This window comes from Paenibacillus sp. GCM10012306, from assembly GCF_042649265.1.
Taxonomy (GTDB): Bacteria; Bacillota; Bacilli; order Paenibacillales; family Paenibacillaceae; genus Paenibacillus_AQ.
This window is the reverse complement of sequence record NZ_JBHRYW010000004.1, coordinates 403,701-449,008: the sequence shown is the minus strand read 5'-3', so window position 1 is coordinate 449,008 and position 45,308 is coordinate 403,701. Positions and strand designations below refer to the sequence as shown.

The following is a 45,308-nucleotide window of genomic DNA, read 5'->3' as shown; positions in this document are numbered from 1 at the left end:
CATGAAGTCGCCTCGTTTCCACTGTTTGTAGGGGTACAAACACTGTAACGAACGGGCGGCTTTTTTTCTACCTTTTTTTGGCTAATCAACAGGCCTAGAAAAGATCCCGTTATTTTCACCCCTTAGCCTCGAAAACCATAAAAAGCGCCGGATTAACGGGACTTATTCCTGTTAATCCGGCGCTTTATGCCATTTCACGTTATTTAACAGGATAATTTCCTGTTAAATGCCGACTCAGAAGTTCTACTTTTGCAAAGGTAGAACGAAGGCCTCATTGGTTCTCAAGTCCGCGCCTTCCAAAGATTCAACTAATCGTCAGCACTGGAACGCCCTGCTCAGCTAAGTTGCCTAATCCGCTTTGGATTCAGCAGCGGCTTTAGACCGTTTAAGATCATTGGCCGCAGACCGGTTGCTGCGGCTGAGGCTTGTCCGCAGGCTGATGATGCCGAAGATACTCGTCGGCTTAGCCAGCGCGATGGTCGTCTCATCCGGCTCTGGCGCAAGGATAATGCCGAGCTGATGATGATCGCCATCATAGATAGCGGTCTGCAGGTACTTGCTCTCGCCTGCCCGGTTCTGCACCTCCAGCTTGCAGAACGCCGGGTTCTTGCGCAGCGCCTCATGTAGCTGCGCGGCTTCGGTCAACAGGACCCCGTTGACCTTAAGCAGGACCTCGCCGGGCAGGATGCCCAGCTCCTGCCCGGGGCTGCCCGGCAGCACGGCCAGCACCTTGCGGCCGTGCGGGGGATGCACGAAGATGGGACTGCTGCTGCGCTCTTCCAGAGCGCTGTACCAGTATAGCCCTTCGTGCAGAAGGATCGCTGCGAGCGCCGCGAGCAGTGTCAGCGGGCTCCACCAGAAGGCCAGCAGGCTGAGGCCCAGCAGGACGCCGCTGTAGATCAGCAGCCGCCCTGCCGTACGGGCGACTTTTCGCCCCGGCAGCAGGCTGTGCGTCATCTCGCTGAAGCCGATGATGACGGGCAGGGACACAATGCCCAGCCCGCCGCCCAGCAGCGGCTGCCATGGCAGATCACCAGTTCCGGCAGCAGCAGGAACCAGCAGGAACAACGGCAGTGGCCAGAACGCTTGCAGTTGGAAGCCACCGACGACCTTGCCACGCTTACCTTTCAGGAATAGCGGCGAAGCCAATCCGGGCCCCTGCCAACGTGCCAGCAGGGCCTCAGCGAGATGCAGCAAGGCGGCCAGCACCAGCAAGGCTGGAATGTCCATTTCCCGCAGACCGGTAACTAGAGTCCCGATTGTCCCTGTCTGGAAAGCATTCGGAAAGAAAGAAAATACGAATTGTATAATGCCTAATATGCCTATAGCATAGGCAAAACATAGATAACGGACACGAATCAGCAATAAAAGCAAAGTAACAATCCAAATACAGGCTACTGCTGGGCCAGAGATTGAAACACCCAGTAAAACAGCAGCAACGGATACCAGAAGCCCCATAACCAGGCCACTCCAGACCGTACGCCAGATTTCCTGACCCTGACTGTGCAGCTTCACATGAATGAGCTTCCGCTCCAAGGCTACCTGTCTTCGGTAATACAGAGCAACAAAGATAAGAGCAATATAGTAATAGGGCTGAATCAGCAAATTCAAAGCTGCCTTGCCCAAGCTTCCCAACAGTTCCAGCATCACATTCAACCGTTCGTCACGCTCCTTTTCGTCCGGCTACTACATTTCTCCTAAGTCAAAGAAAAAAAGAAGGCTGAATTCAGCCTTCTTACTTGTTCGACGATGCCGACTTGATTTCCTTCTGAATCTCTTCAATTCCCTTATTCCGTTGATTATCATTAGCCGGATTTTGGATAGCCTTGATTAGCGCCGCTTCCAGACTCTCCGCAGTCTTGGTATCGATAGAACCTGTGACTGATAGCTTGGCTGAGCTCTGGAATTTCTTCACCGCTTCTTTGGTAGCAGCGTCGAAGTATCCATCTTTGCGGCCCGGTTTATAGCCTAGCCCATCCAGCATAATCTGCGCATTCTTTACATCTGCGCTGTTCATGTTGTACTGCAGAGTCACGCTCTTGTTGATTGGAGCCACCGAGAAATAGTCTGGCTGAGACACTGCAATATCTGGCTTGATACCTTTGCCATGAATCCATGTACCGTCAGGTGTCAGCCATTTGGCTATAGTGATCTTCAGCAAACTGCCATCTCCAAGCTGCTTGTCGAAGCTGGTCTGAACTGTGCCCTTACCGAACGAGTTATCGCCGATCAGCTTGGCGCCTGCGGACTGCTGCAAGGCCCCTGCCAGAATTTCCGATGCGCTTGCGCTCCCTTTGTTCATTAGGACCACAACCGGATAGGCTTTGCTGGATCCTTTGGATTTACTAAGCTCACGATTTTTGTTCTTGTCTTCAACTTGTACAATGGTTTTACCTGACGGAACGAACTGCTCCGCCATCTGGATCACTACAGGTAGCACACCGCCGGGATCGTTACGAACATCGATGACCAGTCCCTTCATCCCCTGCTTCTCCAGTTTGTCCAGTTCTTCCTTGAACCGCTCTGCTGTGTTCATGGAGAATTGGGTCACCTCGATGACACCGACATTGCCCTTCTCCAGCTTGGCGTAGACGGTCTCCAGCTTCACATCATCACGAGTGATGGCAAACTCCAGCGGCTCTGCAGAGCCGGCACGCTGAATTTTAAGCGTAGCCTTGCTGCCTTTAGGACCGCGGATTTTGGCAACCGCCGCATTAAGTTCCAGACCCTCTAATGACTCGCCGTTAACGGAGAGAATTACGTCTTTGGCCTGAATACCTGCCTTTTCAGCAGGTGACCCTTTGATCGGCGACACCACGACAACTTTACCATTCTCCGAGGAGACTTCGGCTCCAATTCCGGAGAACGAGCCTTCGATGCTCTCCTCGAATTTCGCCGCCGTTTCTTTACCCATATAATTGGAATAAGGATCGCCCAGCGCTTCCATCATCCCATTAACAGCACCGTCGATCAATTTGTTCCGATCTACAGTTTCATAATAATTACTCTCAATCAATCCCAGGGCCGTGCCCAGCTTCTTGGCTTCCTTCTGATCCAGACCGCTGTTTCCGCTCAGCGCAGAGGATAATGCACCTTGCCCTGCAGCTTGTCCGGAAATTTGCATATAACCGGTCACACTCAGGGTCAGCAAGCTGCCGCACAGTAGGGCGGCGACCATCAAAAACGCCGCTGTGCTTTTCTTCAACATCAGTTCCCACCGTCCCTTCTTGTCCCTCTCTCGAACCTTGCGTTTTACCCGTTCAGCATAGAACGGTATCTCTTCCAGTATATGCCCTATGTCCAATTAATATTTATAAGTCCGGAAATTACAAGTACGGCATCGGATTAACAGGCTTACCGTCGATCCGAACTTCAAAGTGAAGATGGGGACCCGTGGAACGTCCGGTAGAACCGGACTCCGCTATGACCTGACCACGACTGACATGCTCACCGACTTTAACCTTGATTCCGCCATTACGAATATGGCCATACAACGTCCACATGCCGCCGCCATGATCAATAATCACACAGTTTCCATAACCGCTCCACGATTCCGCTACTATTACCGTACCGGAGTCTGCAGCATGGATACTGGTTCCCTGCGGAACAGCAAAGTCCGTCCCAGTATGCAGCTTGCCTACTTCTCCCGTAACCGGATGGGTTCGATAGCCATAAGGAGAAGAGATTCGCGCTCCACCTACAGGTCTCAAGAGCGGACCGTCTCCGCCTGCATACGCTGTATAGTTTGAAGACTCCGCAGCCTTTGCAGCCTTCGCAGCCGCCGCAGCTTTTTTCTTGGCCTCAGCCTCTCTGCGAGCAGCTTCTGCCTTGGCAGCGGCTGCCTTCCGCGCCGCTTCCTCCGCTTTAAGCTTATCCTTTTCCTTCTCTAACGCAGAGCGCTGACTAGCAAGCTCTACAAGCTTTTCGTTCTGTTCCTCACTGATATCATCCGAATCTTGAATTTCCTTGTCATAGTAAGCAATAAGTTCGTGCTTATCCTTTTCCTTCTCCTTCAACAGACTGCGCTGCTCCTCCAAATCGGTATACAGCTGCTTGGCCTGTGCGTACTTTCCTTCCAGCTCTTGCTTCTTATCGATGACAAGCTGCTTGTCCACCTTATGTTGCACCAGAAGATCCTGATCCTGATCAACGATCAGCTTTAGGGAATCCGCCCGGTCCAGAAAATCAGTGAAGCTATTAGAGGAGAGCAGCACATCCAGGTAGGAAACGGCTCCGTCCGTATACATAAGACGTACCCTGGACTCCAGAACCTTTTCTCGAGAAGCAATACGCGCTTCCGCCTCATCCAATTGAGCAGCCGTCTGATTCAGCGATTTCTCGGTATCGGCAATTTTCCCAGAAATCTCGTTCATCTTTCCTTTAACGATATCTACTTGCCCAAGCACATATTTCAAATTCATATTCGTCTTGTTCTTATAGTGCTGTGCTTCCTGATTGCGCGAAGCAGCTTTCTCTTGCTGCACTTTGGCGTCCTTAACTTCTTGCTGCAGCTTCTTGAGCTGCTTGTCGATTTCGGCGACACTCTTTTTGTTGGCAGATCCTTCAGAGGTTCCGAACATAGTGACAGTCAGCAATAATACGGCTAACCCGGCAGCAATCTTCTTCAACTCGCACTCCCCATCCTTTATCCAAAATCAAAAATTAAAAGCTTGGCTAGAACCTTAGCAATCTCGTTATACCTTCAAAAACTTGCGAATGGACACGGTACTTCCCCAAATACCAATCAGCATACCCAGCCCGACCAACAAGCCGCACAGGAGTAGCCAGATCTCACTGAACGGGATCAGCCTCAGCCCCAGCATTGGGTCACCCTGCACAGAAGACAACAGACTGCTGTAACCCGCGTAAAGCAGGCCCGAGGTAACCAGTGAACCAATTAATCCAATCAGTGCCCCTTCTATAAAGAACGGCCAGCGAATAAAATAATTTGTCGCTCCAACCAGCTTCATAATGCCGATTTCTTTGCGACGAGCCAAAATAGTTACGCGAATCGTATTGGAGATCAAGAACATGGACATCAGGCCCAATCCTGCTACAAAAATAAAACCAATATTGCGCACGGCACGCGTTACTTTAAACAGCGTCTCGATCGAGCCCTTTCCGTAATTCACCTTATAGATTGGTTGCTCTTCATGAGTCTCGTTCAACGCTTGGATCTTCTCAGCTACAAAAGGGACGGTAGTCGGTTCAATGACCTCTACTACCAACTTGTCCGGCAGCGGATTGTTGTCCTCATCGAAGCCTTCAAGAAGCTCGGCGGCGTCCGCACCCATATCTTCACGGAATTCCTTGAGTCCCTGTTCCTTGGAGACAAAAGTAATCTTGCTAACCTCCGGCATGCTACCAATCTCGTTCTCAACCGTCTCACGCAATTTCTGGTCGGTATTCAGCGCCAGATGAACATTGATCTGGACCTGGCTGTCCGCCTTATCCGCGATAGCGTTCACATTAAGTACAAGCAAAATAAAGACACCTAGAACGAACAACGAGACGACAATTGAGGTGATGGAGGCTATAGACATCCAGCCGTTGCGGAATACGTTTTTAAAGCCTTCCCGCACGTGTCGCAAGAAGGTCTTAAAACTCATAACCATATTCCCCTCTCACTTGGTCTCTCACGATGTTGCCGTTCTCGATGGCTAGAACCCGCTTGCGCATTTTATTAACAATGTCACGGTTATGCGTAGCCATGACGATTGTAGTACCACGGAAATTGATCTCGTCTAGCAGTTGCATAATGTCCCAGGAAGTCTCTGGGTCAAGGTTACCGGTAGGCTCATCCGCAATAATAACTGACGGATTATTAACAATCGCCCGAGCGATAGCAATCCGCTGCTGCTCACCACCTGAGAGCTGTGAAGGTTCCCGATTGGCTTTATTCTTTAGACCGACCAAATCTAGTACTTCATTGACTCGCTTCTTGATAATTTTCTTCGGAGCTTCAATAACTTCCATTGCAAAAGCAACGTTCTCGAAAGCCGTCAGCTTCGGAAGCAGCCGGAAATCCTGAAAGATTACGCCAATGTTACGGCGCACATAAGGGATTTTGCGCGGCTTGAGCTTGCCTATATTGAAACCGCCCACGGAAATCTGCCCTTTGGTCGGCATCTCTTCTCTATAAATTAATTTCATGAAAGTTGACTTCCCAGCACCAGACGGACCGACAACATATACGAATTCGTTACGGTCAATCTTGACGGACACGCCCTGCAGCGCATGAGTGCCATTGGGGTACGTCTTCCACACATCCTGCATTTCGATCACTCTATCACTTCCCGATTATGACATATTCCGCCGTGAAGTCTTCGACAGGGTCTAGCCCAGACTTCCATAAACTGCACTTTACAGCAGGCGTCTCTATTGTAACAAATCCGTTACCCCTTGAGTACCCGAAAGTTTTACATTGGCCGCACATATACTTGAAATATTACGGTTTTCTTAACCAATTCAACCCCTCAAGAGGAGATTCCTATGAAAAAAATTCACGCAGCCCTCATTGCATTAATCAGCCTTATACTGGCAGGTTCGCTAATCATTGGCGGACTTCATCTGTATACAAGTCAGCGCACATTACCTGAAGGAATCAACCTGGCTGGCTGGGAGATTGGCGGTATGGATATTGATGATGTCCGCTCCGGTCTTGAGCAGCGACTTCACGCACTCGAAGCCCTACCCCTTGTTCTGAAGGCAGACGGTGCTGCGGATCTTGCCCCCTCCCTGAAGCAGGCAGGGCTGACCTACAATGCCCCGGCTTTTCTGCAAGCCCTTCAGGAGCTTAAGGAAGGAAATCTGTGGGACCGCTTCAACGCCCGCCGCAGCTTTCCCCATAATTGGAGCCTGACCTATCGTTTGGACATCAAGCAGCTTAAAAATATCCTCAGCCCAGCATGGGAGAGGTCCTCCTTCGGCGTTCCGGTGGATGCAACCCGGGTTATTACCCCTGGCGATCAGGTGGTCTATACACCGGGAACCAATTCACTTGAAGTGAACTGGCCTGCCCTGGAGACTACATTGCAGGCCGCGGTTCCAACAGACCTCCAACAGCTGGAGGAGCTGCAGAGTACCCCACTGGTTCTGGAAATCCCCTTAAATGTGCTGGAGCCAGAGATAACCTTGAAAGATTTGAAGGATCAGGGGGTAGAACGTAAGATCACACAATTCAGTACTTCACTCGGCTCAAGTGGACCGGGTCGCACGCATAACGTAGATGCCGCTGCCAGAGCTGTTAACGGAACTATCCTCCCGCCGGGTGCTGTATTTGATTATGGCAAGGCCATTGAAAAAGCCCGCCAGGAGTATGGCTTCCGCGAGGCACCGGTCATCGTCGGCGGTAAGCTGCAACCCGGTACGGGCGGCGGGATTTGTCAAGTATCCAGTACACTATACAATGCTGCGCTGCGCACTGGACTTGAGATTGTGGAGCGGCGCAATCATTCCGTACCCGTCAATTATCTGCCAAAAGGACAGGATGCTACGTTCGCTGAAGGGTATATCAACTTCCGCTTCCGGAATAATACTGGCAAGTACATCATTATCCAAGCCGAGGTTCAAGGGCGTGCGTTGACTGTCAAGCTGTTCGGTACATTCCCCAAGAATGTCCGCTATGACATCCAATCAAAAACGGTGGAAATTCTGCCACCGAAGGATATTTTCGTCCGCGATACCTCCCTGTCGCCTGGTAGCTCCCGCGTAATCCAGCAGGGTAAAACGGGATATGTAGTCGAGACTTACATCACCCGCTATGTCGACGGCAAGGCCGCCGAGACTACCAGATTGTCCCGTGACGTCTACCCCGCACAGAAACGGCTGATCGCAGCCAATCAGCCCGGTGCGGGCCATTACCCGACACCAGAAGCGACAGAGCGGCCTTTCATGGAGGATGGCGTGCGCAGCAGCCAATAACAGCTATCAAAAAACGGCCGGACCCGCGAGGGTTCGACCGTTTTATTTTCATATTCGTGTACAGGCAGTCGGTCTGTTTTTACGGGTAAATTACGCAGAGAACCATCGCAGTTTACGATTAAGGAGTACAGTAGGAATACACCCGACTTTGAAAGGATGACTTAGAATGACTACAGCTATTCTCAACGATCTTGCAGGATTGATTCGTACTGAACCTGCTGTCTATGCTTCCCGCACTTGCCGCGAAACGCTGCGTGTGATGTTCCAGCATCCCGAAGCCAAAAGCATTGTCGTCTGTAATGCAGCCAACGAGCCATTGGGACTATTGATGAGCGAACATTTCTTCCTACGGGCTACCGGCCGAGTGGGCGCAGATTCCTTCTACAGCGAGCCAGTCCTGAAGCTCATGAACAAGACTCCGCTGATGTTCGATATTGAAGCCCCTCTGGAAACCGTGATGGCGGCGGCTACCAACCGTCCTACCGAATTCAAAGATGATTGCGTAATTGTTACCCGTAACGGAAAATATGCCGGCGTTGCCTATCCGTCCGATCTGCTCCGCTGCCTGCAGTAGAGCTTTTTTTATTTGTACTATCAAATTCTCCGCTCTCCACTCTAGTCTCTCTCTTAAAAAAGAGCATTCGGTGACACATCAATTCTCCAATATCCCTCTACCTTCTTCAGCTTCACAATTACATCCGTACTTGTCCCTTGATTCTTATAAGGAACTTTCAGTTCAAATACTGCGGCTAACGCATTTTTGGAGACCATCCGGGCGCTAGCCTTTTCAAAATCCAGCGATGACCCTAAATCCCTGTTCACTTGCGCCATCCTTCCTTCATGATCCATAAACTGTGACCGGGAATAGTAAACTGCTGCGTTGTGTGTAAACGCCTTTTTTAAATAATTCAGCAGTTTCTGCTCTGTACCAATGTCACTAGAGAGATAACGATATTCCTCGCCCTTATACTGAAAAATCTCCCGTTTGTAATCGCCCCCACCCTGGCTGGCATAGGAATAGATAGCCTTCGCATGTATTAGCAGTGGAATGATGCTCTTCTCGGTCAGATTGTTAATCGTTGCCGGACCTTCCTTGCCGGGTATCGAGGCCCCCACCGTTTTTACTAGATGGTTTGCGGTGGGTGTTGAAGCAGCCATCACCCCTCCTCCCGCCGACAGCAATCCCAGGGAAAGAGTCAATGTGCCAATCATCCATTTTTTATTCATCTTGTATTTCCTCCCTTTCAAAGCAAGTCAAAAAGTGCGCTTAAAGATGCTTATTACACCCCGTAAGCTAAAATACCCAATCCATCCCCCCATGAAAACGCTAATCGGAGCGTTCGACGTTTCATCTCATCTTGGGACTATGCTATGATTTGTGCTGGGAGGAGAATATACAATGGCTTTGATTGAATGTAGATTTTATTCGGAAGTGTTAGGTCTCAGCACCTCCATGACTGTAATTTTGCCGCAAAAGACAACCTCACAGATTGGTATGAGCAATGTAACGCGGGGTGAGCTGCATCCTACGCTGTACTTGCTGCACGGCTTGTCCGATGACGACTCCATTTGGCTACGCCGGAGCTCCATCGAACGATATGTTGCCGAAATGGGGATTGCTGTGGTGATGCCCCAGGTGCATCGCAGCTTTTATACGGATATGGCCGCGGGAGGCCAGTACTGGACCTTCATCAGCGAGGAATTGCCTGCGCTGGCACGTTCTTTTTTTCCGCTCTCGCATAAACGTGAGGACAACTTTGTAGCGGGATTATCGATGGGTGGGTATGGAGCATTCAAGCTGGGACTGCGCAAGCCCGAAAGCTTTGCAGCGGTGGCCAGTCTGTCAGGTTCACTGGATATGGTACAGTATTTAAAGAATACGGATGACCCGGCTGCCAACAAAGAGTATCAGATGATTTTCGGCGAAAACAGCATTGAAGGCACACCAGACGATCTTCTGTGGCTCTTGAAGGAATTGGATCAGTCCCAAGGACCGAAGCCTGCCTTTTATCAATGCTGTGGAACAGCGGACTTCCTTTACGAGAACAATCTGTCGTTCCGGGACGCTTGCCGCAAGACTTCCCTATCGCTGACTTATGATGAAGGCCCGGGAGAACATGAATGGGGTTATTGGGATGCCAAGATCCGCGATGTGCTGAACTGGTTACCACTTAAGTAAATAGATTTTTTTATGCAAAAAAAGACTGTCTCCCCCGTACTTCAGTAACTAGGGATAGACAGTCTTTGTCATGTTCAGGAATACTCGCGCCCCTCGTCAGGTCATCGGTAATAATAACCTACAAAATAGCGTTCCCGTGTTTTACAACCCATTCATTCGCCTCATGCAAAGCAGCTTCTGCCCGCTCGATGGCAGCCTTCACTTGTACGGTAGCAGTGCCGCCGTATACATTACGTGCGTTCACAACGGCTTCCGGCTGCAATACTGCATAGATGCTCTCATCGAACAACGGCGAGAATTGCTTGAACTCATCAAGCGTGAGATCCAGCAGGAACTTGCCCTCGTTGATACAATACAGCACCGTCTTGCCGATCACTTCATGCGCCTGACGGAACGGCAAACCCTTGCCCACCAGGAAATCGGCGATATCAGTCGCGTTAGAGAAGTCGGTGTTCACCGCTTCGCGCATACGGCCCTTGTTCACCTTCATTGTAGCGATCATTGGTGCGAACAGCTGCAGCGCCCCTGTCAACGTGGTCACCGTATCGAACATGCCTTCCTTGTCTTCCTGCATGTCCTTGTTGTAAGCCAGCGGAAGCGACTTCAGCACAGTCAGCAGACCAATCAGGTTGCCATATACGCGGCCTGTTTTGCCCCGTACCAGTTCCGGAACATCGGGATTTTTCTTCTGTGGCATGATACTGCTTCCGGTGCAAAACGCATCATCCAATTCGACAAAGCTGAATTCGGTGCTGCTCCACAGTACCAACTCCTCACTAAGCCGGGACAGGTGTGTCATTACAAGCGAAGCATTCGCCAGAAACTCTACGATAAAGTCGCGGTCGCTGACAGCGTCCAGACTATTCTCGTACACACTATCAAAGCCGAGCTGCTCCGCCACAAAATGACGGTCGATCGGGAACGTCGTTCCCGCCAGCGCACCCGCTCCTAGCGGCAGCACGTTGATCCGTTTGTAGCTGTCTGTCAGGCGCTCCGCGTCGCGGCGGAACATCGACACATAAGCCAACAGGTGATGGGCGAACAGAATCGGTTGCGCCCGCTGCAGATGCGTGTAGCCAGGAATAATCGTCTCTACATTATCTTTGGCCTGCTCAATCAACGCTTCCTGAAGACTGTGCAGCAGACCCACCAATTCCACCACCCGGTTGCGCAAATAAAGATGCATATCTGTCGCCACTTGGTCGTTACGGCTGCGTCCGGTGTGCAGCTTGCCGCCGACCGGTCCGATCTCCTCAATCAAGTGCTTCTCAATGTTCATATGGATGTCTTCATCCGATACCGAGAAAACAACCTCTCCCGCACGAACCTTATCCAGTACTTTGTTCAGGCCCGCCTTGATCGTCTCTACATCCTCCTGCGGCAGAATTCCGCATTTGCCCAGCATGGTCACATGGGCCAAACTGCCCTGCACATCTTCTTCCGCCAACGCCTTATCGAATCCGATGGATGCTGTATATTCTTCCACCAGCTTGTTCGTTCCTTTGGTAAATCTTCCACCCCACAGCTTGCTCACCTGTCGACTCCTCCTCTTTGGACGTCAGAGAGCCGCTCCTGTCCTTGCGGGAGGAACGGCCCACTGTACGGTCCGCTTGTCTGATTACTACTTGCACATAATGCGTAATCCTAACAAACTAATCGTTACTTACATTTAATCCACTCAATGCATCATCCTGCCAAAAGGGTCCGCAAGGGTTACCTACTGGCAACGTACACGATACACTCCACTTATTTATTCGATTCCGACACGCCAGAAGATACTTTAAGACGCAGAGCGTTCAGACGGATAAAGCCTGTTGCATCTCCTTGGTCGTACGCCTGTGTCGGATCAGCTTCCATAGTCGCAATCTCAGGGTTGTACAAGCTTACTGGGCTCTTCACGCCGGCACCGATAATGTTGCCTTTGTAGAGCTTGACGCGCACTGTACCTGTGACATTTTGTTGGCTCTCAGTAACCAGCGCTTGCAATGCCTTACGCTCAGGGGCGAACCAGAAGCCGTTATACACCAAGGTGCTGTAACGGGTGATCAGGCTGTCGCGCAGGTTCATGACCTCGCGATCCATTGTGATGGACTCCATTTTGCGATGCGCTGTGAACAGAATAGTTCCACCCGGTGTCTCATATACGCCGCGGCTCTTCATGCCGACAAAGCGGTTCTCGACCATATCCACACGACCGATGCCGTGCTTGCCGCCCAGTTCGTTCAGCTTCTCCATGACCTGAAGCGGAGACAATGACTCGCCATTGAGGGCTACACAGTCGCCTTTCAGGAATTCAAGCTCCAGATATTCTGCTTCATCCGGTGCATCCTCAGGCGCATTGCTCAGCAGGAACATTCCTTTGTTCTCCGGTGCGCTTGGATCAAACCACGGATCTTCCAGCACGCCGCTCTCATAACTGATGTGCAGCAGGTTGCGGTCCATGGAATACGGCTTCGCTGCCGACGCCTGTACCGGAATGTCGTTGGCTTCTGCATAAGCGATCATTTCCGCACGACCCGGGAACTGGTTACGGAATTCTTCCAGACGCCAAGGTGCAATCACCTTGATGCCAGGTGCCAATGCCGCAGCATTCAGCTCGAAACGAATTTGGTCGTTACCTTTACCTGTAGCACCGTGTGCAATCGCAGTAGCTCCTTCAGCAATAGCGATGTCTACCATCCGCTTGGCGATCAGCGGACGGGCGATACTGGTGCCCAGCAGGTACTGACCTTCATACAGGGCACCGGCTTGGAACATTGGATAGATAAAATCACTCGCGAATTCATCGCGCAGATCGTCGATGTACACCTTCGACGCGCCAGTAGCAAGCGCTTTTTCCTCCAAGCCATCCAGTTCTTCCTTCTGGCCGATATCGGCTGTGAACGCGATGATTTCCGCATCATAAGTTTCCTTCAGCCATTTCAGAATGACCGATGTATCAAGTCCGCCGGAATAGGCGAGTACAATTTTTTCCTTAGCCATGAACAAGCAACTTCCTTTCGTGTGGGCTATATAAGATGTAGTGAATGCGAATACCGTTGAAGCCTCGTGTCCGGTCGTAACTGCGCGGAATGTTTGGACTTCCGATCGTTGTTATCATCAGATTTCTATGTTTAAGCCGCATGCTGCGGATGAAATCTGATGATAAAGACGACCGCTGACGCTTCTCCAGTTCCAAACTTCCACTACGTTACTTCTCCACTAGGATCAAGATACTTCTATCCACTCCATCTTATATAGATAATTATATTTTAAATAAGATCTATTTCCTTAACCCATCAGTGTAGCCATTAGCGCTTTCTGCGCATGCAGGCGATTCTCCGCCTGATCAAAAATCACCGAGTTCGGGCCGTCGATCACACCTGTGCTCACTTCTTCCTCACGGTGTGCTGGCAGGCAGTGCAGGAACAGATAGTCGCTTTTCGCACCCTTCACTAGCTCCTCATTAACCTGATAGTCCTTGAACGCCGCTTCACGCGCCAATTGCTCGGCTTCAAAGCCCATGCTCGCCCATACATCTGTGTAAATAACATCGGCGTCCTGCACCGCTTCCTGCGGGCTGGTCGTCACTACGATCTCTGCGCCAGTCTCCTTGGCGATCTCGCGAGCCTCTGCTACTACCGCTGCATCTGGCTCATAGCCTTGCGGTCCCGCTACAGATACATGCACGCCCAGTTTGGCTCCGCCGATGAGCAGGGAATGGGCCATGTTGTTGCCGTCTCCGATATAAGCCAGTTTCAAGCCTTTCAGGCGACCCTTGTGCTCATATACAGTCTGGTAGTCCGCCAGAACCTGGCAGGGATGCGCTAGATCACTCAGGCCGTTGATGACCGGCACAGAAGCGTACTTTGCCAACTCCTCGACCTTGTCATGACCAAAGGTCCGGATCATGATGCCGTCCAGATAACGGGACATCACCTGCGCTGTATCGCTAACAGTCTCACCACGTCCGAGCTGAATGTCATTTTTGCTCAGGAACAGCGCATGTCCTCCAAGCTGATACATGCCAACCTCGAACGATACGCGAGTACGCGTAGATGATTTTTCAAAAATAAGACCGATCGTCTTGCCCTTCAGCGGCTGATAGACCTCGCCGTTCTTCTGCTTCCGCTTCAGTTCAATCGCCAGCTCAATTAGGTACGTAATCTCCTCAGGGCTGTAGTCATTCAGCTCCAGAAGGTCGCGCCCTTGCAGCTTCTTGGCAATATCCTGTGCTTCACTTGGTATAACCTGATTCATGAACTAGGCCTCCCCGTTTGCTTCTGTAGCATAAGTATGAATGAGTTCCGAAAGGATGTCCACCGCCTGATCGATTTCCTCTTTACTGACATACAAGTTCGGAAGCAACCGGATGACATTAGGTCCAGCTGTTACGAACAGCAGTCCTTTTTTCTGTCCAGCCAGCACAATATCGCCTACAGGACCCTTGCATTCAATACCGATCAGTAGACCCTTACCGCGAATTTCAGTGATAAAAGGAATGTCTGCCAGCTTTTCTTTCAGTTGTCCGACCAAATAGCTGCCCGATTCCGCCGCACGTTGCGGCACATCATCTTCAAGCATCGTCTCAATAGTCGCTGACATCACAGCTGCCGCTAGTGGTGTCCCCCCGAAAGTAGTCGCATGACTGCCCGGCGAGAACGCTTCGCGCAAGTAGCCTTTGCCCAGCATCAACCCTGCCGGGAAGCCGCTCGCCACGCCTTTAGCCAGCGTGAAGATGTCCGGCTCAATATTGTAGTGCTGATGACCGAATAGTTTGCCGGTACGGCCCATTCCAGTCTGCACCTCGTCGACAATCAACAGTAGCCCGTGCTCTTTGCACAGTGCCGCCACTGCTTCAAGGAAGTCCGGTTGCACCTCAAGCACGCCGCCTTCCGCCAGTATCATTTCAATCATGATTGCTGCTGTATGCTCGCCGATTGCGGCCTTCAGCGCAGACAAATCATGCAGCGGCACGGTTTTGAAGCCTGCCGGCAGTGGCAGGAAGCCTTCTTTGACCTTTTGCTGCCCGGTCGCGGTCAGTGTTGCCAAAGTGCGGCCATGGAAGGATTGCTCGAAGGTAATAACCTCATAGCGGTCCACACCCTTGATCTTTTGCTGATAACGACGCGCCAGTTTGATCGCCGCTTCATTAGCCTCTGCGCCACTGTTGCAGAAGAAGACCTGGTCTGCGCAGCTATTCTCGGTAAGCAGTTTGGCTACTTTGTCCTGTCCCGGAATATGAAACAGGTTGGAGACATGCCACAGTGTATCGATCTGCTCTTTCAGCTTGGCGCCAACTTTCTCTGGAGCATGACCTAAACTGGTTACAGCCAGTCCGGAGGTGAAGTCCAAATACTTGTTCCCTTTGTCGTCCCACACCCAGCTGCCCTTACCTTTAACGAGGCTGATATCAAATCTCGCATAGGATGGGAACACCGCGCTCAACTTATCTGTCGATGTCGCTTGTCCTGTAGCGTCTTCTACTGCTTTACCATCTTCTACTTCTGTAAGCTTGCTCATTCCATTGTCACTCTCCTGTCATCTGCGCCGCTAAGGGGCTGCCTATTTATGGTGAACTTGAATCTGTCCAAGAGTACATCTACTGCTTTATCGGACGATGCGCGTTCCTAGCGCTTCCCCCTGTAAAACACGCCCCAACACATGGGGCTCCTTACCATCCACAATAACCACTTCAGACACACTGCCCTGGATACAGTCGATCGCAGCACGAACTTTGGGAATCATTCCGCCATAGATTTCGCCGCTGGCAATTAACGCTTCAATTTCCTGTACCGTTACCGATGGGAGAACTACTTTCTCCCCGTCTATTGTCCGCATAATACCAGGAACATCAGTCACTACGATCATTTGCGGTGAATCAATATGGGAAGCCACAGCTCCCGCTGCCGTATCTGCATTAATATTGTAACGCTGGCTGCCAGCATCCACCCCGATCGGGGCAATCACAGGAATATAACCCAAGGCGAGGATACCCGTCACAATCTCTGCCTTCACCCCGGTTACTTCTCCGACCAGCCCTACCTCGGCGCTATTCGCTACCGGACGAACGGTAATCAAGTTGCCATCCACGCCGGACAATCCAAGCGCAAGCCCCCCGCTGCCTTGAATTCGACGTACGATGGCCTTATTAATGCTGCCCGCCAACGTCATCTCCACCACGTCCAGCACTTCCTCTGTGGTCACTCGCAGACCATTTACAAAGCTACTCTCGATGCCTAGCTTCGTCAGGTTCTCGGAAATAGCCGGACCGCCTCCATGAACGATCACAGCCTGAACCCCGTCCGCTTGCAGGTCTCGCAGCTCCTCAAAGAACGAATCCGGAAGTGCCGCTAGCGTACTGCCACCACATTTCATCACGAACAGTCGATCAGCTTTATTGTCCTGTATAACTCTATCGGTTGCATTCATTACCATACCCGTGTCCCTCCCTGGAGCACTTTAGCATTCAGCAGCCATGCCCGCAGGGTTAGGTGCGGTATGCAGCATTAATGCGCACATAATCATAAGTAAGATCACAGCCCCACGCAGTGGCCGTTCCCTCTCCATCATGCAGCTTTACTGTAATCACTACCGTGTCACTCTTCTGCAAGTAGACCAAAGCCTGCTCTTCATCAAAAGCAACCGGCTTGGATTGCAGCAGCACCTCGATCTCACCGAGCGAAATATCCACCCGTTCCGGTGAGACCGGAACTCCGGCACGCCCCACAGCAGCAATAATCCGTCCCCAGTTCGCATCCGCGCCGAAAATCGCCGATTTCACCAAACTGGAACCGACCACCGTCTTCGCAATGGCAGCAGCAGCATCGTCATTCACTGCCCCGCTAACCTGAACCTCGATCAGCTTCGTTGCACCTTCACCGTCACGAGCAATCGACTTCGCCAGACTCTGGCACACATGCGTAAACGCAGCGGCAAAGTTATCCCAATCCGGGTGCGACCGGTTCAGCTTACTATTCCCTGCAAGTCCGCTAGCCATCGCCACAAGCATATCATTCGTACTAGTATCGCCATCTACCGTAATCATATTAAAAGTAACATTCGTCGCAGCGCGCAGCAGATTCAACAAATCCTCACCGTCAATGGCGACGTCTGTAGTCACAAAGCCGAGCATCGTCGCCATATTGGGATGAATCATCCCGGAGCCCTTCGCGGCACCGGCAATCACGACCTCTACACCGCCTACCGATACTTTTACGCAGCACTCTTTTTTCACCAAATCAGTAGTTAAAATCGCTTGGCAGAACTCTTCTGCTCCGGCAGCCTCTCCATTCAGCTTCTCTGGCAATCCAGCAATCCCGCTCCGCACAGCATCCATCTTGAGCAGTTCCCCGATCACGCCAGTCGAAGCAACGGCCACATTCTCTTCCGCCACATTCAGCTGACGGGCAGCAGCAGCACGCATCTCATACGCATCCGCTTCACCCTGTTCTCCTGTACAGGCATTGGCATTACCGCTGTTCACCACAAGCGCCTGCAGCGTTCCATTCACCAAGCTTTCCCGCGTCACCTTCAGTGGTGCGGCCTGAAATACATTCGTTGTATATACCCCTGCTGCCGTAGCGGGCACCTCACACAGGATGGCGCCGAGGTCGTTGCGGTCTGTTTTTTTCAAGCCACAGTGCAAGCCTCCGGCTTTGAAGCCCTTGGGTGTTGTGATGCTGCCGTCTTCCACGACGGTATATGTTTGCTTCTCGCTCATCGTCTCTTTTACCACTGAACTCTACGGATACACAGGTGTATAGCCGAGGCCAAGGGTTTCCTCCCATCCCATCATCAAATTGAGGTTCTGTATTGCCTGCCCTGCTGCACCCTTCACGATGTTATCAATAACGGATACGATCGTAATGCGCCCGGTACGGGGGTCTGCCGCAAAGCCAATATCACAATAATTAGAGCCGCTAACTTCCTTCGTCGCCGGAATCACTCCCGCGTCCCGCACACGCACATAAGGTCTGCCTGCATAATACTTACGATATAAGTCCACAAAATCCTGCTCCGTATATTGCCCGTTCATTCCCGCATACATCGTGCTCATAATGCCCCGTGTCATTGGTACGAGGTGTGTGGTGAATGTTACCGTAACGTCTTTCCCTGCTACGTCCGTAAGCGTCTGCTCAATCTCTGGAATATGTTGATGTTTGTTGATTTTATAAGCTTTGAAATTCTCATTCATCTCTGAAAAATGCACCATCAGGCTCGTTCCACGACCTGCTCCGGACACCCCTGATTTGGCATCTATAATGATGCTGTCATGCTTGATCCAGCCCGCTTCAATTGCCGGAACCAACCCCAGCAGCGTAGCCGTAGGATAACAGCCGGGATTGGAGATAAAATCAACGCCTGCAGCCCGCTCTCCATACACCTCGCAGAGTCCGTAGACCGCCTGCTCCAGATAAGCCTCGGCCGGTGCCGGATGCTTATACCACTGCTCATAAGCTGCACCGTCCTTCAAACGGAAATCACCAGACAGATCCACAACCTTGAGTCCTGCCTCAAGCAGCTGTGGGACCAACTTCGCACTTACCCCAGACGGAGTAGCTGTGAATACAACATCCGCCTTCTTAGCGATCTCTCCTGCATCCACACCGTCCAGCCTTCGCTCCACTACCCCAGTCAAATGCGGGAAACCTTCTTCGATAGGCACCCCGGCGCTAGATGAGGAAATCACTGATGTAATCTCCACCTTAGGATGGCTTTGCAGCAGCCTGATCAGCTCCACGCCTCCGTATCCCGTTGAACCCACAATTGCCGCCCTCAGCTTGCTCTCCACCGTCATCCCCACTCTCTGCTTGATGTTACTACTCTAATCTATCTGGTCGTGCCTGATATTAAACTTAATGTATAGCCGCTCTGAAATATGTATTATTATACGACTCAATTAATATAAATACAACATATTAAGTTAACTTTGTACAGTTATTAGGTATAAAAAAAGAAGCGCGACTCCCCGCGCAGGGGAGTTCACGCTTCTCTTTTAAATCCTTCGCCCAGGACTTCATGGGCTTCCGTAATGATTACAAACGCCCCCGGATCGACCGAGCGAACGATCGCTTTAAGTCTTGTGATTTCGTTCTGGCCAACCACAACCATCAGCACTGTGCGATTGTCACCTGTATATCCACCTTGAGCGTTCAATTTCGTCAGACCACGGTCCAGATCATTTAGTATCGCCTGGGAGATTTCCTCTGTCTGCTCCGAGATAATATAGGCAACCTTGGTATAGCTAAAGCCGACCTCCAGCGCATTAATGACTCTACCCGTGACGAATAAACCGATCAACGCATACATCGCCTGCTCCATGCCGAGTACAAAGGCGGCCAGTGTAATTACCGTGCCATCCAGTATTACGACTGACATTGAAAAACTCAGACCAGAGAATTTCTGAATAATCTGGGCCAGAATAGACAGCCCGCCTGTTGAGCCACGACCTCGGAACACCAATCCAAGACCAAGACCTACCCCAATCCCTCCATATATGGAAGCAAGGAGTGGATTAGTAGTCGGAACGGGACCATCTTTGGTCAAAAAAATAAACAACGGCAGCACAAAGCTGCCCAGCAAGGAGCGCATTCCATATTGCTTGCCCAGCAATACTACCCCCAGCACGAACAGTGGAATATTCAGTGCCCACTGGGTAAAAGCAGGCTCTGCCCCAAACCAGGCTTCAGCCAGTACGGATAGACCGGACACCCCTCCAGAAGCGATCCGGTTTGGCAGGAAAAACAAATTAAACGCAAGCGCCGTAATCAGCGACCCCAACAAAATCAGTCCTACATCCACTGCATGGCGCAGGGGTCCATTCAACGGAATGAACGGCGGCTTATTGCGCGAGTTGATCTTTTGCATGAAAGGCTCTCCTTCAAAGTAACTTTATCTTTTCTCTTGACGCCAAAAATTCCTACGCTTCCGAAGATGCGTAGGAATTCATTTATACTTATTCTGCTTCAGTCTTGATCTGGCTGCGCAAATATCCATCAACAAATGCGTCCAGATCGCCATCCATTACAGCACCCACGTTTCCTGTTTCCACGGAAGTGCGGTGATCCTTTACCATACTATAGGGATGGAACACATAGGAGCGAATCTGGCTGCCCCAGGCAATATCCGACTGTTCCCCTCGGATTTCATCCAGCTGTTGTTGCTGCTCTTGCAGCTTGCGCTCATATAACTTGGAACGAAGCATTGTCATCGCCCGTTCCCGGTTCTTGATCTGGGAACGTTCATTCTGACAGGTCACAACCACACCGGTTGGTATGTGCGTGATCCGCACCGCCGAGTCTGTCGTATTGATGTGCTGACCCCCGGCACCACTTGCCCGGTAGGTATCGATTTTGAGATCCTCTGTACGGATCTCAACTTCCACATCATCAGAGATTTCCGGTACCACATCACAGGATACGAATGAAGTATGCCGTCTGCCGGAGGAGTCAAAAGGCGAGATACGCACCAAGCGGTGTACGCCCTTCTCTGCCTTCAAATACCCATAAGCGTTAAAGCCTTTGATTAGCAAGGTCACACTCTTGATGCCTGCCTCATCACCCGGCAAGTAATCAAGTACCTCGACCTTGAAGCCGCGTTTCTCTGCCCAGCGCGTATACATCCGCAGCAGCATTTGTCCCCAATCCTGGGACTCTGTACCGCCTGCACCCGGGTGCAGCTCCAGAATCGCATTCATCTTGTCGTACGGCTGGTTCAGCAGCAACTGCAGCTCGAACTCATCAACCTTAACGACCAGAGCGCGGATATTGCCGGCAACCTCCGCCGCAAGCTCCTCATCGCCCTCTTCATCGGCGAGCTCAGCCATCATTGCAGCATCATCATAATCCTGCTGCAGCTTCTCATACTGATCTACCGAAGACTTAACAGCATTCATCTCAGCGATAACGCCCTGAGCCTGCTCGCTATCATCCCAGAACCCGGGAGCTGCCATCTTCTCTTCGAAGTTGGCAATCATCTCTTGCTTGAGGTCTAAGTCAAAGAGACCCCCTAAGGTTGGTTAATTTCTTGCCAATTTCCCGCAAGTCCTGCTTCACATTTGGATCTATCATATGTCACTTCACCTTTCAAAAATGAGTTGCCGGCCTGGCTTATTTAAGTACATGCTTGGTGAATATCGGCCATTCCGAGATTATTGGACTCCGATCGCTGTTATCACCAGATTCCATCTATTACACTGTATTGCGCAGTAAGAATCCGGTGATAAAGGCGAACGCTGACGCTTCTTCAGTTCCAATAACCTCTACATTAAATTTCACCAAAAAAGCACCCAAAAGAGCGGCCGGCCGTAACGGAAAATCCCCGGGCCCAGCCGCTCTTTGCTGTTACATGCCTAGAGAACGTATAAATTATGCGTTCTGACCGTGGCAGTTCTTGTATTTCTTACCGCTTCCGCAAGGACAAGGATCGTTACGACCGATCGCTTCTTCCACATGCACCGGACGCTTCTCAGCCGGCTCACCGTTAGTGGAGATTTTATCTTCTTCCACTACGGATTGACGTTCCTGATTGGCCTCGATGTGTGCCTTCATAATATAAGTCGCCACTTCTTCCTGAATGTTGGCGGTCATTTCATTAAACATTTCGAAACCTTCGAACTGGTATTCACGAAGCGGATCTGTACCGCCGTATGCACGGAGGTGAATCCCTTGACGCAGTTGATCCATCGCATCAATATGATCCATCCATTTGCTGTCTACGGAACGAAGTACGATAACCTTCTCGAATTCACGAACAAGCTCTGAGCCAAGACGTTCTTCGCGGGCTGCATATTTCTGCAGTACACGATCGAAGATATAGTCTGTGATCTCCTCAACTTCTTTGCCCCACAGATCATCGCGAGTCAATGTGCCTTCATCCAGCAGTTTGCTGTTCACATAATCCGCGACTTCCTGCAGTTCCCAGTTCTCAGGAATATCGTCGCTACAATGGGCATGAACTACGCGGTCAATGACCGGTTTGATCATTTCCATTACAACATCCTTGATGTCTTCAGATTCAAGAATCTCACGACGCTGCTTGTAGATGATTTCGCGCTGTTGGTTCATAACATCATCGTACTGGAGAACCACTTTACGGATATCAAAGTTATTGCCTTCTACCCGTTTCTGAGCAGACTCGACAGCACGAGTAATCATCCGGCTCTCAATCGGCTGATCTTCTTCGAATCCAAGACGGTCCATCATGTTCAGTACATTGTCTGCACCGAAACGCTTCATCAGCTCATCGCCAAGTGACAGGTAGAACTGTGTTGAACCCGGGTCGCCCTGGCGTCCAGCACGTCCTCGAAGCTGATTATCAATCCGCCGTGATTCATGACGCTCTGTACCAATGATATGCAATCCACCGAGTTCAGATACACCTTCACCCAGAATGATATCTGTACCACGTCCCGCCATGTTCGTAGCGATCGTAACCGTACCCGGTTGTCCCGCATGAGAGATAATTTCTGCTTCCGCCGCATGATGCTTCGCGTTCAATACTTGGTGTCTGACACCTTTGCGCTTCAGCATTTCGGAGAGAAGCTCGGAATTCTCGATGGATACGGTACCTACCAATACCGGCTGATTCTTCTTGTGACGCTCCACAATCTCAGCTACTACGGCATTGAACTTGCCGTTCTCGGTCTTGTAAACTACATCCGGCATATCCTGACGCTGGTTTGGCTTGTTCGTTGGCACCTGAAGAACCTCAAGACCATAAATCTTCTTGAACTCCTCTTCCTCAGTCTTGGCCGTACCAGTCATGCCGCCGAGCTTCCGGTACATCCGGAAATAGTTCTGGAAAGTAATCGTCGCTAGCGTCATGCTCTCGTTCTGTACTTGAATTTCTTCCTTCGCTTCAATCGCCTGGTGCAGACCGTCGCTGTAACGGCGGCCAGCCATCAGACGGCCCGTGAATTCATCGACAATGACAACTTCATCTTCGTTAACGACATAGTCCACATCGCGGCGCATAATTACGTTCGCCTTAAGGGCCTGAACGATATGATGGTTCAGCGTTACATTGCTGTGGTCATACAGGTTTTCTAAGCCAAAAGCACGTTCAGCCGTAGCCACACCTTTTTCAGTCAAAGCAACGGATTTCACCTTGATATCAACTGTGTAGTCTTCTTCTGCCTTCAATTTCTTCACAAACCGGTCAGCCGCATAGTACAGCTCTGTCGACTTCTCAGCTTGTCCCGAAATAATCAGCGGTGTCCGTGCTTCATCCACCAAGATGGAGTCCACTTCGTCAATGATACAGAAATAGAGCGGACGCTGTACCATCTGCTCTTTATAGAGCACCATGTTATCCCGCAGGTAGTCAAAACCAAACTCGTTGTTCGTACCATACGTGATATCGCAAGCATACGCCTCTTGTTTATAAGCATGGTCCATGCCGCTCAGGTTCACCCCGACCGTCATGCCCAAGAAATTATAGATTTGTCCCATTTCAGCACTGTCGCGCTGAGCCAGGTAGTCATTCACCGTAACGACGTGAACGCCTTTACCGAGCAGTGCATTCAAATAAACAGGCAATGTACCTACAAGGGTCTTCCCTTCACCTGTTTTCATCTCGGAAATACGGCCCTCATGCAGTGCCATACCCCCAACCATCTGTACGTCATAATGGCGCTTGCCCAGCACCCGCTTGGAAGCTTCACGAACCGTAGCAAATGCTTCCGGAAGAAGCTCGTCCAGAGTAGTACCTTTCTCGATCCGGGCCCGGAATTCTTCTGTCTTCGCTTTCAGTGCTTCATCGGAAAGCGCTGCGAAATCCGGTTCCATTCCATTAATGATTTCGACTGTTTTCGAGAGTCGTTTAACATCACGATCATTAGTATCGCCAAAAATTTTCTTTACAAGTCCTAGCATGGTTAACCCCTTTCATGCAACACAGATGGTGGAACCTTAGCCCATCCCCACTTAAATTGAAAGGGCCAAAATGCAGAATCGATTCCGCTGCTTCATAAATTGTAACAGTTTGTAAGAGATGCCGCAATACAAGCAAATACTTGGCACATTTTCATACATAACTATATATACGCACAAGAGCCCTATTCGCTTCACGCGAATAAGGGCTCGTTTAATTTTTTTACATCTGACTGATCATTAGCACTTCTAAATCTCACCAGTTATTGAATTGGCTGAAGTTTAGTTCTGTTCAATCAGTCCGTATTTACCATCATTACGTTTGTAAACAACACTCACTTCGGATGTATCGATATTGGAGAAGACGAAGAAGTTATGTCCTACCATGTTCATTTGCAGGATCGCTTCCTCCACATCCATAGGTTTCAGAGTAAAGCGCTTGTTCCGTACAACTTCCAAATCATCCGTATCCTGTTCTTCTACAGCTACAGAGCTGCCACTGCCTTCCACGAATAATGTCTTCAGGCTGCCTTCTTGGCGGAACTTACGGTTCAATTTGGTCTTGTGTTTACGAATTTGGCGTTCCAGCTTGTCCACTACGGCATCAATGGATGAATACATGTCATCGCTGCGATCCTCGGCACGGAGCGTCACACCCGCAAGCGGAATAGTTACTTCCACTGTATGAAGGCCGCGTACAACGCTAAGCGTTACATATCCTTCTGAGGTAGGGGGTGCATCGAAGTACTTCTCAAGTCTGCTGAGCTTCTTATCAACATAGTCTCTCAAAGCGTCGGTCACTTCAATTTGTTGACCTCGAATGCTAAATTGCATGGGGCACTCCTCCTTTGTTTACAGCTCCATTATACCAAATTGTTAGAGCTAAGTAAAAAAAAATCATTACAGCCTTTACATTTAGCTAACAAAATAGCCACAAGATGTTCCCTTGAAAAAAGAAGTCCGGAAAGAGTGAAGAAACGACCCTTCCCGGACGGTTACAATTCTATTTTGCTAAAGACTATAATTGCTCATACACAGTTAAACTAGATCCTCACTTGGGCATCTGCTACCTGATTTTCTTCTATTATGGCTGCTTCGTATGGAAGCGAACAACCTCTACGGATGACCAGTTGCTACCGGAGCCGCTAACGAGATAAACCTTATAACCCGTTCCCGCAGTAAGTCCAGTTAAGGTGTACGTGTGACCTATCCCTGGAAGTACAGACACGGTACCCGTCCATGGAGCTGTCAGCGTAACACCTGTACTGTTCTGTCCAGCTGCTACCTGTGCAGCGCTTGGTACGGCATCCTTCTCAGGAAGCACTACGTACTTAACCTGCTGAGCCGTTCCACCAGCTTGTCCATATTTGAAATACACATCTGCCGTTACGGTTCCGACTTGTCCCGGTTGTGCCAGCGTAATGGCGTCCCCATTGGTCGCAGCTGTCTTCAGCTGTACCTTTGTTACGGAGGACCAATTGCCGGAGTTGTCCGTAATCACAGCGAATGTAGCATATTCTGTGTTAGCTTGCAGGCCATAAACGGAGAATGAAACAGTTGTGCCCGCAGACGTTACCTTGTGTCCATGGTTTACAACCGTTACATCAGCACCACCTTGTCCGCCTTTCACTTCTGCCACACTTGGTGTTACCAGCGTACCGGTGTATGGAACCACAACATAATACACTTCACCTGTTACTGAAGGGGTAAGGTACACATCTGCTGTAACCGATCCAACATGTCCATAGGTGGCACCAGTAACCGTTGGTGTGGTGATGGTTCCGCCACCTCCACCACCGCCTCCTCCGCTGCCCCCACCAGGAACAGAGGTAGGTACTGGCGTAGGGCTAGCTGTAGGTACAGGTGTAGCCGATAGCGTTGGTACTGGTGTTGGTACACCACCTGGTGCCGCCGGTTTATACACAACCGAGTTGCTAATGATACCTACGGCCTCGGCACGGGTCAGCGCTTTTTTAGGGCCGAATGTTCCATCTGGATAACCGTTTATGATCTTCTTATCTGCGGCTGCAGCAATTGCGCCTCGGCTCCATGCCGCAAACTGGCTGCTGTCTTTAAATTTAGTAGTCATCGCATTCGTGCTCAGCTTCAACAGCTTGGCAGTAATCACGGCTGCTTCCTGTCTAGTTAGGGGATTATTTGGACGGAACGTATTATTTTCATACCCTCCAATGTATCCCGCTTTGACAGCCTTAGCTACTTCAATGTAGGACCAATTCGAGCTCTTAAGATCCGTGAAGCTAACAGTTCCTGTCTCAGTGAATCCGAACAGACGATTTACGAAGGCAACATATTCTGCACGCGTTATCGCATTGTTGGGCTTAACTGTACCATCGGGGTATCCCCCAAGATATCCCTTATCAAGCCATTGCTGCAATTGCGCCTGAGCCCAGTGTCCCTGAATATCTTTGGGTACAGCGGCTGCAGATACACTGCCCAGAGAGCCGAGCAACATGCTCACTCCCAGCATTCCAGTCATAAGACCACGCCACATCTTTTTCATTTTGCAGTTCATCCTCTTACAGAAAGTATAGTGTGCGCCCAGGTAAGATAAAAAGCTCAACGCAACCCATTACCCGAGTATATGGAGGACGAAACCTTTTTATGGAAAATTATAGTTATATAAAATATCTCTGCACGCTCAATCGCCTAATGATTGCGTATACAACAAAAAAGAACCTCGGGAATATCCCAAGGTTCTCGCTAGCGTTGTATCAATTGCTAACCATCTACCATATATGTAGGTCGGCTTCGCCGGATGATTATAATTTGATTACGTTAGCTGCTTGTGGTCCGCGTGCACCTTCAACGATATCAAATTCTACGGATTGACCTTCATCCAATGTCTTGAAACCGTCTGTTTGAATCGCGGAAAAGTGTACAAATACGTCCCCACCGTCTGCAGTCTCGATAAAACCATAACCCTTTTCTGCATTAAACCATTTTACTTTACCTTCCATTGATTAAACATTCCCTTCGTCATCAGATGAACGTGAGTCTTGCTCACAACTCGACTATACCACCGCTGCTTCTCAATTGTCAATTGGAATAGTAAATGATTACATGCAATTATTTACCATTCATTAATTTTCCAGATTAAGAGCTTACAAAATGATAACGATCAAAAGGAGCAGACGTTATATAATACCCGTCTGCTCCTTCGCTGAAACAACAAAGACTTTATTTTTTGCGGTCCATTAGAAAGCTGTCAGGGGTGTAGGCAGCCTCGTAGGCGCTGCGCTGGGCCTTGGCTTGATTGCGCTTATATAGCCAGTCTTGTGCTTCCAGGCGAAGGGCGTTCATGCGAGCCATGATTTCAGGGTCGTGTTCCAAAATACGTGTGATTTCGAGTTTTTGTGCAGAAGTAGGCTTGCCACGTTCGACTTCAAACACCAAGGAATCGACAAGCTTCTGACGTTCTTCTACAAATTCTTCAATCTCTTCATAAGCCAAGTCATAGAGTCGGTTCATGATGTCTTGGGTGAGACTATTTAAATCGACAATAAGCTTATCCATGAGCGCTTTCGGTCTGGCTTGCGGCAATCTTGGAGGCTTGCAACCAGGTTTCCCGGAGATCCGTTAGATAGCCAACCGCTTCTTCCGCTTTCTCTGAACTCTTGCTGATATTAGCCTGAACCAGTAAATAATTCGTATATTCATATAATGAATATAGCGATTTGGAGACTTCATAGGATTGATCTAATGTGCTCATAAGCTCACTGACAATCGTCTGAGCTTTCCCTAGATTTAGGCTTGTTTTCTCATAGTCTTGCTTGCTGAGTCCATCCATTGCAGCTCTCACAAACCTGATCGCTCCGTCATACAGCATGATGACCAATTGTGCGGGTGTCGATGTCTGAACAGAAGACTGACGGTATTTTTCATATGGAGAAGTAAGCATGAATTTCACCCTTTAATTTATTATTTTCCTAGGCCGGATAACAAGCTGGAGGACTGAGCGGTTAACTTGCTCATGGCTTTTTCCATCGCTGAAAATTGTTTGTAGTAGCGGTCTTCGGTGTTGTTTAGATTGGTCATCAAGGTAGCAATGCGGTTATTGTAATCCTTCAGCGTTCTACCCATAACACTTTCGTCTTTAAAAGCACTCGAAAGATCCATAGAGAACCTATTGGTACCTGCACGATCAGACATCTTCTCAATTGCACTTGTAATCTTGTCCTGCATTTTCCGAAAGATGCCCTCTTTGGGTGCATTTGCAGGGCCCTGGAAAAGATCTATTGCCGTTTGAGGATTAGCATTCACGGCGTTCTTAAATTTTTCTTCATCAAGAACCAGCTTTCCGTTCTCCATATAATTTCCAGTGGTGATGCCAAGGGAGCTAAGCGGCCCAAGCTTTTCTGTTAGGATACCGCGCATTTGTGTGAGAAGAGGGCTTATAATATCATTGTTCTTGAACAGACCGCTTTTGGCCTTCTCTGTCCATGTCTTGATATCATCCTCTTTCATATCTTTCTTCTGGTCATCTGTCAGCGGCTGAAAGTCGCGATATTTAGCTTCATTGATCTTAGCATTCAAAGAGGTAATTAAGCTATTGTAATCTTCAATGAATCCCTTGATTGTGTCTAGCGCTTTTTGTGGATCCGCTTGAGTTTTGATAAAGACAGGATTATCTTTAGAAGTTGTTTTTTGTAACGTTAAGTCGACACCGTTCACGCTGATGTTATTGCTCTTGTACAGAAGTTTCTGATTGTTAATTATTACTCTAGCATCCAGACCATTTTTGTTCTCTGTAATACCTCCAAAAAGTGAGAGCACCTTGGAATCTGCTCCTATTTCTACTTTTCTGTCTGTACTTGTAGGATCTTGAGCCGGCTGAGCCGGCTGATACGGACCAACTGGATCCTCGTCAGCTGGAACTACATCATCTGGATCCGGCTGAACTGGATTCCCACTAACCTTAGAACGAATTAGTAGCTGCCCTGTTACTTCATCAAAACTGGCAACCACATTTGCTTTGGTGTCAGCATTAATCGTAGAGATCATGGAAGAAATCGTTGTGTTTTTTGTAAAACCCTCGAAACTGACTTTATTTATAGTGAGTTTATAGGCATTTTTTTCATAAGTCGCTTTTTCCTCAGCATCCATATTAGACGTATCGGTTTTATCCAATTCCCCCAGGGTAAGCGCTCCTGTCTTGCCAATTCCAATACTATCAGTCTTTACAGTTGTGTAAGTTGCCAGTCGGGTAATACTTACCTTCATATCAATTCCGTTTGCGCCTGCCTTAGCCTCTGCCTTTAGCGCATCAGTATCTCCAGAGGTGACCGCCTTCTGAGTATTCATAGCAGCGCTCACACCATATTTTGTTCCCAGTTTATTGGTCCGAAAATCATACAGTTTACTGTTAACTTCCCGGTATCCCTCACGGGTCCATTGCAGAATTTGCTTCTGTTGGTTTAACTTATCGAGTGGTACCCGTTTGGCATTCATCATACTCTTAACCATACTATCAATATCCATACCCGAAAATCCATTAATCCGTGTTACCAAAACAGCACCTCCTAAACTTAAATTTTCTCGTCTACCAATATACCTGCAATTTCCATCATTTTAGCAACTAAATCAAGCGTTTTTTCTGGCGGAACTTCCCGAATAAGCTCTCCTGTATCCTTGTTGAGAACTTTCACCATAATATCATGCGTCTTCTCATGGATGCTGATCTCCAGCGTGGTCTGAGGGCCTTGAAGGGATCTCACTGCCCGTTCTATGGTCCGAATGAGCTGCTCTTCGGCAACAGATACATTAACACCTTGCTTCTCTCTCAGGTCCATATCCTTGGCATCCCGAATAGTTGACATTTGACTTACAGCTGTTACCGAACTATTAGCGGATGTAACTTCAGGTCTGCCTTGTCCACCCGAAACCGAACTGGCAGAAAGTGAAAACTGAACATTCATTAACCCCGACCTCCAACGACGCTCATTTTATACTCTATATATCGGTTAGTCTGAAGGATATTTTAGGGATTTCAATAAAAGTCAATATAAAAAAAGAAAAAAGCCCCGGGTTTCCCCAGGGCTCGATAAAAGAGATTTAAAATTAACGAAGCAATTGCAGAACGCCTTGTGGCTGTTGGTTCGCTTGAGCCAACATAGCTTGTGCAGCTTGTGCAAGGATATTGTTCTTTGTTTGCTCCATCATTTCTTTCGCCATATCAACATCACGGATACGGGATTCAGCAGCAGTCAGGTTCTCGGAAGCTGTTCCCAAGTTGTTGATAGTGTGCTCCAGACGGTTTTGAACAGCACCAAGCTTAGCGCGTTCGCTGGATACAGATTGAGTAGCTTTATCCAGAACTGCGATAGCCTTAGAAGCATCTTCTCTTGTGGAGATGTTCAGGGCAGCTTCTGCTTTCACATCGTTAGTTCCGTTAGTAACGGAATTTTCTTTAGTGAATCCAGCTTGTCCAGCGTTACCAGTGATGCCAAGAGCAGAAGCACGAACATCATTGATTTGTAGGGACATGGATTGACCAGTGTTAGCACCAATTTGGAACTTCGTGGAGAAGCCAGAACCTTGAGCGCCAGCGCCTACGACTTGTTCTACGTTCTTGATAGCTTTACCTTGAGCAGCAGTAAACCCAAGTTGTGCCAGAGCAGCACCAGATCCATCTGCTACACTAATATCTTTTCCTGTCTCAGAAATAAATTGAATTTCATTATCCTTAGACAAGGAAGCAGTTACTTTGCTATCTAATCCGGCTTTTTGAAGAGCAGCATTCAAGTCTTTAACCAGATCGTCCATGGCAGCTTTTGCTACATTAGCATCTGCATTTTTAGTGTCATATGTTTTTGCATTAGGACCAGAGTTCAGGTTAACTTCAACATCGCTTTCTGTTCCAACTTTGATTTTCAAAGTTGCACCAGATGCGATACTTGGGTTAGTAGCACCAGTAGCGTTAAGTGCCGTTCCACCTTGCACGCCTGCACGCTCTACAGTAGTCGGGTTACCTTTAACTTCTTTTCCAGTAGCTGCTGCATTTGCAAACCCAAGCATTACTGCTGCTGCATTATCATCAGCAGTAATAGTAAGGGAACTTGTACTTCCACTTGATTTTGCTGTGAAAGTTAAGCCTGCACCATTGTCTTTGATATCCACGAGATCAGAAAGTTTTACTCCACCCGATGTAGCATTGTTTAATTGAGTGATCAGATCATCTTTCGTAATGGCCGTTGCAGGCACAGCCGGAGGACCCGGAACTGCTGCTACACTGAAATCTTTTTTCAGTATAGAAGTAATATCGAATGTAGTTCCATCAATTTTAATTGTAGCTGCTGTTAAAGCAGAGGCATCTGCATTTCCTACAAACGTAGTGGCACCAGCAATTTCTGCCTTAGTTGCTTGTGTAACTTTACCGCTCTCACCGGAACCAATACCACCATTCAGCAATTTTTGAGTATTGAACTCAGTAGTGTTGCCGATACGGTTGATTTCGGAAGTCAGTTGGTTCATTTCATCTTGCAGAGCGCCGCGGTCAGTATCAGTGTTAGTACCGTTCGCGGATTGGTTGGAGATTTCACGCATACGTTGCAGGATGCTGTGAGTTTCGTTCAGCGCGCCTTCAGCTGTCTGAATCAAAGAGATACCGTCTTGAGCATTACGGGAAGCTTGATCCAAACCGCGGATTTGACCGCGCATTTTTTCGGAGATTGCCAGACCGGCAGCATCGTCACCAGCACGGTTGATGCGAAGACCGGAAGACAGTTTCTCAATATTTTTGTTAGTGTTAGCTGTGTTAGCAGATAGTTGGCGGTGAGTATTCAACGCCGCGATATTGTGGTTGATAATCATTTGGTATTTCCTCCCTGAAATTAAGTTAGTTCCACATCCTTGTGGTAAACGCCGAACCATTAAGGTCGGCCGCCCTGCCGGATCAGCGTCTACTACATATATCGACTTCGTACCGCAAACTGTTTAGAGCAATTCGAAATTTTTTTCAATATTTTCTTGTCGAAAATGCCTACATCACAAAAAAACCTGAGGCTTACGCCTCAGGGAAGTGAATATTCGTTTTCATTCGCCGCTGCCATTAGGTCCGCGCAGTCGATGAATGAGTGCAAAAAGATCGGATTGCTGGGGAGCGGCAGACTCGCGATTGGCTTCCTGTATCGAGAGATAAACTTCTTTGCGAAAAATATCAACATGCTTTGGAGCGGAGATTCCTATTTTCACCGTGTCACCCTCCACACTCAAAACCGTCAACTCAATCTGATCCTGGATGACGATCGATTCTCCCTTCTTTCGGGAAAGCACCAGCATATCATCCACCATCCTTTCCGTCGATAGCCACCTGCATTTGCAGCAGACTATGCTTCGTGTGATAAGGTGATTTGTGCAGCACAATTTGTTTTCCGGTTCGGTTATCCGGGTTCAGGACAATGGGAGCCAACAAATTAATCGTAGATTGCTCTGTCTGTTCCTTGAGTGTAATCATGCAGCGTACAGCGGCATTGGAGCCCATTCCAAGCTCCTCCGCTTCTTCATCCGGCAGTTCAAACTCATAGGTAGGATAGAACGAGAACGGATCACCGAGTAAAAAGGACAGTCCCTTACTCTTGATAGATTGCAAATACCAGAATGGCGCCTCCACCATCGCGATCAGTGCAAACTCCGTCTCTTCGTCAAAGCCCGGAATCCCTTTGGAGAAATGATAGAGTTGCTCCTCTTGTACTTCAAGCTCACCCCAGGAAAGTGTTTCTATAATCAAATTGTTCACTCCTCAAAAAGTTTTGCTGCGCAAAACCAATTCTAATAAATTGCAAATAACAGAAAAGCTATACAGGCGCTCTAGGCACCTCTATAGCTTATTTTACAATTGAACGCCCACTTCCGGCGGAATAAACTGCACAGAAGCATACTGTTTCATATAAATATCAAATTTTCCGCGAGTATACTCGATCTCTGGCTGATGCCTTTCCACTTCAATATCAACCTTCGCAGGACGATAATCAAGCTGTGGAGCCCTGGTCTCAATATGTATATCCACATTATCGTAAGAGGCCGGTCCGCGCATCTCTGGGAAAGAATTCGGCTCGGTATCTGTACCGTAAACCTCAGCGATAGTGTTGCCTGGCTTAAAGAATTCAGCCATCCGGTTGCCCTGCTCTACCCTTCTAGCCAACCCTTGCAGATATAACTGCTGAATACCGGAGTATATGCGTTTATTCATATCAAGCATATTGCCACCATGATAAGCAGCCCAAGCGCGAGACTGATCTACCTGAAGCTCGGGCCGGAAAGATTGAACGGTTAGTTCGCCCGGAGTCGTAGTTGTCTTGACCTCAGCTTTGGGCTGAGTAATCGAAAACGAACCCGGTTCTGCATCTATTCCAAGCAATGCCGGAGTCTGACGAATCTGGAGTATAGGCTGGAGCATAAGGCTCACCTCAATTACCTGATGAAGTCAACTAATGTAGTGGAAATAATCTTGGCTCCCACCGAAAGCGAAGCGTTATAGATATTCTCTTGAATCTTGGATTGCATAATGAGTCCTTCGTAATCGGCATCTTCGGTCTTGGCTTGCAGATCTGTCAGGTTCGTATTCAAGTCAGATAAACGATCCCGCATCAGTTCTACACGGTTGGTCTTGGCACCAATCTCCGAACGAGCTGAGAGAATCGTCTCTACACGAGTATCGATTTTATCCAGTTGACTGGAGACAGCCGTAATATTGCCCGATTTCAGGCCCTCAGAAATATTATTGATGATTGCAAACAGATTATCAGCATCCCCAATACTACCAAACACATCATTTCCGGTAATATTGATCGGCATCTGCACACCTTCACCTACGATAAACTGGATTTGTCCGTTATCTGTAGTGATCTCTTTAGAAACATCATAAGTGCCGTCGGCACCTTTGGTAAAATCATATGGTTTGGTAGTGTACTCCTCACCATTGAAAATGTACTTACCATTAAGCTTACTGTTGGAGATGTCTACGAGTTGCTCCTTCAACTGCAGTACTTCTTGGTTAATACTGTCCAACGCCGTCTGGGGATTGCTTCCTGTTGAACCCTGTACAGTCAGTTCGCGCAGACGTTGAATGACATCTCCCGCCTGTCCCAGAACCGTGTCATTGAAATCGAGCCAGGAAAGGGAACTATCGACATTCCTTGTATACTGCTCATTAGATGAAAGCTCTGCGCGATAGCGGAGAGAATAGGTAATGCCTACCGGATCATCGGAGGGCTTGTTGATTTTGCGGCCGCTCGAGAGTTGTAGCTGAGTATCATTCATCGTTCTCGCGTTGCGGTTCAGGTTAAGCAGCAATTGTGAATTCATCATATTCGATGTGACTCTTAACATGTGCCTCTTCCTCCTTATCTTCCAACGGTGCCGGTTGAGTTAATAAGCTTATCCAGCATCTCGTCATAGGTTGTCATAAAGCGTGCAGCGGCACTATAGGCGTGCTGGAAGACCAGCATGTTGGACATTTCTTCATCTAAAGATACACCGCTGACAGATTGCCGACGGGCATCCACTTGTTGCACGAGAAAGTCGGAATTCTCAGTCTGACGTTTGGCTTCCTGTGATTGAATACCTAACTGGCCGACCATGGAACTGAGATAAGAACCGATAGTACCTGTCTTGTTGCCATCAGGTGTAGTCATCAAGTTGTCCTTGGAATTACTCATCAGAAGTGCCAAGGTGTTATTGCCTTTAATAATCTGCGGATTCCCATCTGCCCCGATGGTTGTTCGCAGCGAAGTTGCAAACAAGCTCACATCGGCGATAATATCAGCGTTCAGCTTGATGTTGCCAGCAGTTATATCTCCACCGTTGTCTCCTGCTGTAAAGAAGGAACGTCCAGCCTTGCCATCCATCCCATAGCCTAACTGATGCAGACCATTCAATCCTTTGACAATCGTCTTCACGTCTTCGAACAATGCTGCTCCCTTAGGCATAGCTTGCCCTTTACCAAGTGTTGTGACTGACCCATCCACCAAAGTAATTTTGACATCATTGGTTAGGACCGTTCCTTCCGGAAGGTTAGAGCCGGCCGGGACGGTGACTTCCATATTGCCGTTGGCAAGCGTGTTGGCCATAACGTCAAGCTGCTTCTTATAATCAGCAACATAAGTTGTGTTCGACTTAATCATGCCGAAAACTTCGCCGCCCTTAAGGTCGCCTGAGGCATAGGCATTATTGAGAAATGCGTCATCTACGGTAGCGGAAACTGTATCCCCTTGAACCAGCGGCTGTCCTCCCAAGGAAATGTTATAGCCCGTTTCTGTCTCTACTACACTGATGTTCACAATCTTGGAGAGCTTGTCGGTCAGTAAATCCCGCTGGTCACGAAGATCATTGGCCTTATCACCCATGCCTTCAATTTTGTTAATGGATTGATTCAAATCTGCGATGGAAGAAAGGTAGCTTTGAATTTCCTTCCCTTTAATATCTATGTTAGAGTTAATATCTTTCTCTAGGTTGTTCAATTGAGTGCTCATATAGTTCATTGCGTCGGTCAGAGCCTGTGCCGTTTGCACAACGATTTTGCGCGCTGTAGGATCCTCTGGATTCTTGCTCAGATCCGACCAAGACTTCCAAAAGTTATCGAGTACGGTACGTATACCGGTATCGGAAGGTTCGTTGACAATAGCCTCCAGCTTGTCCAGCGTATCCGATTGGATACTCCAGCCGCCATTGGCTGAATTTTCTCCCCGGAATTGATCATCCAGGAACTTCTCCCGGATACGGTCGATGGAAGAGAACTCCACCCCTGTTCCAAGCTGGCCCGGGACGGTAGAGTTAGTAAGACCATAAGCTTCGATAGGCCTGGTAGCGTTCATATTGACACGCTGGCGAGTATAGCCCGGGGTATTGGCATTTGCTATATTATGTCCGGTGGTATTAAGGGCTGTAGTTTGGGTGAAAAGGCTTCGTCTTGCCGTTTCTATCGAATGAAATGTGGATGTCATTCCTCTGGCTCCTCCTCTGGTTTTGCTTCGGCAAAACGGTTCATTGATATCTTCTATCCCCGGGCGTCAAATAGACCCGACCGATACACATTGCTGCCCTTATCAGACGGATGGTGATAGGTCATCTCCTGATTAGGTCTTCCGACCATAAGGTCCAAGGAATAATCTATAAAAGTAAGTGATTGCTCAATCAGCTTCTGGTTGAGATCATTGGCTTCTTTTAAATGGTGCAACGTATCTGAGAGCTTCTTCTGGATTTGCAGCAGACGCGACTTGTCTTCCGGGTCGAATACTAGTCTGGATAGCTCTGTCAGATTTAGATTCAGATTGGAGCGGATTCCCACTCCTTGCAAAAAGGCATACGCTGCTTGTGTACGCTGTTCCTCAAGCTGTCCAACCAACTTCATCATTTTGGATTCACGATTCAGAATATCGATCAGCACTTCAATCTTGTTCTCCATAATTGCCTGCTTCTTGGTAGCGGCCAGATCCAGCATTTGGATATGCACCTCGTCCAACCGCTCCAGCAGTTCGATCAATGTTGTCAATGCCATGGATGAATTCACCTAATTCTCGGAGGATTGCTTAAAATAGGGGGCGAGTTTCTCTGCGAGTTTGGCTGCGTCTACTTGATAAGTACCAGCGGAGACCTGCTGCTTCAAGCTTTCAATCTTAACGGCGCGTTCAGCATCTGCCTTGCCGCTATTCTGAGCCTGCAAGAGCTTCAAGGCTTCATCGGAAAAAGTAGCCTCATCCTTGCGCGAATTCTTCTTCATTTGTTCCTGCCTTTGCGATTCGGCACTCCGCTGATAGGGGTTAATCGCGTTAATTCGTCCGGTCTCGTTAATTTTCATAACTGCCACCTTCCTTGTAATATAAAAAAGCCGATAATCTTTACTAAGTTTATCGGCGCTTGTTGAAACATTTTTTATAGCTGCAAACGTTTTTTTGCAGATTTAGGGCTAACGAAGCTTATCTATAGCACGGTATGCACCCTCTTGAGAAAGACTGGAGGCATCTGCAGCGGCACTTTCCTTCGCGGCATTAGCAAGATCCTTTCGCAAACGATTGCGACAGCTGTCACACATGTGATTTTCCCGGATCAAGGTTCCGCATACTTCGCATGGATACATCATATTAGGTGCGTTAGCTATGGAAATCCGGCCTTCCCGAATAAAACGGGTTATCTCTTTAATGGAGATCTCCGTAGCATCGGACAATTCCTGAATGTTGGTTCCTCTATTTTCTCGCAAGTAATTTACGCAGATCTCATAGTGATGCTCCAGTTCCTTGATACACGGCTGGCATAATTCCATGAGATTCTTGACGTATAACCGGCCGCACCTTGGACAATTGTCGAGATTCATAACAAGCAGCCGCTCCTCCCATACATTTTGTGCAAACATTACAATTCTTATGCTCCTAGATTACATGATTGAAGGGCATTCGTCTATCTCTTGCAAAGGATATACGAAGAAATAGTTCTCTAGGAGCGTGCCAAAGTCAAACTGCGAATCTCCACAGCTACGCCACAATCATCTGCAAGATGCTGCATGGGCTCAGCACAGGCACGCAATGTACTTCCTGTTGTATAAATATCATCTACTATAATGATGCGCAAAGGAGCACCAGGGTTACGTCGTGTCTGTAGCCAACCAGTGAATCTATCTGTCATCCCAGGGTCAATGGCAAAGGCATGCTTCATGTCTGATAACCGTTCGGCCCGGCTCTTAAAGCTCTGTTTCCCCGTATGATGAGTGCGAAGCAGCAGCTCAAGTTGCGGTATGCCTCTTCGCGAGGATAACACATGGCCCAATCGTTCTGCCTGATTAAAGCCTCGCTCCACCAATCTGGCCCCGCTGACCGGAACGGGAACCAGCAGATCTGCTCGCCACACTTCTCTTCTTTTATAGCTTTTATAGCCAAGAAGAGAAAGGAGTGAGGGACTTCTCTGTTCTTTCACCCGGAATTGCCTCTCTCTTTCCTGCTCTGCCTTCAGCAAACCATAAGCCCTGTCTAACATTAAGCCTAAGAGAAACGTGTATTTCTCATTCCCTCTGTATTTATATTGCCCTATCAATTCACGCATTACCTCGTTATAAGCCACAGCACTACGGTTGCAAATCAGTGGAGTAGGTTCATTATTTCGCGTGCAATCCGGGCAGCCTACATGCCTGCCGCATATGGTGCAACGAGGAACCTGTATCCAGGGTATCGCAGCAACACAGTTTGAACAGACTTCGGGCAAAGGCGACGATCCCTTACTGTTCTTCCCACAAATCAAACACCTGGTTAAAGGAGGAGCTAGCAGTCGCTCTGCTTGTCTCAACCATTGTGACAGCCTATTCATTGGAGACTCTCCTTACGAATGTAGCCCTTTTGACGAGCAATTCGGTTCATGGTCCGGATCTGGCCAATGGCTCCCCGCTGCGAACGGCTCCACTGCGGAGAGATGAAGAAGACCCGGCCCGCTGGATCATCCTTGGAGCGCCCGGCGCGGCCGGCCATTTGAACAAGTGAGGCCTCATCAAAAAGCGAACTATCCGCATCTAAGATAAATACATCGCTCCGTGGTACAGTTACCCCGCGCTCAAGAATCGTTGTAGTCACAAGCAGCGAAATGCTGCGGTCACGGAACGCCATCACTTTCTCCCCTCTTGCTGCGTCCTGAGAGGAGGTTCCTTCTATCGCTATGCCTGGGAAACGGCGACGCAGAAGCAGCAACAAACCTTCGATGTGGGCGATTCGGGATACAAATAGAAAAATCTGTGCGCTGCGGTCTAGCGATATCTTCAGCTCTTGAATCAGCTTCTTCGGCAAACTCCCCCGTTTCAGACAGATCCTCACCGGGTCCGCAGCCAAATGCCGCGGAACAGGCAAAGGATGTCCGTGGAAACGGACGGGGACCCTGGCATGGGCCAGCTTCCCCGATTTGACTTGACGCTGCATATCCATCGGCGGCGTGGCAGACAGGTAGATGAAACATCCGTCCGGCTTGCACGCCTGCCTTGCCGCATAGGCCAGCATCGGATCGTTATGATAGGGATAAGCATCCAGCTCATCTATGATAACGAGATCGAAGCTGTGATAGAAGCGCAGCAGCTGATGGGTGGTCGCCAATGTCATTCGGGCACCCACCCAGCGCTCTGCGCTGCCGCCGTACAGCACGGCGAGGCTCTCCGCCGGGAAAGCCCGTCCCAGCCGCGGCGCCAACTCCAGTACAACGTCCCGCCGCGGTGTTGCTACGAGCGCCCGGCCTCCGGCGCCGAGCACAGCCTCCAGGAGCGGGAAAATCATCTCCGTCTTTCCCGCTCCTGTCACCGCCCAGAGCAAGAACCGCTCTGGGCTCGGGACGGAGGAGCGCTTTTGGTCCGAGCCAGCGGAGTACTCTAGACTCAAGACCGCGGAGCGCTGCCGCCGCTCCGCCAGAAAAGCCAGCGCAGCCCCGGCGGCTCCCGCCTGGGCCGCGCTAAGCCCCCACCGGCGTGCCGCCACGGTGGGGTCAGAGCTGGCCGTGCATTGCACGGCCGGGGTCGCTGCGCTGCGCAGCAGCAGCGTACAAGCCCGGCTGCGCCCAAGTGCGAGGCAGGCCTCGCAGTAGGCGCAACCCGAGAGCCCGCACGCGGCGCATGCTGTGCGGGCAGTGGCAGCGCTGCCGCAGCGATGGCAGCGCGGGAGGGCCTGGTGCGGCGCCCAGGCGGCAGCCGCACGCAGAGCGCCAGCGACCAACGGGAGCTGGCGCAGCCCTTGACGCGCGGCTTCGTAACGCGCGTCCTCTCCGACAGCGGCTTCAATCCTCAGCCGCCCTTGCAAATGCGCCAGCTGGGCAGCGCGGCGCCAATGACCGCATAATGCCGGGCTTTGATCCAGCAGCAGCGCTTCCAGCTCCGCTTCTAGCAGAGATCGCCCGGCCACCGCATGTACCAATTGCTCTGCTTGGCTTGCTAGAAGAGGCAAGTTCTCAACCCTGTCTCCAAGAAAGGGTACCGCTTCCTCATTACTCCGATCCCCAACGTTGTTATCCCATTTTAAATTATTCGTCAACGCCCCTCCAATTGGAGATACATTATCAGCATTCCGCCTTTCACCTCTCAAAAAAGCCTGACCTTCCTCCATTCCCCTATCATCGCTAACTCTCTTGTTGTAACTCCCTTCCGCCAATTGCCATCTACCACCCGCAAATCCCCAAATCGCAATTCCGCCTGCCAGCCACTCTGAATGCCCAATAGCGCCTGCTTCACGCTCTGTCCTTAACTCAGCTTGAAGAATATCCTCTATGTATTTACTCCACTCCCCGCTGCCCCAAATGTGCATAAGTTTATCCGACTGGAAACGATCACGAACGAGCACCGCCCAACCCAGTGGCATTTCCGGCGAGAGCAGCACCAAGCGTCCCACCTCTTGCGGATGATGCCAATCTCCGCTTCTCTTCTCCCGACCTCCCCACCAACAAAAGTCCACAGCCAGCGCCAGAGAAATCCACACCCTCCATGTACCATTGCACTCCACAGCATAAATTGCAGCCTTCATCACAATTCCTCCCCCATTAAAACTCAGAAGTAGTCTTCTATAATGAAACGAACCTAAGATTCGAACATAAGGTTTGGTCTTTACTACAGTGGAATGATTGTATTGACAGTCGCAGCTGTCCCCAGGTTTCTTCTGAATTAAGCTGCCTTTAGCAGTTGAAATCTGACTAGCTTGTACTTCCAACGTAAGCCTTCTTTCGGAATCTTTTAGACGAACGCTTTTGTCCCTTCAGTTCCTAATCTCTCTTCTTTCCTCTTCACTTTTTGTTACTTTCTATTCTGCAGCTTACATATCCCCACAGTCTCTTTCACGACCTCCCATGACATACAAAAAAGCACACTCCCCTATTTACCGGAGAGTGTGCTTCACCCATTGCTTACATAGTCATTTAAATATCGCCATGCTTTGATTTCGATCCCCTACTTCCTTCCACCTGCATCATAGGCCATCGGACGGTTTGCCCCGACAACCGCAAATCCAGTATAATTCCTCGCGATTTCGACATTTCTTCCTGGCCGAGAGCAGGCACAGCGGTTGCCAAGTCAAGGTAGCAGCCGCTCCGGGCCATCCTAGATACGATCCCCATTGTTGTATCACTGGAGTTATCGTCCATCACAAGCACTCGTAAGGGCTTTCCTGTAAGAAAAGCATGAAACGTCAGTGCCCGAATATACCATTCCACCACAGATTCGTGATTACGGGTAATAAGAATATATTGAATCCACTTTCCGGATTCCCGTGCCTGACGGGACTTCTCCCGGATATGCAGCACGTGAACAAGGGCTACTGCGGATGAATAAACCGCCGCAATCCATATTAATTGGGCTACCACGGAGATGCACCTCCTCTGTATACCGACAATATATGCCGATACTTAGGGGTCGGTGACAGCCCACACCTTTTCATGTTACAAGCCTGGTTCCCGGACGCTGCTGCCCCCTGGTTCAATCCTACCCTTATCTTTGCAGATAATAACCAGGGGGCAAAGACAGGCGTAACAGTTTCTTATTCTTCCGATCAACTTGGCTTTACAGACACCAGACTGCCGGACATTTAAAATACTATGTAACGTCGTCCCAGATACGTAGATCCTCGAGAACGCTCTATTAAAACAATAGATGCTTTACAAAGTTACCCAACCGTACTTGATCGAATTGATTACAGCCTGCGTACGATCGTCGACTTCCATCTTCTGTAGAATACTACTCACATGGTTCTTAACGGTTTTCTCACTAATAAAGAGATATTCACCAATCATTTTATTGCTCTTGCCCTCTGCCATCAGACGCAGAACTTCTGCTTCACGGCGAGTCAGCGGATTATTGTCCCCGGCAACGAATTTAACACCAGCTTCCTTCACCGTTGTCTCGGCCATCGCACCCGCTTCGTTCAGATAAGTCATGCGACGAAGCTGATTAATCAGTTTACCAGTTACCTTTGGGTGAATAAAAGCATGGCCGCCGCATACCGAACGGATAGCATTGATCAGTGATTCTGCTTCCATATCCTTCAATAGGTACCCATTAGCGCCTTTGCGCAGTGTCTCAAACACGTAGCTCTCATCATCATGGATGGATAGAATAATAACCTTTACATCAGGGAACATCTCCCGAAGCTTTTGCGTAGCCTCCACGCCGTTCTCAACTGGCATGTTGATATCCATCAAGACAATATCCGGCTTGTTGACATTGCAGAATTCCAGGACCTGAATGCCATCACCGCATTCTCCAATGACCTCGATATCTTCCTCCATGTTCAAAATCCTTTTGAGTCCTTCACGAAAAAGCTGATGATCATCCGCCAAAAGCACTTTTATAGCCATTTTTTCAGAGTTCTGGTTCTCCATTGTATTACTCCTTTCCCTTCTCCACATTCGTCGGAATGTGAATTACGATTGTTGTGCCTTGGTTCTCGGCTGATTCAATTTCCATTCTTCCTTCCAGAAGCTCCACGCGTTCGCGCATCCCCAGCAAGCCGAAGCTTTCCCGGCTGCCCTGCTCTGTCTTCATTTTTTGCACATTGAACCCCAATCCATTATCTCTTACCACAATCTTCATTAACTGTGCCTGATAGGTGATCTCCACCAATACATAGCTAGGGTAGGCATGCTTCGCAGCATTAGACAGTGCTTCCTGGACAAGGCGATACACCGCCGCTTCCATGGCTGAAGAAAGGCGATACTCCTTGCCTCTCGTCTCAAAAGAGGTGCGGATCTTCGTCTTCTCCTCAAAATCATGCACATATTTCCGTAATGTCGGAATTAGTCCCAAATCGTCGAGTGCCATCGGACGAAGGTTGAAAATAACCTTGCGCATTTCCTCCAGGCTGTAACGAACCTGCCCTTTCAAGTCTAATACTTCGTCCTGTACCAGCCCAAATTCCTGCTTTACCAGCATTCTTTCAACAATTTCCGTCCTAAGGACTAGATTCGCCAACATTTGAGCGGGACCGTCATGAATTTCCCGGGCAATTCTCTTCCGTTCCTCTTCTTGGGCTAGAATAATTTTGAGTCCAATGATCTGTCGATTCTTCGCCGATTCGACAATTCGGGTCACTTGTCCCAGTTCCCCGGACAAATATTCCAGGACTACACTCATTTGCGAACCAATCGATTCCGCACGTTCCACAGAATTTTCGACAGCGCGGACGCGCAATTGCAATTCATCACGGCGGGTTCGCAAATAAGCCTCCCGCTCGCGTGTCATCATCAGCTCAAGCTGAAGTTCCGTGGCTTTTTCATAGGCAATGCGTATATCCTTCTCCGAATAACGGACAAAATCACGGCTGACTTCCGTCAGCCGGATACGGGAGCGGTGGTATTGCAGTTCCAGCTTGTCTACCTTTTGCAATGTTTCATCCGTTTCTTCCATCACACGCTGCAGTTCCTTAGTGAGGGCAACAAGCTCATCACGCGCTACCTGCAGGATTTCATATATCTGATACTTGCTGCTCTCCATCACGTCGATGGTGTTCTTGATGACGCGATCTATCGCATCGGCTTGAAATTCCACGGATGCTTGCCCCATTTCTATCGGATCGTTGTTAATGGCTTGCCTTTATATTAACATATCACGATTCGATAGTTACGGTCTTCGTGTTCTGTTCCCATTTTACGGTTAATCCCAATTGTTCAGAAACCAATCTGAGCGGTACTAAAGTCCTGCCTTGTAGGAGTAAGGGAGCTACCTCAGCACTTTGACGTTTTCCGTTCAAGACAAATTCCTTCTTGCCTAGTGTCAGATCAAGCACCTTCGACCCGCGCAGCACGAGAATTCTCTTGTTAACCGGATCCCACGTTGCAGTCCCACCAAAAGCATCCAGTACATAACGAATCGGCACATAGGTACTGTTGTCTTTGACAATCGGAGCTACATCTATCGGTTTATTCTGACCGTTCACAACAACTGTTTTAGAACCGATAATCATTGACGCTGTTCCTTTAGGAAGCCCCGCCTCACTCGATAGCGACGGCATCGTGAAGGTGATATTGTCAAAAGCTACAGTACCTGTTTTGGAACGTTCATCCTGTCCTTCTTCTACATTCACAACATAGAGGCGTTTCAGTGTCGCCGGGAATTTGATACCTGAACCTGTTAGATCGATATTCAGGCTCTTCCATCCCGTCCAATCAATCACCTTAGCCAGATCGACATACACCGTTGCACCGCTGTTATCCAAGATTTCTGCTCGCATCCAATTTAGACTCTTGTCACCCATTACATCCACGGACATTGAGGTTGCTGTAGCAGGGATTACTTTGCCATTCGTTCCATTAAACTGAGCGTAAGCATACATTTTACCGCTGCCAGCAGTCATATCATAGCTCATGGACAATACCTTTGAGCCTACGCGGTCAGGTCCTCCGTCCGTAACAACTGCTGTCCCTTTTACACCAGAAGCGTTAGTGGTGAAAGCAATAGGATAATTCACATTCTCAAAATCCTCCCAAGGTGTAGCCGCCGCCTTCGAGAGTACAACAGCGGTACTGAAGCCATCATATCGGGCAATGGCATAACCGGTAGTGACGCCTTCATCCACAGAGGCTACCGTCAGCTTGCCATCCTGTACACTGCCTTTAAAACCAACAAATTCCCACTTCAATGCAGAAGCTGGAACTGTCACAGACGCTCCGCTCTTCGTAACAGCTGTTACTGGAACTGAAACCGAAGCTCCGGCTGTCAGGGGCGCTGTTGCGGTGCCAATGGACAAGCCGTTCAAGTCACTCCCGCCTAGCACCGTCACCTTAGTATTTGCACTTGCCCCGCCGCTAGCCGCCGTCAATGTAACGGTTCCCGGCTTCACCGCTGTAACTTCACCCGCTTTAACTGTCACGCTGTCACCACTTGATTTCCAAGTAGGATTTCCTGCAGCAACGTCAATTGGGTTGTAGTATGTGTCATACCCCTTCAAAGAGTAAGTCGCCTTCTGACCGATCAGCAATGTAGTGTTGCCACTAATCTTGATGCCCTTTACTTCGCCCTGCGGCGCAGAGGTGTACACGCCAAGTCCATTAACGACACTTCGCTGCTCTGTCCCATACTCTGTATTAAAAGTCAGTGTAGTCGAGGTTTCGGCAAGTGGCCGGTCGACCATAGTTGTAGAACCGCCACCATCCAGATTCAGTCCTTTCCAGACTCCAATATTGGTCATGAAAGATTGAAGTTCGCTGAGCGACATTCCAGTGCTGTTGTTGTTCTTCTCTACGGCTATCACATACACATAGCGGCCATCTTGGGAATAACCCAGTGCTGTACGGGCACGAGTGCCATCGATACTGCTCGTAGAGCGAGAGAACGCTGCTGCCTTACCATTATTTACGAGAATCGTATGTCCACCAATCATCGTTTGCAGCGTGCTCGGGTC

The 45,308-nt window shown here is 49.2% G+C and carries 42 protein-coding genes (1 of these 42 only partly in view); 4 read left to right on the top strand and 38 right to left on the bottom strand.

From position 1 onward, the window contains the following. Positions 1-348: 348 nt before the first annotated feature. The 5 genes from ACFORK_RS12755 to ftsE all read right to left on the bottom strand — a co-directional run bounded on the left by ACFORK_RS12755 (position 349) and on the right by ftsE (position 6,285). Positions 349-1,656: a PDZ domain-containing protein gene (locus tag ACFORK_RS12755; protein WP_379199335.1), complete on the bottom strand. Its 1,308-nt coding sequence runs from the start codon at positions 1,654-1,656 to the stop codon at positions 349-351. Between the two features lie 79 nt (positions 1,657-1,735). Next, positions 1,736-3,208: a S41 family peptidase gene (locus tag ACFORK_RS12750; protein ID WP_379199333.1), complete on the bottom strand. Its 1,473-nt coding sequence runs from the start codon at positions 3,206-3,208 to the stop codon at positions 1,736-1,738. A 118-nt stretch (positions 3,209-3,326) separates the two neighbouring features. Beyond that, positions 3,327-4,628, bottom strand: a complete 1,302-nt coding sequence (locus ACFORK_RS12745; protein ID WP_379199331.1) for a murein hydrolase activator EnvC family protein — start codon at positions 4,626-4,628, stop codon at positions 3,327-3,329. A gap of 66 nt (positions 4,629-4,694) precedes the next feature. Next, entirely contained in the window at positions 4,695-5,609 is a 915-nt protein-coding gene (gene ftsX / locus ACFORK_RS12740; protein ID WP_379199329.1) for a permease-like cell division protein FtsX, read from the bottom strand. Continuing rightward, the gene (ftsE, locus tag ACFORK_RS12735) at positions 5,599-6,285 is read right to left on the bottom strand and encodes a cell division ATP-binding protein FtsE (protein ID WP_066378748.1); all 687 of its coding nucleotides are present in this window, start codon (positions 6,283-6,285) and stop codon (positions 5,599-5,601) included. The genes ftsX and ftsE overlap by 11 nt, the downstream gene beginning before the upstream one ends. A 207-nt stretch (positions 6,286-6,492) precedes the next feature. On the opposite strand from ftsE, the gene ACFORK_RS12730 reads away from it, so the two are divergent. Both ACFORK_RS12730 and ACFORK_RS12725 read left to right on the top strand, forming a co-directional pair. After that, on the top strand, positions 6,493-7,923 hold the full coding sequence (locus ACFORK_RS12730) for a VanW family protein (protein WP_379199326.1): 1,431 nt from the start codon (positions 6,493-6,495) through the stop codon (positions 7,921-7,923). Between the two features lie 166 nt (positions 7,924-8,089). Further along, positions 8,090-8,497 (top strand): CBS domain-containing protein, encoded by a 408-nt coding sequence (locus tag ACFORK_RS12725; protein WP_379199324.1) that lies wholly within the window; start codon positions 8,090-8,092, stop codon positions 8,495-8,497. Between the two features lie 53 nt (positions 8,498-8,550). Here the strand turns inward: ACFORK_RS12725 and ACFORK_RS12720 are convergent, their stop codons facing one another. Then, entirely contained in the window at positions 8,551-9,150 is a 600-nt protein-coding gene (locus tag ACFORK_RS12720; protein WP_379199322.1) for a DL-endopeptidase inhibitor IseA family protein, read from the bottom strand. Between the two features lie 172 nt (positions 9,151-9,322). On the opposite strand from ACFORK_RS12720, the gene ACFORK_RS12715 reads away from it, so the two are divergent. Further along, positions 9,323-10,102, top strand: coding sequence for an alpha/beta hydrolase (locus ACFORK_RS12715; protein WP_379199319.1), 780 nt, complete (start codon positions 9,323-9,325; stop codon positions 10,100-10,102). A 118-nt stretch (positions 10,103-10,220) separates the two neighbouring features. On the opposite strand, the gene argH is transcribed toward ACFORK_RS12715, so the two are convergent. The 29 genes from argH to ACFORK_RS12570 all read right to left on the bottom strand — a co-directional run bounded on the left by argH (position 10,221) and on the right by ACFORK_RS12570 (position 41,277). Further along, entirely contained in the window at positions 10,221-11,636 is a 1,416-nt protein-coding gene (argH, locus tag ACFORK_RS12710) for an argininosuccinate lyase (protein WP_379199317.1), read from the bottom strand. A gap of 212 nt (positions 11,637-11,848) precedes the next feature. Continuing rightward, entirely contained in the window at positions 11,849-13,084 is a 1,236-nt protein-coding gene (locus ACFORK_RS12705) for an argininosuccinate synthase (protein ID WP_379199315.1), read from the bottom strand. A gap of 288 nt (positions 13,085-13,372) precedes the next feature. After that, complete coding sequence (argF, locus tag ACFORK_RS12700) at positions 13,373-14,341, bottom strand: ornithine carbamoyltransferase (RefSeq protein ID WP_379199312.1); 969 nt, start codon at positions 14,339-14,341, stop codon at positions 13,373-13,375. Positions 14,342-14,344: 3 nt separating this feature from the next. Continuing rightward, the gene (locus ACFORK_RS12695; protein WP_379199310.1) at positions 14,345-15,604 is read right to left on the bottom strand and encodes an acetylornithine transaminase; all 1,260 of its coding nucleotides are present in this window, start codon (positions 15,602-15,604) and stop codon (positions 14,345-14,347) included. A gap of 87 nt (positions 15,605-15,691) precedes the next feature. Continuing rightward, positions 15,692-16,519 (bottom strand): acetylglutamate kinase, encoded by an 828-nt coding sequence (gene argB / locus ACFORK_RS12690; RefSeq protein WP_379199308.1) that lies wholly within the window; start codon positions 16,517-16,519, stop codon positions 15,692-15,694. A gap of 52 nt (positions 16,520-16,571) precedes the next feature. Beyond that, positions 16,572-17,804 carry a bifunctional ornithine acetyltransferase/N-acetylglutamate synthase gene (argJ, locus tag ACFORK_RS12685; RefSeq protein WP_379199306.1) on the bottom strand — a complete coding sequence of 411 codons (1,233 nt, stop codon included), beginning with the start codon at positions 17,802-17,804 and terminating at the stop codon, positions 16,572-16,574. 21 nt (positions 17,805-17,825) lie between these two features. Then, entirely contained in the window at positions 17,826-18,875 is a 1,050-nt protein-coding gene (gene argC, locus ACFORK_RS12680; RefSeq protein ID WP_379199366.1) for an N-acetyl-gamma-glutamyl-phosphate reductase, read from the bottom strand. Positions 18,876-19,066: 191 nt separating this feature from the next. After that, complete coding sequence (locus ACFORK_RS12675; RefSeq protein ID WP_379199303.1) at positions 19,067-19,951, bottom strand: YitT family protein; 885 nt, start codon at positions 19,949-19,951, stop codon at positions 19,067-19,069. Between the two features lie 88 nt (positions 19,952-20,039). Further along, positions 20,040-21,153, bottom strand: a protein-coding gene (gene prfB / locus ACFORK_RS12670) for a peptide chain release factor 2 (protein WP_379199301.1) whose coding sequence is annotated in 2 segments (ribosomal slippage) — positions 20,040-21,080 and positions 21,082-21,153 — 1,113 coding nt in all. Because the reading frame shifts where the segments join, the coding sequence is not laid out codon by codon here. Between the two features lie 297 nt (positions 21,154-21,450). After that, the gene (gene secA / locus ACFORK_RS12665; RefSeq protein ID WP_379199299.1) at positions 21,451-23,958 is read right to left on the bottom strand and encodes a preprotein translocase subunit SecA; all 2,508 of its coding nucleotides are present in this window, start codon (positions 23,956-23,958) and stop codon (positions 21,451-21,453) included. 279 nt (positions 23,959-24,237) lie between these two features. Further along, entirely contained in the window at positions 24,238-24,789 is a 552-nt protein-coding gene (gene hpf, locus ACFORK_RS12660) for a ribosome hibernation-promoting factor, HPF/YfiA family (protein WP_379199297.1), read from the bottom strand. Positions 24,790-25,039: 250 nt separating this feature from the next. Continuing rightward, on the bottom strand, positions 25,040-26,476 hold the full coding sequence (locus tag ACFORK_RS12655) for an S-layer homology domain-containing protein (protein WP_379199295.1): 1,437 nt from the start codon (positions 26,474-26,476) through the stop codon (positions 25,040-25,042). Positions 26,477-26,735: 259 nt separating this feature from the next. Further along, positions 26,736-26,933: a cold shock domain-containing protein gene (locus ACFORK_RS12650; protein ID WP_019915069.1), complete on the bottom strand. Its 198-nt coding sequence runs from the start codon at positions 26,931-26,933 to the stop codon at positions 26,736-26,738. Between the two features lie 220 nt (positions 26,934-27,153). Next, complete coding sequence (fliT, locus tag ACFORK_RS12645) at positions 27,154-27,489, bottom strand: flagellar protein FliT (RefSeq protein WP_379199293.1); 336 nt, start codon at positions 27,487-27,489, stop codon at positions 27,154-27,156. After that, positions 27,482-27,874, bottom strand: coding sequence for a flagellar export chaperone FliS (gene fliS, locus ACFORK_RS12640; protein ID WP_379199291.1), 393 nt, complete (start codon positions 27,872-27,874; stop codon positions 27,482-27,484). The genes fliT and fliS overlap by 8 nt, the downstream gene beginning before the upstream one ends. Positions 27,875-27,894: 20 nt before the next feature. Continuing rightward, complete coding sequence (gene fliD / locus ACFORK_RS12635) at positions 27,895-29,484, bottom strand: flagellar filament capping protein FliD (RefSeq protein WP_379199288.1); 1,590 nt, start codon at positions 29,482-29,484, stop codon at positions 27,895-27,897. A gap of 17 nt (positions 29,485-29,501) precedes the next feature. Further along, positions 29,502-29,891 (bottom strand): flagellar protein FlaG, encoded by a 390-nt coding sequence (locus tag ACFORK_RS12630; protein WP_379199286.1) that lies wholly within the window; start codon positions 29,889-29,891, stop codon positions 29,502-29,504. 142 nt (positions 29,892-30,033) lie between these two features. Continuing rightward, positions 30,034-31,785 carry a flagellin N-terminal helical domain-containing protein gene (locus ACFORK_RS12625; RefSeq protein WP_379199284.1) on the bottom strand — a complete coding sequence of 584 codons (1,752 nt, stop codon included), beginning with the start codon at positions 31,783-31,785 and terminating at the stop codon, positions 30,034-30,036. A 222-nt stretch (positions 31,786-32,007) separates the two neighbouring features. Beyond that, positions 32,008-32,253 carry a carbon storage regulator CsrA gene (csrA, locus tag ACFORK_RS12620; protein ID WP_379199282.1) on the bottom strand — a complete coding sequence of 82 codons (246 nt, stop codon included), beginning with the start codon at positions 32,251-32,253 and terminating at the stop codon, positions 32,008-32,010. Position 32,254: 1 nt separating this feature from the next. Further along, on the bottom strand, positions 32,255-32,710 hold the full coding sequence (fliW, locus tag ACFORK_RS12615) for a flagellar assembly protein FliW (protein WP_379199280.1): 456 nt from the start codon (positions 32,708-32,710) through the stop codon (positions 32,255-32,257). Positions 32,711-32,803: 93 nt separating this feature from the next. Further along, complete coding sequence (locus tag ACFORK_RS12610) at positions 32,804-33,370, bottom strand: DUF6470 family protein (protein ID WP_379199278.1); 567 nt, start codon at positions 33,368-33,370, stop codon at positions 32,804-32,806. Between the two features lie 14 nt (positions 33,371-33,384). After that, a complete protein-coding gene (gene flgL, locus ACFORK_RS12605; protein WP_379199276.1) occupies positions 33,385-34,302 on the bottom strand; it encodes a flagellar hook-associated protein FlgL in 918 nt (305 codons plus the stop codon). Positions 34,303-34,316: 14 nt separating this feature from the next. Continuing rightward, positions 34,317-35,915 (bottom strand): flagellar hook-associated protein FlgK, encoded by a 1,599-nt coding sequence (flgK, locus tag ACFORK_RS12600; RefSeq protein ID WP_379199274.1) that lies wholly within the window; start codon positions 35,913-35,915, stop codon positions 34,317-34,319. Between the two features lie 53 nt (positions 35,916-35,968). Then, positions 35,969-36,469, bottom strand: a complete 501-nt coding sequence (locus tag ACFORK_RS12595; protein WP_379199272.1) for a flagellar protein FlgN — start codon at positions 36,467-36,469, stop codon at positions 35,969-35,971. Positions 36,470-36,481: 12 nt separating this feature from the next. Continuing rightward, entirely contained in the window at positions 36,482-36,769 is a 288-nt protein-coding gene (gene flgM / locus ACFORK_RS12590) for a flagellar biosynthesis anti-sigma factor FlgM (protein WP_379199270.1), read from the bottom strand. 108 nt (positions 36,770-36,877) lie between these two features. Then, positions 36,878-37,282, bottom strand: coding sequence for a TIGR03826 family flagellar region protein (locus ACFORK_RS12585; protein WP_379199364.1), 405 nt, complete (start codon positions 37,280-37,282; stop codon positions 36,878-36,880). A 119-nt stretch (positions 37,283-37,401) separates the two neighbouring features. After that, positions 37,402-37,938, bottom strand: coding sequence for a ComF family protein (locus tag ACFORK_RS12580; RefSeq protein WP_379199268.1), 537 nt, complete (start codon positions 37,936-37,938; stop codon positions 37,402-37,404). A 323-nt stretch (positions 37,939-38,261) separates the two neighbouring features. Next, entirely contained in the window at positions 38,262-40,445 is a 2,184-nt protein-coding gene (locus tag ACFORK_RS12575) for a helicase-related protein (protein ID WP_379199266.1), read from the bottom strand. A 388-nt stretch (positions 40,446-40,833) separates the two neighbouring features. Then, on the bottom strand, positions 40,834-41,277 hold the full coding sequence (locus tag ACFORK_RS12570; protein WP_379199264.1) for a glycosyltransferase family A protein: 444 nt from the start codon (positions 41,275-41,277) through the stop codon (positions 40,834-40,836). Positions 41,278-41,349: 72 nt separating this feature from the next. On the opposite strand from ACFORK_RS12570, the gene ACFORK_RS12565 reads away from it, so the two are divergent. Then, positions 41,350-41,502 (top strand): hypothetical protein, encoded by a 153-nt coding sequence (locus tag ACFORK_RS12565; protein ID WP_379199262.1) that lies wholly within the window; start codon positions 41,350-41,352, stop codon positions 41,500-41,502. 66 nt (positions 41,503-41,568) lie between these two features. Here the strand turns inward: ACFORK_RS12565 and ACFORK_RS12560 are convergent, their stop codons facing one another. The 3 genes in view from ACFORK_RS12560 to ACFORK_RS12550 are tightly spaced (at most 58 nt apart) and all read right to left on the bottom strand, a layout consistent with a single transcriptional unit that may run on beyond the window. Continuing rightward, positions 41,569-42,291, bottom strand: a complete 723-nt coding sequence (locus tag ACFORK_RS12560) for a response regulator transcription factor (protein ID WP_379199260.1) — start codon at positions 42,289-42,291, stop codon at positions 41,569-41,571. 4 nt (positions 42,292-42,295) lie between these two features. Then, a complete protein-coding gene (locus tag ACFORK_RS12555) occupies positions 42,296-43,456 on the bottom strand; it encodes a sensor histidine kinase (RefSeq protein ID WP_379199362.1) in 1,161 nt (386 codons plus the stop codon). Between the two features lie 58 nt (positions 43,457-43,514). After that, positions 43,515-45,308, bottom strand: the 3' portion of a protein-coding gene (locus ACFORK_RS12550) for a stalk domain-containing protein (RefSeq protein ID WP_379199258.1). 936 nt of this gene lie beyond the right edge of the window; 1,794 of the gene's 2,730 nt are visible here — the last part of the coding sequence; its start codon lies beyond the right edge, outside the window; it ends in the stop codon at positions 43,515-43,517.

Excerpts from the sequence above, each read along its gene's own strand:
- ACFORK_RS12650 (WP_019915069.1), bottom strand. The coding sequence starts at position 26,933 with ATGGAAGGTAAAGTAAAATGGTTTAATGCAGAAAAGGGTTATGGTTTT.
- ftsX (WP_379199329.1), bottom strand. The coding sequence starts at position 5,609 with ATGAGTTTTAAGACCTTCTTGCGACACGTGCGGGAAGGCTTTAAAAAC.
- ACFORK_RS12595 (WP_379199272.1), bottom strand. The coding sequence starts at position 36,469 with ATGGCATTGACAACATTGATCGAACTGCTGGAGCGGTTGGACGAGGTG.
- flgL (WP_379199276.1), bottom strand. The coding sequence starts at position 34,302 with ATGTTAAGAGTCACATCGAATATGATGAATTCACAATTGCTGCTTAAC.
- argJ (WP_379199306.1), bottom strand. The coding sequence starts at position 17,804 with ATGAGCGAGAAGCAAACATATACCGTCGTGGAAGACGGCAGCATCACA.
- ACFORK_RS12720 (WP_379199322.1), bottom strand. The coding sequence starts at position 9,150 with ATGAATAAAAAATGGATGATTGGCACATTGACTCTTTCCCTGGGATTG.
- flgK (WP_379199274.1), bottom strand. The coding sequence starts at position 35,915 with ATGACATCCACATTTCATTCGATAGAAACGGCAAGACGAAGCCTTTTC.
- ACFORK_RS12585 (WP_379199364.1), bottom strand. The coding sequence starts at position 37,282 with ATGAATCTCGACAATTGTCCAAGGTGCGGCCGGTTATACGTCAAGAAT.
- ACFORK_RS12705 (WP_379199315.1), bottom strand. The coding sequence starts at position 13,084 with ATGGCTAAGGAAAAAATTGTACTCGCCTATTCCGGCGGACTTGATACA.
- fliT (WP_379199293.1), bottom strand. The coding sequence starts at position 27,489 with ATGGATAAGCTTATTGTCGATTTAAATAGTCTCACCCAAGACATCATG.
- ACFORK_RS12695 (WP_379199310.1), bottom strand. The coding sequence starts at position 15,604 with ATGAGCAAGCTTACAGAAGTAGAAGATGGTAAAGCAGTAGAAGACGCT.
- ACFORK_RS12750 (WP_379199333.1), bottom strand. The coding sequence starts at position 3,208 with ATGTTGAAGAAAAGCACAGCGGCGTTTTTGATGGTCGCCGCCCTACTG.
- argF (WP_379199312.1), bottom strand. The coding sequence starts at position 14,341 with ATGAATCAGGTTATACCAAGTGAAGCACAGGATATTGCCAAGAAGCTG.
- ACFORK_RS12565 (WP_379199262.1), top strand. The coding sequence starts at position 41,350 with ATGTTACAAGCCTGGTTCCCGGACGCTGCTGCCCCCTGGTTCAATCCT.
- ACFORK_RS12675 (WP_379199303.1), bottom strand. The coding sequence starts at position 19,951 with ATGCAAAAGATCAACTCGCGCAATAAGCCGCCGTTCATTCCGTTGAAT.
- ACFORK_RS12575 (WP_379199266.1), bottom strand. The coding sequence starts at position 40,445 with ATGAAGGCTGCAATTTATGCTGTGGAGTGCAATGGTACATGGAGGGTG.
- secA (WP_379199299.1), bottom strand. The coding sequence starts at position 23,958 with ATGCTAGGACTTGTAAAGAAAATTTTTGGCGATACTAATGATCGTGAT.
- csrA (WP_379199282.1), bottom strand. The coding sequence starts at position 32,253 with ATGCTGGTGCTTTCCCGAAAGAAGGGAGAATCGATCGTCATCCAGGAT.
- flgM (WP_379199270.1), bottom strand. The coding sequence starts at position 36,769 with ATGAAAATTAACGAGACCGGACGAATTAACGCGATTAACCCCTATCAG.
- ACFORK_RS12560 (WP_379199260.1), bottom strand. The coding sequence starts at position 42,291 with ATGGAGAACCAGAACTCTGAAAAAATGGCTATAAAAGTGCTTTTGGCG.
- argB (WP_379199308.1), bottom strand. The coding sequence starts at position 16,519 with ATGGTAATGAATGCAACCGATAGAGTTATACAGGACAATAAAGCTGAT.
- ACFORK_RS12730 (WP_379199326.1), top strand. The coding sequence starts at position 6,493 with ATGAAAAAAATTCACGCAGCCCTCATTGCATTAATCAGCCTTATACTG.
- ACFORK_RS12655 (WP_379199295.1), bottom strand. The coding sequence starts at position 26,476 with ATGAAAAAGATGTGGCGTGGTCTTATGACTGGAATGCTGGGAGTGAGC.
- ACFORK_RS12610 (WP_379199278.1), bottom strand. The coding sequence starts at position 33,370 with ATGCTCCAGCCTATACTCCAGATTCGTCAGACTCCGGCATTGCTTGGA.
- ACFORK_RS12625 (WP_379199284.1), bottom strand. The coding sequence starts at position 31,785 with ATGATTATCAACCACAATATCGCGGCGTTGAATACTCACCGCCAACTA.
- ACFORK_RS12580 (WP_379199268.1), bottom strand. The coding sequence starts at position 37,938 with ATGTTAGACAGGGCTTATGGTTTGCTGAAGGCAGAGCAGGAAAGAGAG.
- ACFORK_RS12725 (WP_379199324.1), top strand. The coding sequence starts at position 8,090 with ATGACTACAGCTATTCTCAACGATCTTGCAGGATTGATTCGTACTGAA.
- hpf (WP_379199297.1), bottom strand. The coding sequence starts at position 24,789 with ATGCAATTTAGCATTCGAGGTCAACAAATTGAAGTGACCGACGCTTTG.
- ACFORK_RS12715 (WP_379199319.1), top strand. The coding sequence starts at position 9,323 with ATGGCTTTGATTGAATGTAGATTTTATTCGGAAGTGTTAGGTCTCAGC.
- ACFORK_RS12630 (WP_379199286.1), bottom strand. The coding sequence starts at position 29,891 with ATGAATGTTCAGTTTTCACTTTCTGCCAGTTCGGTTTCGGGTGGACAA.
- fliS (WP_379199291.1), bottom strand. The coding sequence starts at position 27,874 with ATGCTTACTTCTCCATATGAAAAATACCGTCAGTCTTCTGTTCAGACA.